This is a genomic window from Rhizobium sp. L1K21 (assembly GCF_024055895.1).
Lineage (GTDB): Bacteria > Pseudomonadota > Alphaproteobacteria > Rhizobiales > Rhizobiaceae > Ensifer_A.
In genome coordinates this window covers 2,047,111-2,100,601 of record NZ_JAMXLE010000001.1, presented here as the reverse complement: position 1 = coordinate 2,100,601, position 53,491 = coordinate 2,047,111, and the positions used below count along the sequence as shown (strand labels likewise).

Below are 53,491 nucleotides of genomic sequence, written 5' to 3'. Positions count from 1 at the left end.
ACGAGGACGTGCAGACAGACAATCGGGCGTTTGCGATGCGGGGGACAAAGCAATGACCAAAGAACGCATCTACCTCTTCGACACGACACTGCGCGACGGGCAGCAGACGCACCCGCACGCCCGCAGGAGCGCAGCGAACGAGGACGTGCAGACAGACAATCGGGCGTTTGCGATGCGGGGGACAAAGCAATGACCAAAGAACGCATCTACCTCTTCGACACGACACTGCGCGACGGACAGCAGACGCCCGGCGTGGATTTCTCTGTCGAGGACAAGATTGCCATTGCCAAGATGCTGGACGCGTTCGGGCTGGACTATGTGGAAGGCGGCTATCCCGGTGCCAACCCGACCGATACGGCTTTCTTCTCCGCCAAGCGAACAAGCACATCGTCTTTCGTCGCCTTCGGCATGACCAAGCGGGCAGGGGTCTCCGTTTCCAATGATCCGGGTCTCGCCCAGCTTCTCCAGTCGCGTTCGGATGCCATCTGTTATGTCGCCAAGAGCTGGGACTACCATGTGGAAGTCGCGCTCGGCTGCACCAATGAAGAAAACCTGGAAAGCATCGATCAGTCTGTCAAAGCCGCTGTCGGCGTCGGCAAGGAGGCGATGGTTGATTGCGAGCATTTCTTCGATGGTTACAAGGCCAACCCGGACTATGCGCTCGCCTGCGCCAAGACCGCTTATGAGGCCGGTGCACGATGGGTCGTTCTCTGTGACACCAATGGCGGCACCCAGCCGTCCGAAATCAGGGACATCATCGCAACCGTGATTGCCCATGGCGTGCCGGGCGATCACCTCGGCATCCATGCCCACAATGACACCGGACAGGCTGTGGCCAATTCGCTTGCAGCCATCGAGGCTGGCGTGCGCCAGGTGCAGGGCACATTGAACGGCATTGGCGAACGCTGCGGCAATGCCAATCTCGTAACCATCATCCCGACGCTGATCCTCAAGGACGCCTATAACACCCGTTTCGAAACCGGCATTGATGCAACTCGCCTCGAAGGTCTGACGCAGCTTTCGCGCGCTTTCGACGAATTGCTGAACCGCTCGCCTGATACCCAGCTTCCCTATGTCGGCGCCTCTGCCTTTGCGACCAAAGCCGGCATTCACGCCTCGGCGCTTTTGAAAGATCCGCGCACCTATGAGCATGTCGAGCCGGAAACGGTCGGCAACACGCGCAAGGTCATGGTCTCCGATCAGGGCGGCAAGTCGAACTTCCTCAATGCGCTCAAGCGCCGCGGCATCACCGTGGCGAAGGACGATCCGCGCCTTGATACGCTGATCTCGATCGTCAAGGAGCGAGAAGCGCAGGGCTATGCCTATGAGGCCGCCGATGCGAGCTTTGAAATCCTCGCCTTGAACACGTTGGGCTCGGTTCCTGAATTCTTCAAGGTCGAGAGTTTCCGGGTCATGGTCGAGCGTCGCTTCGACGCCAATGGCAACCTGAAAACCGTTTCCGAAGCCGTGGTGAAGGTCGATGTCGATGGCAATGAGGTCATGTCGGTTGCCGAAGGTTCAGGCCCGGTCAACGCGCTCGATATCGCCTTCCGCAAGGATCTCGGCAAATACCAGCCGGAAATCGAAGACCTCGAACTGGTGGATTACAAGGTGCGTATCCTCAATGGCGGCACGGAGGCCATCACCCGCGTTCTCATCGAATCGGCTGATGGTTCGGGCCGGCGCTGGTGGACTGTTGGCGTTTCGGATAATATCATTGACGCATCCTTCCAGGCCCTGATGGATTCCATCATCTACAAGCTGATGAAAAACCGCGGCCAGGCAGGATTGATGGCAGCGGAGTAGGTGATGGCTGAGGGGCGGGTTCCCACATGGATATTGGCAAGTGGCATCGCCTCGGCGTTTTTGCTGCTGCCTGTCCTTGCCGCCTGGTATTACCTCGGCACCGATATTTTCCTGGTCTACCTTGAACAGGGACTTGCCTACTGCCTGTGACAGTGCAGTGCACACTTCAAAAAAATGAATTTGCCCATCACGCAATGCCACAGGTAGTCAGGCGTTTTGGAATGATCGAGACGTCAAATGGCAGCCCCGCAAAACATCGTAACGCCCGTCAAGAATGAAGACACGATCGAAGGCTTCTTCTTCGCGCTGACGGCCTATCTCCTGTGGGGCTTTTTGCCGCTGCTGCTGAAAGCGACCGCCCTGATGTCACCCGTGGAGGTGATTGCGCATCGCATCATCTGGTCCGTTCCCGTCGCCGGTGCCGTGCTGCTTGCAATTCGCCGCACCGCTGATCTCAAAGCCGCTATCCGTTCGCCGAAGATACTGGCCATGGCCGCCCTCACAGCCTCGATCATCACCATCAATTGGGGCACTTACGTGTGGGCCGTCGGTGCCGGACACACGGTCGAGGCAGCGCTCGGCTATTACATCAATCCCTTGTTCTCGATCTTCCTCGCCTCGGTCTTGTTGCGCGAAAAGCTCACGCTTGGTCAATGGGGCGCCATCGGCCTTGCCGCCATTGCTGTGGTCATTTTGAGCCTTGAGACCGGCGGTCTGCCCTGGGTCTCGCTCATCCTCATGTTTTCCTGGGGCTTTTATGCCTTCTTCCGCAAGACGCTGCCGGTTGGCCCCAATCAGGGCTTCTTCTTGGAAGTCGCCATCCTGTCGATTGCCGCCGTTCCTTACGTCATCTATCTGCAGGCTACCGGGCAGGGGCATTTTGGCTCAACGGGTTATGCGGATATGCTTCTGTTGCTGGCCTGCGGCCTTGCAACGGCCATCCCGCTGATGATGTACGCGAATGGGGCGAAGAGACTTCGCCTCTCCACCATCGGCATCATGCAATATATCTCGCCGACACTCATCTTCCTGATTGCCGTCTTCGTGTTCCATGAGCCCTTCAGCTTTCAAAAGCTCATTGCATTCGGCTTTATCTGGTCGGCGCTCATCATCTATTCCTGGCCGATGATCCGGAACCTCATCCGCAAACCGCCGCTGACGGACTGAAACCTGTAAAGGGATTTCAGGCTTTATCCGCAGATCACATCTTGTCGATGACGTGGTCGTCGCCACCATTGCTGCGCGCTGCGGCGAGAATTGCAGGAACAATGTCCTCTGCGCGGTCGACCACGAGCGGCTGCACGAGATGCCCGGTATGGACGAAGCCGGCGGCGCGCATATGCTCCAGAAGCTTCAGCATCGGATCCCAGAAACCGTTGATATTGGCGAAAACCATCGGTTTTTTGTGGTGGCCGAGCTGTGACCAGGTCATGATTTCCACGATCTCTTCCAGCGTGCCGATGCCGCCGGGCAATGTCACAAAGGCGTCCGCCTCTTCAAACATCCGGTGTTTGCGTTGATGCATGTTTTCCGTCACCACCAGTTCGGTGAGCTCGGTCAGCGCCTCTTCGGTGGCTTCCTTGTTCATCAGAAATTCCGGAATAATCCCGAGAACGCTTCCACCATTTGACATGGTGCTTGCGGCAACTGCACCCATGATGCCGCGCGTGCCTCCGCCGTAAACAAGCCGCAGCCCGTTTTCGGCAATGGCTCTGCCAAGTTGATGTCCAGCCTCCACATAGGCCGCGTCCAGTCCCGGTCGGGAACCACAGTATACGCAGATGCTGCGAATCGTATCCGTTTTATCGCTCATTCTTTGACAAGACATTCAAGGCGAGTTTGGGTCAAGAAATTCACGGCTTTTTTGGTCGTAATCCCTTGGATTTTAGGGAAAAGCTTGTGTCAACACACAGAAATCGGTAGCAATCAGGCAGGGGAATTTGCCGCAGCGCGGCATAGCGGGCCTGCAGGGCCGTGCAGGAGATGGAAACGATGATGAAAAACCGCGCCGGACTGGTGGCACTTCTTGTTGTGGCAATTGCTGCGGTCGTGATGATTTTCTTTGTCTTGCCGGGGCGCAAGGGTGCCGATGAGCTGGCCGATAAGGCGGGCGACGTCACCGAGGCAGCCAAAGAAGCAGCAGGGGATGCCGCCGACAAGGCTGATCGCGTCAAGGAAGCGCTGTCGAGCCCCGAAATCATGGAAAAGGTCGAGCGTCTGAAATCGGATGCCGAAGCAGCAGCAGCAAGCCTTCAGAGCCTTTTTGAAAATGGCCGCATCCCTTCAGAAGAAGAGCTTGCAGACGCCAAGGCCAAGGCCGAGGCGGCATTGAAGGCCATCACAGATTTTCAGGCGCCCGAGGGTGCTGAGTCTGCCGTCGATAGCGTTGTCTCAGGCATGAAGGAAAACGCCGCCAAAGCGCTCGCAGCGGTCAAGTCGATCCCCGATGATGCGCAAAACGCAGCTGCTGCCGTGACCGGTTTGAAAGACTTTTTCGGAATGAAGTCCGATGACAAGGTTGCTGCCGCGCCCGAAGAGGACAGTGAGACCGGGGCAGCACCAACGGCAATCGCTCAAATGCCGACATTCGATGTTCTACGGGTCGAAAAGGATGGTTCCACCGTGATTGCCGGCAAGGGAACGCCCGGCGCACGCATTGAACTCGTTGATGGCGACAAGGTTATTGCAACGCAGGACATTGACGCCACCGGCGATTTCGCGATCGTTCTCGATCAGCCGCTCGCCGCCGGCGATCACCAGCTGGTTCTGCGTGTGACGGATAAGGACGGCAATACGACCGTGTCGGAAGAAGTGGCGACCGTTTCCGTGCCCGAGGATCAGAGCGGCGAATTGCTTGCCATGGTTTCCAAGCCGGGTGAGGCAAGCCGCATTTTGACCATGCCGCAGGCCGAACCAGAAGTAGCCGCGGTCCAGCCATCCCAGGAAACTGCAGACGCTGCGCCCTCTGCGCAGGCGGAAACGGCAGCCCCGGCTGCCACGGAGCCAAAGACCGAGGATGCGGGATCGAGCGAACAAGGCGAAGCGACGTCGCAGATGGCAAACGCTGCACCAGCCACAGCGGCGCAGACACAGCCAGCCGAGATCCGAGTCACCGCTGTCGAGCTGGAAGGCGACAATATCTATGTCGCCGGCGAGGCGCTGCCAGGTGCGGCACTGAAGGTCTATGCCGACGACAAGCTGGTGGGCGACACGACTGCGGATGCAGAAGGGCATTTCGTGGCCGAAGGTGTCATGCCGCTTACCGTGGGCAACCATATCATTCGCGCTGATGTTATCGAAAAGGCCACCGGAAAGGTCGTCGTTCGCGCCTCCGTGCCGTTCAACCGTCCAGAAGGTGCGCGTGTTGCCGTTGCAGCCAACACCGACAATGCTGCCGCAGCGGTAAACTCGCCCGACGGCCTGGCGATTTCGCAATTGACCCAGTTGCGCGAGGAAACCGCCAAGGCGCTGGTCCTCTTGAAGGGCCTCTTCGCGGATGGCAAGACACCGGAAACGGATGCACTGGCCGCTGCGCGTTCAGCAACCAAAATTGCGCTGAATGCGCTAGCTTCCTTCAAGCCGGGACCGGAAGCCAGTCAGCAAACTATGGCGGCAGCGGACAAGGCGGCGGCAAGTGCTGCGGATGCGCTGAAAATCCTTGACGGCTTGAAGGATGACCCGGCAGCGGTTGCAGCCGCCATCCCGAGCATCGAAAAGGCCGCAGCAGAGGCCATTGCTCCGGTTACAGCCGATGCCGTCAGCGAGAATATTGCACAGGTTGAGCCCCCTGCGGCCTCCGCTGACAATATGTCTGAACAGGCAAAACCGGCCTCGGAGCAGAGTGAGACGCAGGTCGCTGACCAAAGCCCGAAGACGATCGAGCAGGCACCGCTTGAAAACGACGAAAATGCCGTGGTCATTCGCCGTGGCGATACGCTGTGGCAGATATCGCGTCGCCTCTATGGCAAGGGCATTCGCTACACGACGATCTATCTGGCCAACCAGAAGGAAATCCTCGATCCGAACATGATCAATCCCGGCCAGGTCTTCAAAATTCCGCAAGATGTTCTGGAAGACGACCTGAAGGCTGAGGAGACAAACCGGAATTTGCAGTCCCGGTAATAAAGTTCGGACGGCGGCATTGCGCTGCCGTGTGGCTAACCCTATTTGTCAAAAATGCGGCGGCTTCGCAAAGAGCTGCCGCATTTTCATTGACCGAATAAGCGAAAAGAAAAGAATTGGGGAGGCCCGGGATGGCCGAAGCCAGAAAAACCGTCTCTGCGGACGATAGTAATCCGTTTAATACTCTGCGTAATCTCTGGCCTTACATGTGGCCATCAGACCGGCCGGACCTGAAGATGCGGGTCATGTGGGCCGCACTCTTTCTTGTTCTTTCCAAAGTCGTCTTGTTGCTGGTTCCCTATTTCTTCAAATGGGCAACAGACGCACTGAATGGCAAGCCGTCAACGCCGGACTTCATGCCGCAATTCCTGTTGGGTGCGGTTATGCTGGTCATTGCCTATAATGTCGCGCGGCTTGTGCAGGCGGGGCTCAATCAGCTGCGCGATGCACTGTTTGCCAGTGTTGGGCAGCACGCCGTGCGCCAGCTTGCTTTCCGCACCTTTGTGCACATGCACAGACTGTCGCTGCGCTTTCATCTCGAACGGCGCACCGGCGGGCTCTCGCGCATCATCGAGCGCGGTACAAAGGGCATTGAAGCCATCGTGCGCTTCACCATCCTCAACACGGTTCCAACGCTTTTGGAATTCGCACTGACCGCCGCCATCTTCTGGTGGGGATATGGCTTTTCCTATCTCTTCGTGACCGCGATGACCGTCTGGCTCTACATCTGGTTCACCGTGCGCGCCAGTGATTGGCGGATTGGCATTCGCCGCGCCATGAACGATTCCGACACCGAGGCCAACACAAAGGCCATCGACTCGCTCCTGAATTTCGAGACCGTGAAATATTTCGGCAACGAGGAGATGGAGGCCAAGCGCTTTGACGCTTCCATGGAGCGCTATGAGCGGTCGGCGACGCAAGTCTGGACCTCGCTTGGCTGGCTGAACTTCGGCCAGGCTGCTATCTTTGGCGTTGGCACGGCTGTCATGCTCGTCCTGTCCGCCCTTTCGGTGCAAAACGGCACGCACACGATCGGCGATTTCGTCTTCATCAACACCATGCTCATGCAGCTGTCGATCCCGCTCAATTTTATCGGCTTCGTCTATCGCGAAATCCGCCAGGGCCTGACCGATATCGAACAGATGTTCCAGCTGCTCGACGTGGAAGCAGAGGTTGTCGACAAGCCCGGCGCGACACCGTTGCAGGTGGAAAAGGGTGAAATCGAATTCGACAATGTCCACTTCGCCTACGATCAGGCACGACCGATCCTCAAGGGCATTTCGTTCAAGGTGCCTGCGGGAAAGACCGTGGCCGTCGTTGGCCCCTCTGGTGCTGGCAAATCCACGCTCTCACGGCTTCTCTATCGCTTCTACGATGTGCAGGAAGGCTCTGTCCGCATCGACGGTCAGGATGTGCGCGATGTGACCCAAGAGAGCCTGCGCGCCGCCATCGGCATGGTGCCGCAGGACACGGTGCTGTTTAACGACACCGTTGCCTACAACATTTCCTATGGCCGCCCGTCAGCCACCCGCAAGGAGGTGGAAGCCGCAGCCGAAGTCGCCCAGATTGGCCACTTCATTCGCTCACTTCCGGAAGGCTTCGATTCCATGGTGGGCGAGCGCGGCCTCAAGCTTTCGGGCGGCGAAAAGCAGCGCGTTGCCATTGCTCGCACGATCCTGAAGGCGCCGCCGATCCTGATGCTGGACGAGGCGACCTCTGCGCTCGATACCCACACCGAGCAGGAAATCCAGGCAGCACTCGATGCCATTTCCAGAGGCCGCACGACGCTGGTCATCGCCCACCGTCTTTCCACTGTCATCACGGCCGATGAGATTATTGTCTTGAAGGCCGGTGAAATCGTGGAACGCGGAACGCATTCCGAGCTTCTGGAGCAGAAAGGTCTCTACGAGCAGATGTGGAACCGTCAGCGCGAAGCAACCCAGGCCGAAGAGCGGCTCAAGGCCATGCGCGAAAGCGATGATCTTGGCATTGTGATGCGGCTCGATCCGGCCCGCTGAGGAAAATTCCTCATCTGGCCTAGGCGGCGGATACGATTCGGTTGCGTCCGCCGTTCTTGGCGCAGTAGAGCGCCTTGTCGGCGCGGCTGATCGGCCGCGAGATGGAAAAGTCACCGTCCCGCAATGCGCAGAAGCCGATCGACGCGGTCACCGACATCACACCGGCTGGCGTATCGACCTGCAGTTCGGAAATAGCCTGGCGCAGCGCCTCCAGACGCTCTTCCGCCTGCTTTTCGTCCGTGTCACTCAGAAGCAGATAGAATTCCTCACCGCCTGCACGCGCTGTGCAATCCGGTTCGTTGAACATGGTCATCATCAGATCTGCAAGTGCACAAAGTACGGCATCACCGGCCAGATGACCGCTCGTGTCGTTGACCTGTTTGAAGTGGTCGATATCGAGAATCGCAACTGTGAGTGGCCGACCCTTTACCATGGCATGCGTGATCGCAGATTTTGCGGCTTCGAAAAATTTGCGCCTGTTATAGGCCCGCGTCAGCGGATCGCGCTCGGCAAGCTCCTTCAATGCGGTTTCGTAAGCCTTGCGTTCGGAGATATCGAGAACTGCGCCGGCAAGCCCTGCGGCATTCCCGTCATCGTCCTGGATTACCGCCTTGTTGAAACAGACGTCGCGCACCGTTCCATCGGCAAACTTCACCCGTCCCTCGTAAATCTGCGTGCCGCCGCGATCCATCAGCTCTGCATCGGCGCGGTGGTAATGGTTCGCCAGTTCTTCGGGGAACAGCTCCAGCGCCGTCTTCCCATAGACGTTGTATTCAGCCAGTCCGATCATCTTCAAAAAAGCGCTGTTGTAACCAAGATACTCACCCGCGCGGTTCTTGAAGAAGATGGGCGCTGGAAGCTGGTCGATTGCATTTTGAACGAACGTCAGATTCGAATAGGCGTCTCGTAATTCTGCCGCCGCTGTTCTGCGGTAGCGGATATGATGGTGGGCCTTCTTGAGCGCGGTGCTCAGCTGCCGGTCATCAGTCGAAACCACGTCGTCGGCGCCGCTGGAGAGGAGGCGGTTCACCCAATTGGCCGAGAGTTCGTTTTCGCTGACAAAGACGAGATAGTCACTGCGCTTCATGGCTTTGCGCACGTCTTGCACCAGGCGCGTGGCGGCTTCGAACACGGAGGATACGAACACAATGCACTCGCCCTCAATTCTTGAAAGCGAGGCCATGTCAATCGACGAGATTGTTTCACCAACAAAGGTGGAGGGGAGGGCCATGTTGCTTTCGCGAAGCCAGAACACCCCGCCGGCGGCAGCGTTTGTGTCAAGGGTTTCTTTGTATGCGTAAAGGTTCATCGGTCTGCTTGGCTATGTTGTTTTTCTTGCCGGCCAGATTGCGCCCAACTGGTGAAGGAAAGATAGAAGATGGTGTATCTTTCTTTTGCCTTGGTTAAGGTTGAGTTTACCGTCGCCTGGCCCGTTGTGGCACGGAATGCCGTGTTCCGGGTAAAGACGGCAAAGAGCCTCGGCAAGGCTGTTGCCCTTTGATATGGTTGGCGTTAGACAACCGCTCATAATCTGGAGTTTGCCAATGAGCCTGATGAATACGATCCGCAACACGATCGTCCCCGTACACAAAGAGGGCTATCCCTTTGTGGCTGCCTTCTTTGTGGGCTCCCTGGTGTTGGGGTGGATCTGGGATCCGCTCTTCTGGGTGGGCCTGATCCTGACGCTTTGGTGCGCCTATTTCTTCCGCGATCCCGAACGCGTCACGCCCCAGGACGAAGACCTGGTCATTTCGCCTGCAGACGGACGCGTCTCCTCCATTGTCCACATCACGCCTCCGGCGGAACTGGGGCTTGGCACTGAAACCATGCTCAGAATTTCCGTCTTCATGAATGTCTTCAACTGCCACGTGAACCGCGCACCCATGCGCGGGCGCATCCGTGATATTGTTTACTCGGAAGGCGCATTCCTCAATGCCGAGCTGGACAAGGCAAGCACCGACAACGAGCGCAACAGCCTCGTCATTGAAACAGCGAAGGGTGACATTGGCGTCGTGCAGATCGCCGGCCTGGTCGCCCGTCGCATCGTCTGCTGGTCCAGGGAAGCAGAAAATCTCGAAGCCGGCGAGCGCTTCGGCCTCATCCGCTTTGGTTCGCGCCTCGATGTTTTCCTTCCCGAGGGTGCAGAGCCGCGCGTGAGCGTGGGCCAAACAGCAATCGCAGGGGAAACGGTCCTGGCCGAATTCAACGGCAGCCGTGGTCCGGTCACCAGCCGCCGCACCTAACAACGCTGAAAGTGCATATATGAGCGACCACCCAGACAAGTCTGAAGAGGAACACCTTTCGGCGCGCGGACCGCGCCTGAAGGAAATCCCGCTGCGTCTGATTATCCCGAACCTGATCACCGTCCTGGCGATCTGTGCGGGTTTGACGGGCATCCGCTTTGCCATCGAGTTCCGTTATGAACTTGCCGTGCAAATGGTGCTCATTGCAGCGCTTCTGGATGGCATTGATGGCCGTGTCGCGCGCCTGCTCAAGGCTTCGACGAAATTTGGCGGACAGATGGATTCGCTCGCCGACATTATTAATTTCGGCGTCGCGCCAGCGTTGGTCCTCTATATATTTGCGCTCGACCGCATCCATTCGCTTGGCTGGATTGCGGCGATGGCCTTTGCCATATGCTCGGGCTTGCGGCTTGCCCGCTTCAATGTGATGGCAGAGAGCGCCGTCAAAGCGCCCTGGCAATCGGAGTTTTTCGTCGGTGTTCCTGCCCCTGCGGGCGCATTTCTGGTTCTTGCCCCGGTTTATCTGAGCTTTCTCGGCATGCAGCCGACAGCCACGACAGCCTATTTTTCTGCCGTTTATACTCTCATTATCGGCGCGCTGCTGATCAGCCGTGTGCCGGTCTGGTCGGGAAAGTCGGGCACGCGAATCCCGCGGGGCTACACCCTCCCGCTCATCATGGCCGTGGTGCTTCTGGTAGCAATCCTCATGGTTTACCCGTGGCAGACACTCGTGGTGGCCGTCGCCTGCTATCTGATCAGTCTGCCGTTCGGAGCCCGTGCCTGGCAGAAGAAATATGGCGGCGGCGATGCCTTTTCCGCGCCTGAAGAGCAGGATATTCAGGCGGACGGTCCCTGAAGTTGGAACCGAGCAGGTCCAGTTGAGTTAGAGCATTTCCAGCCGAAGCGCGCTCGCTTCGGCGTCGGACAATGCGGCAAAACAAAGAGATAGAGCGTTTCCGGTTATCCTGTTTTCCCCGGAAGCGTTCGGGATAACTGGACAAAACGCAGTGGGACAAATCATGCCCGATGAATTCGAAGAGCTGACAAAAAGCCTGGATGAGCGCAAACAGTATTTCACGCCGCGCTGGTTCGGCCAGCTTCTGTCTGCAAGGCTCTCCCTTGGCGACACGTTCTGGATCGGCAATTTCGGCATTTTGCTATTTGTCGTGCCAGCCCTTGTGATCGCACCGATCCTGCTTCACGCGGTCGGTATTGGCGAACAGGTTTCCGGCATTATTCTCGGGCTTTTGCTGGCGGCCTTTGCGGTCTACCTTTTCGCATTGCTGCGCGCAGTCTTTATCACGGCAGGCCAAACACCGGATGCAGGCGTGTGGCGCTGGGTTGGCGTCTTTATCACGCTTCTCAGTGCGCTCTCTGTCGCCCTGCTTTCAGTGTCGTCCTTCGCCGGTTGGTTTTGAGCCGTCTTTATTCCGGCATCCGGTAGTCGACAAAGCGTTTTTCGCGCGCCAGATAAAGCTTGCCGGTTTCAGTAAGCTCCGGATAGGCGAGCGGCAGGATGGCTTGCGCAACAGTTGAAGGATGCGGCAGCGTGTCTGGATCTTCGCCCGGCATGGCAAGCGCGCGCATGGCCGTGCGGGTCGCGCCCGGATCGATTGCGTTGATCCGTATGGGAGAATTGACCTTTTCAGCAGCCCATGTGCGCGCCAATGCTTCAACAGCAGCCTTGGAGGCCGAATAGGGACCCCAGAACGGTTTGCATTTGTGGACTGCTGCAGAAGACAGGATCAGCGCGCGACCCGCATCCGATGCATTCAACAGCGGCTCCACAGAGCGCATCAGCCGCCATGTTGCCGTCACGTTGATGGCCATCACTTTTTCGAATGTCTTTGCCTCCACATGTCCGAGCGGCGAGATGACGCCGAGGATACCGGCATTGGCCACCAGCACATCAAGCTTGCCCCAGCGCTCGTGGATAGCACCGCCAAGCGCGTCGATGGCTTTCATGTCATTGAGGTCGAACGGTGTCAGCGTGGCTGAACCGCCCGCCGCCTGTATGGCATCGTCCAGCTCTTCAAGTCCGCCGGTCGTGCGTGCACAGGCGATCACATGCGCGCCAGCCTTTGCCAATTCCAGAGCGGTAAAATAACCGATACCGCGCGATGCACCGGTCACCAGTGCCACGCGGCCTTCCAGCTTCTTGTCCGTCATTTCTTATCCATTGCTTGCCAGGAGCGACAGGCTCCGCACGTTGGAAATGCCTTCCTGGTCGGTCAGGCGTGTCGGGTATTCGCCGGTGAAACAGGCGTCGCAGAACTGCGGACATTCCGTGTCGCGCTGCGCCACATTCACCGCCCGGTAAAGCCCATCGATTGTCAGGAAGGAGAGCGAATCCACCTTGATGAAATCGGCCATTTCGGCAACAGACATGCGCGAGGCCAGAAGCTTTGCCTTTTCCGGCGTGTCCACACCATAAAAGCAAGGTGACATGGTTGGCGGCGAGGCAATGCGCATATGCACTTCCTTCGCACCCGCGTCGCGCACCAATTGCACGATCTTCTGCGACGTCGTACCGCGAACGATACTGTCGTCCACCAGGATGACGCGCTTGCCCTCGATCATCTTGCGGTTTGGATTGTGCTTCAGCTTTACGCCCATATGCCGGATCGACTGCGTGGGCTGAATGAAGGTCCGGCCCACATAATGGTTGCGGATGATCCCGAGCTCGAAGGGAATGCCCGATTCCTGGCTGTAGCCGATGGCTGCCGGAACACCGGAGTCCGGCACCGGCACAATAAGGTCGGCATCGACCGGGTTTTCCCGCGCCAGCTCTTCGCCAATCCGCTTGCGGGCCTCGTAGACATTGCGGCCTTCAAGATTGGAATCCGGACGCGCGAAATAGACATATTCGAAGATGCAGAACCGCGACGGCGTATTCTCGAAGGGGAAATGGCTTTCCACACCCTTGTTGGTGATCACCACCACTTCGCCGGCCTTCACGTCACGCACATAGCGTGCACCGATGATATCCAGTGCGCAGGTTTCGGAGGCCAGGATATAGGCCCCGTCCAGATCGCCCAGAACCAGCGGACGGATGCCCAGCGGATCGCGCGCGCCGATCATCTTCTTTTCGGAAAGACCAACCAGCGAATAGGCGCCTTCGACCTGCTTGATCGCGTCGATGAAGCGTTCCAGAAAACCGCTCTTCTCGCTCATGGCGATCAGGTGCAGGAAGGTCTCGGTGTCGGAGGTGGAGGAGAAAATCGCACCGCGCTTCTGCAGCGTTTTTTGCACCGTCAGTGCGTTGGTCAGATTGCCGTTATGGGCAATGGCAAATCCGCCGCCCTCATATTCGGCAAACAGCGGCTGCACGTTGCGCAGCCCTTCGCCACCGGTCGTGGAATAGCGTGTGTGGCCAATGGCTCGGCTGCCGGGCAGGCGTGCCATAACCGAAGGTTTGGTGAACGTGTCGCCAATCAGGCCGACATGCCGTTCGATATAGAAATGCCCCTCATCGTAGGAAACGATACCGGCGGCTTCCTGCCCGCGATGCTGCAGTGCATGCAGGCCGAGTGTGACGATGGAGGCGGCATCGGTCTTGCCGAAAATGCCGAATACGCCGCATTCGTCACGGAATGCATCGGCCTCGTTCTCGTCTGCTGTCGCCATATTCTCGATATTGACCATGCGATCGGTCCTTTTATGCGCCCGCTGTCAGTTCGACGTTGCGCCGTCTGCGGGGGCTTCCTGATTTTCCAGAGCACCCTTGTAGGGCGCAATCATGGCGTCGACATCTTCCGGCAGCAATGCCCGCAGCTTATCGCTCAGATTGTCGATCATCGGCTTGGACTTCGCGTTGGTCACCCAGTCGGGACGCTGCGGCGGCTCCACAAGCCAGTTGAAGAAGGTCATGGCAACAACAACAATCAGGATACCGCGCGCAACGCCGAAAATGAAGCCCAGCGTACGGTCAAGCGCGCCGATACGGCTGTCGATGATGAAATCGGCAATCTTCATTGTGATGAAGGAAATGACGATCAGCGCCGCGAGAAACACGACCGCCGCCGAACCGACAACGGCCACCGTGTTCGATGTTGTATACTGTTGGGCATAGGGTACAAGCAGATAGTAGAGCTTGTAGGCGGCATAGGCCGCGCCGCCCCAACTGGCCAGCGACAGCACTTCGCGCGAAAAGCCGCGCACCATTGCGAGAACCGCAGAAAACAGTGCAACGCCAAGAACGACACCGTCAAGAATTGTGATGGGCATATATCAAAACTCCAAAACCGCATCCCGCGCGGCCCGTTTCAACGGTCCCCATAAGCTGGCTGGCTGCCAGAGCCAAGGGGCATTATTCCATATCCTCATCCCGTTGTAACGCTCGCCGTGAACCGGCAATTCGCGCCACCAGATCGGGTAGGCTTTCAATCCCGCTCCATTGGCCGGATAGCCCTTTGGGCATTTCCGGGCTGGCGGCGGGAAGAACAGCCTTGGTAAACCCCAGCTTCTCGGCTTCTTTGAGACGCTGGGCCGTCTGCGCCACAGGGCGTACCGCGCCTGAGAGGCTGACTTCGCCGAAATAGACGCAATCGGCGGGAAGGGCAATACCGGCAAGCGAGGAAACAAGCGCGGAGGCAACAGCAAGGTCTGCCGCCGGCTCAGAGATGCGATATCCGCCGGCAATATTCAAGTAGACATCGTGCTGGCCGAAGCGAACGCCGCAATGGGCTTCCAGGACCGCAAGGATCATGGAAAGGCGCGCAGAGTCCCAGCCAACCACCGCGCGCCGCGGCGTGCCGAGCGAGGTCGGTGCCACAAGCGCCTGCACCTCCACCAGCACCGGGCGTGTACCTTCTATGCCGGCAAAGACGGCCGCGCCCGGCGATTTTTCATTGCGCTCGCCGAGAAACAGTTCAGACGGATTTGAAACCTCGCGCAGCCCCTTGTCGGACATTTCGAAAACGCCGATTTCATCCGTTGGCCCGAAGCGGTTCTTCACGGTGCGCAATATGCGGTAGTGGTGACCGCGATCGCCCTCGAAATAAAGAACACCGTCCACCATGTGCTCGACCACGCGCGGACCGGCAATTTGCCCATCCTTGGTCACATGGCCGACCAGCACCACAGCCGCACCGGTCTGTTTGGCGTAACGGATCATGGCCTGCGCGCCCACGCGCACCTGTGTCACTGTACCGGGTGCAGAATCAGCCGTGTCGCTCCAAAGCGTCTGAATGGAATCGATGATGAAGAGGTCGGGCCGTTTGCCGCTGTCTGCCAGGGTTGCCAGAATGTCTTCAACATTGGTTTCGGCCGCCAGCAGCACATCCGTATTGTCGGCCCCGAGGCGTTGGGCTCTCAGCCTGATCTGGGCAACGGCCTCTTCACCAGACACATAAATGACCTTTTGCCCGCGCCGCGCCAGCGCTGCGGCAGCCTGCATCAGCACGGTCGACTTGCCGATGCCAGGATCGCCACCCACCAGAATGGCCGACCCGCGCACGAAGCCGCCGCCGGTTACCCGATCAAGTTCGCTGATGCCGGTTTGAATGCGTGGCGCTTCCTCGATTTCGCCGGACAATGCTGTCAGCGCAACCGGGCGGCCCTTTTTCGGTGTCTTGCCGGGGCCCCCACCGATCCCGCCGGTCGGGTCTTCTTCGACGATTGTGTTCCACTCGCCGCAGCCGTCGCACTTTCCGGCCCAGCGCGCATGCACTGTTCCACAATTCTGGCAGACAAATTGGGTTCTGGCTTTGGCCACTGATACGCGTTCCGGGAAAAGTGTTTCCCGGTGCATAACCTTCCAGATCGTTCAAGGCAACCGGCGAAGTCAGATTGGAAAAAGCTCCACAGCAAATTCTTTTTCCAATCCGCGTTCCGGCACCCGGCGCTAAAAAGACGGGTCAACGCCCCAGTTTGCCGAACGCCCGTTGTTGTGTGCGGCGCGGCCGGGATGAGAAGGCGGAATCAAACTGGCCCCGTTGCTGGTTCATGTCGGTCTCGCTGGTGTCCCTGGCGAATCCATCGGCCGCCACCGTCTGACGTCTGCCTGCAGCCGTTTCCATTTTCTGGCTGGTAAAGCGAACGCCATAGGAGTTTCCACTATGCCACACCTTTTCGCATTCCACCTTGTAGCCATCGATTTCAACGAAAAGCGTAAAGTGATCCGGCACCCACCATCCATCGGCAAATTGCACCTTTGCGCCGGTCTCGCTTTCGTCACGAACTGTGCAGGGCACTGCGCTGAATTCATGGTTGAATGCAGCATGCGCGCCTTTCAATACCCGGCTGCGGCGCGCCCGGACCGTTGCGGTTTCTTCCTCTGCCGGATGAGACTGATTCTGTTCACTCATGGTCATGGTCATCATCGGTTGCTGGTTGAACGAATTATAACTGCGCATTGATTTAGCACAGTTCCGTTACCCGCCCATAAAACCGATCATTAAAATGCGATATATCTGGCTTGAAAGGCGAATTATTTCGTTCAGCCTTGTACAGTATCCAAAACGGTAGAATAATACGCGAACTGCACCATGGGAGGAAAACATGGCCGCCACATCCAGCTACCGAATCTGTCCGCTCTGCGAAGCCTGCTGCGGCCTGGAGATTACCCACGAAGACGGCAAGGTCCTGAGCATCCGCGGGGCCGCCGAAGACGGTTTTTCAAACGGCTATATCTGTCCCAAGGGCGTATCGCTCGCTGATCTGCACGAAGACCCTGACCGTCTACGCAAGCCACTCGTCAAACGTAACGGGCGCTTTGAGGAAGCAAGCTTTGATGAGGCCTTTGCCGAGATAGAGCGCGGCCTTCTGCCGATCATCGAAAAGCATGGTCCTGATGCCGTCGGAACGGTTCTCGGCAATCCGGTGGCCCATCGTTACGGCCTCTCGCTCTACGCCATCCGCATGCTGCGTGAATTGCGCTCTCCTTATGTCTTTTCCGCCTCCACGGTCGACCAGATGCCCAAGCACCGTGCCGTCGGTGCCATGTTCGGCTCGTGGCTCAGCGTCCCTGTGCCGGATATTACGCGCACCGACCTTCTGATTGTTCTGGGCGGAAACCCGATGGCTTCGAACGGCAGCATGTGGACCGTTCCCGATTTCCGCGGCAAGGCGCGCGAGTTGCGCGCCCGTGGCGGTCGTCTCGTCACCATTGATCCGCGCCGCACCGAAACGGCGAAAGTGGCCGACGAACATCATTTCATACGCCCAGGCGGAGACATTTACCTGCTGCTGGGCATGGCGCACACGCTGTTTGACGAAAATCTGGTGCGTCTTGGCCGTCTCGGCGAATGGATAAACGGTCTTAAAGCGCTCGAAGCCGCACTGAAACCGTTCCCGGCAGAGGAAATGGCCCCGCTCTGTGGCATGGAGGCCGAAACTGTGCGCCAGCTTGCCCGCGATCTGGCGCGAATGGAGAAGGCCGTTCTCTATGGTCGCATCGGCACCTGCCTGCAAAGTTTTGCCACGCTCAACAACTGGTTGGTTGACGTGATCAACATCCTGACCGGCCATCTCGACAGCGAGGGTGGGGCGATGTTTCCAAAGGCACCCGCCTTTGCGCACAACACAAAAGGCAAGCCGGGTCAGGGCAGGGGCGTACCCGTTGCCCGCCGTCACTCGCGAGTTGCCAGGTCGCCGGATGTGATGGGCGAGTTTCCTGTTTCGACGATGGCCGAGGAAATCACCGGGGCGGGCGAAAACGGTATCCGCGCCCTGTTCTCGGTGGCTGCAAACCCTGTGCTTTCCACGCCTGATGGCGAGAAGCTGGCTGCGGCCCTTGATCAGCTCGATTTCATGGTGAGCTTCGACATTTACCTCAACGAGACGACACGCCACGCCAATGTCATCCTGCCACCGCCCTCGGCACTGGCTGATGATCATTGGGACATCAGCTTTTCGCAGCTCTCATGGCGCAACTATGCGCGCTATTCTGAACCGCTTCTGCAAAAGGACCCCGAACAGCCGGAAGAGTGGGAGATCATTCAGCGTGTCGTCGCCTTGTTGCGCGGGCTTGGCAAAGATGCAGACATCGCCGCTCTTGATGATGAAATGACCCGCGAAGAGGTTGAAAAGGCCGCAGGCCCTATGGCTGATCAGGTCATGGCCGCCGTCTCCGCCTATCGTGGTCCGCAGCGTCTGCTCGAACTCGAGCTGCGTTCAGGCCCCTATGGCGATGGTTTCGGTGCCAACCCGCAGGGCCTCACCCTGGCCAAGGTCAAGGCCGAGCGTTACGGCATTGATCTGGGCGCGTTGCAGCCGCGCATTCCCGAAATCCTGCGTACGCCATCCGGAAAGATCGAGCTTGCGCCGGAAGAATTCATTGCCGACCTCAATCGCGTGCAGGATACCCTCGCAGACCCCATTCCCGACCTCGTCATGATCGGTCGCCGTGATGTGCGCTCCAACAACAGCTGGATGCACAATCTACCAACGCTCGCCAAAGGGCCGAACCGCTTTAAGGCGCTGATCAATCCCGAAGATGCCCGTCGGCACGGGCTCAAAGACGGCGATCTGGCGGAGTTCACCGCCAATGGTCACACGATTCAGGCTCCGGTGGAGCTGACGGAAGACATGATGCGCGGCGTCATCAGTCTTCCCCATGGCTGGGGTCACGATCAGCCGGGAACGAAAGGCGCAGTCGCTGCCCGCAACCCGGGAGCCAATGTCAATCGGCTGATTGCAACGGCAACCCGAGACCCGCTGTCGGGCAATTCGGTGCTCAACGGAATTTCGGTCTCCATGCGCCGTGCGCAGGATGTTGTGACGCAGGCTGCAGAATAGCGGTCAGACGTAAATCCGCTGGTAGCGGTTTCCAAGGCCGGTGAGCAGTTCATAACCGATCGTGCCCGCCGCCTTGGCCACATCGTCCAGGAGAATGTTTTCGCCGATCAGCTCGATATAGTCGCCGACGCGGATGTCGCCGTCTGGAACATCGGTCACATCGAAAATCGTCAGGTCCATGGTGATGCGGCCTGCAAGCGGCACACGGTGACCATTGACAAAGCCCATGGCCCCTTGCTGAACGGCTTGGCGCAGTGGCACGCCGGAGCCGGACAGCGAGCGATGGAAACCATCCGCATAACCGGCCGCAACAACGGCAAGGCGCGTATCACGTGTCGGTCTGAACGTTGCGCCGTAGGATACGCCTTCGCCAGCCTTGATGTCACGCAGCTGCACAATGCGCGCCTCAGCCGTCACAACGGACGCACCCGGTTTGAAGTCCGGATTTCCCGTCGAACCGCCATAAAGCGAAATGCCGGGGCGGGTGAGATCGAAGTGATAATCGGCCCCGAGCGTGATCCCGGCGGAATTGGAAAGGCTTGATTCAATCCCTTCATACACGGCTGCAACCTTCTGAAAAGATTCAAGCTGCTGGCGCGTCAGTGGGTGCTCCGGCTCGTCGCCACAGGCAAGGTGGCTGAGAAGCAGAACCGGTGAGAAGCTGGCGGGCCGGGTCGGGTCGTTGGCAAGGGCAATCGCCTCATCGACGCTGAGCCCCAGCCGGTTCATGCCCGTATCCACCATCAGCGCGCACGGGTGCTCGCCGCTTTGAGAAACAGCATTGGTCCAGAACGCCACCTGATCTTCAGACGCCAGAACCGGGACAAGATCATAATCGAAAAACTGCGCCTCTGTTCCCGGCCAGACACCTGAAAGAACGAAGATGCGCGCGTCGGGCGCCACTTCGCGCGCCAGCATGCCTTCATCTGGAACAGCAACGAAGAAGTCGCGGCAGCCCGCATCATAAAGTGCAGGCACGATCTCTTCCGCGCCAAGCCCATAGGCATCGGCCTTCACCACCGCTGCAGCCCTGGCCTTGCCAGAAAGTTTTTGCATTCTCTGCCAATTTTCCACCACAGCCTGGGGGCGGATGATAAGGCGCGCAGGTGCCGCATCGAACGGCGTGAAAGAAAGGGTATCAGGATCAAATTCAGTCATTTGTAAATGCTTAGCCTCATGTATCGCGCTGCACAATAGAACAGTCTGATGAAACTGGGGTGCCAGTTTGCGGTGGCACGTCATGAAAAACCGCATGATGTCCGTTTGAAGCACTTTTGTTCAAGACGCGCGGTCAAAGCGGCGCTAAATTGCTTTTGATGACGAGTGATACGGTAGATGGCAGCGGCTTTGATATGCCGCTTTCGCCACGCGAAAAGGTTTCCTTTTGGCGTGATGAGCGTTTTGCAGACATGGAATGCATGTCGGCAACCTTTCACACGCTACAATTTTCCCCGCATAGCCACGACACCTTCGGGATCGGAGCGATGGAAGCGGGTTTGCAGAAATACCGGATACAAGGGACCGCACATACCGCAGGCGCAGGCGACCTCTATCTGATCAATCCCGAGGATGTGCACGAGGGCAGGCCGGTCGATGAAGGTTACCGCTACCGCATCATCTATCCCTCCGTGGCCCTGATGCGCGAGATGCTGGAAGATATCACCGGCAAGCCGCTGTCTGGAACGCCCTCCTTCAGCGTTGCCGCAGCCTCAGCGCCCGGTTTCGCCCGTGAATTCGTGTCCCTTCACAAGCAGTTGGAAATGGGTGCGGACCGTTTGGAATCGGAGGCGCGGTTTATCGACTTTCTAAAACGCCTCATGATGGTCTACGGCGCTGAAAAGCCAGCGCCAAAAGAGGTTGCCGCAGGTAAACCGGTGCATATTGCCCGCGATTTCATGGAGGCGCATTTCTCAGACGATATCAGCCTGGCGGACATTGCAGCAGAAGCCGGCCTTTCCCGCGCACATCTGGTGCGTGCCTTCACGCGGGCGTTTTACGTGTCTCCGCATGCCTGGCTGACCAACCGGCGCATCCGTGAAGCAAAATCGATGCTGAAGACGGGAATGTCTATCGCCGACACTGCATTCGAATGCGGTTTTGCCGATCAACCGCACCTGACGCGGCACTTCAAGGCAAGAACCGGCGTCACGCCTGCAGTTTATCGCGATAGGCTGGGCATTCGCGACGTCGCCTGATTGCCTCAATGCTCTTCGTACTGCATGAAGCTTGGATCGGCGAGATCGGCGAAGCGGGTGAATTCCGCCTGGAAGGCAAGTTTCACGGTGCCAGTCGGTCCGTGACGCTGCTTGGCGATGATCACGTCAGCCGTACCCTTCACTTTTTCCATTTGCGCTTCCCACTCGGCATATTTCGGATCATCGGGATCACGCGGTTCGGCGTTCTTCACATAATATTCCTCGCGGAACACGAAGAGCACCACGTCGGCGTCCTGCTCGATGGAGCCCGATTCGCGAAGGTCGGAAAGCTGCGGGCGCTTGTCGTCGCGGCTTTCTACCTGGCGGGAAAGCTGGGACAGCGCAATGATGGGCACATTCAGCTCCTTGCCCAGCGCCTTGAGCCCGGTGGTGATTTCGGTGACTTCCTGAACACGGTTTTCACCGGACTTCTTCGAGCCCGTCATCAGCTGAACGTAGTCGACCACCAGCACATCAAGCCCGCGCTGCCGCTTGAGACGACGCGCACGTGCAGCCAGCTGCGCAATGGAAATACCACCGGTCTGGTCGATATAAAGCGGCACCTTCTGCATCATCTGGCTGCAGGCAACCAGCTTTTCAAAATCCGCTTCGGTAATGTCACCGCGGCGGATCTTGGATGAGGACACTTCCGTCTGCTCGGAAATGATACGCGTTGCCAGCTGTTCAGACGACATTTCGAGCGAGTAGAAGCCCACCACGCCGCCATCTTTCGCCTTGAAGGAGCCATCCGGCAGCACTTCCGGGTCGTAAGCAGCGGCAATATTGTAAGCGATATTGGTCGCAAGCGAGGTTTTACCCATACCCGGACGGCCAGCCAGAATGATCAAGTCAGAGCGCTGCAGTCCACCCATCTTGGCATCCAGCGAGTTGATGCCGGTGGCAATACCGGACAGATGGCCGTCGCGTTCAAAGGCAGCGCCCGCCATATCAATGGCCAGCGCAACCGCATCGTTGAACGACTGGAAGCCACCATCATAACGACCGGTCTCGGCCAGTTCAAAGAGCTTCCGCTCTGTTTCTTCAATCTGCGCCTGGGGGGAGGCATCGAGGGGCGAATCATAGGCGGTGTTCACCACATCTTCGCCGATTGAAATCAGCGCGCGGCGCAGCGCCAGATCGTAGATCGCCCGTCCATAGTCTTCGGCATTGATGATCGAAACGGCTTCGGCGGCCAGACGGGCCAGATATTGCGACACCGTCATGTTTGCCCCGACCTTCTCGTCGGCAGGCAGGAAGGTCTTGATCGTCACCGGATTGGCGATCTTGCCCATGCGGATAATATCGCCGGCAACCTCGAAAATCTTGCGGTGCAGGGGCTCGTAAAAATGGCTCGGCTTCAGGAAGTCCGAAACGCGATAGAAGGCATCATTGTTGACGAGCATTGCACCGAGAAGCGCCTGCTCGGCTTCCACATTGTTGGGGGCTTCGCGATATTGCTGTTCCTCATTGGCCGATGCCTCCAGCTTGCGTACCGCCTCATTCATTGTCCGACTGCTCTCTTGGCTGTTTGTTTTGCGTTAACCCTTTTTAACTCCGGAACCTGCGGGAGTCTGGGTCGCATGTCTATTATGCCCGATTCCCACAGCCAAGAAAATTAAAGTCGCAAATGCGGGAAATTTGTTTGACAGTTGCAAACGCTTTGGGCCCATGCTTTTGTGCGCCCGCGACGCCTGACTTATGTCCTGATCCTAGGCCTTCGTGTCGCATTTTTCAAACCATTCAAGGAGCCGCAAGGCCAATGTCACCGAGAATCCGCCGGCTGGTTTATGTCGTCATTTACGAGATCGTCGCCGTCGTGTTGATTGGAGCCAGTCTCGCGCTTGTGCTCGACAAACCGCTTTTCGACACCAGCACTTTTGCCGTCATAACGTCAGCAGTGGCCGTCATCTGGAATTATATCTACAATTCCGGCTTCGAGTGGTGGGAGGCCCGCCAGACGGTGAAGGGACGGTCCGTGCGCCGCCGGTTCGCGCACGCCGCCGGCTTCGAACTGGGCCTTTTGGTCGTCCTTGTTCCGGTCATGGCCTGGTGGCTGTCACTGTCGCTCATCGACGCCCTGTTCTACGACATCGTCTATGCCATCGGCTTCGTGATCTACACGTACCTGTTCAACTACGCATTTGATGCGGTGTTTGGGTTGCCCGAATCGGCGCGTTGAACCTTTGCGGAGAACGTGCGGGGGACCGGCGTTAGAGCTTGGCCGCCGGCCTCTTTCCCCGATCACTCAGCCGCCAGGCACATAGACTGTTTGTCCATCGAAACGATCCGTCGCTCGGTGTCCACGATATAGTCGCGTGTCATCGGCAGCGCATCGCGGCTTTTGACCAGCTGGAACTGGAAGACGTTGAGATCGAGGAAGCGGAATGCGGCTTCCGAAGATGCAAGATAGAAATCCCACATGCGGCAGAAGGTTTCGTCATAGAGTGCTGCGGCGTCCTTCCAGTGTGCGTGGAAGCGTTTGCGCCAGTCGCGCAGTGTCTCGGCATAGTGGTAGCGCAGCACTTCGACATCGGCCAGCATCAGACCGGATTTCTCGATCGCGACAAGCACTTCCGACATGGAGGGAATATAGCCGCCTGGGAAGATATATTTCTCGATGAAGGGATTGGTCGGTGTCGGTGCAGACGCCTGGCCAATTGTGTGCATCAGCATCACACCGTCGTCGGCAAGCAGGTCCGCGGCCTTGGCGAAATATTCGTTGAAGCCCTTTTTGCCGACATGCTCGAACATGCCGACGGAAACGATACGATCAAACCTCTGGTCGAGGTTGCGATAATCCTGCAGCAGGAACGTCGCATCCTCGGCAAGGCCATCCTTGGCCGCGCGCTGATTGGCGATTGCCAGCTGCTCGTCCGACAGCGTGACACCGGTAACCTTCGCGCCGAATGTGCGGGCCAGATAAAGCCCCATACCGCCCCAGCCGCAACCGATATCCAGCACTTTCAGGCCCGGCCGGTTGAAGTTCAGCTTGGCTGCAATGTGCTGTTTCTTGGCAAGCTGTGCTTCCTCAAGCGTCGTTTCCGGCGTCGGATAATAGGCGCAGGAATATTGCCGGTCGCTATCGAGGAAAAGGTCGTAAAGTGCGCCGGAAAGATCATAGTGATGCTTCACATTGTGGCGCGCCCTGATCAGCGTATTGCCGCGGTTGACGAGATCGGTGAATTTGCGCATCCCTAGCGCAATGCGGGCGAAGGTGTTCTTGGTCTCCACGCTGCCCGGCATATTGGTCAGCGTCACCTTCAGGAGGTCGAACATGGTGCCTTCAACAAGCTCCAGCGTGCCGTCCATATAATATTCGCCGAGTTTCAACGCCGGGTCCAGAAGCAAGCCGCGCTCGGCCTCCTTGCGCACCAGCCTGATATGGACACGCGGACCTGTGCCATCGCCATAGACGCGATTTTCGCCGCTAGCGGTTGTGACTTCGAGATGCCCTTTAACCAGGGCTTTTCTTAAAAAGGAATCAAGGAAACGGTTCATGCTCATCTACTCCACACTGGCAAACCTCGTGTTTGCAGACTGCCGGAGCCGACGGCACATTTCCTTCAGGTCCTACCGGGTACCGCTATGGCAAGCGTCGAGCGCTGGGGCGTTTTCTTGTTGTTTTGTCACTCTTTTTGGCGGGGACCAAAAGGAAACATTCCGAAATCAACACCGGTATTGTTATCTAGGATTACAAATTTGCGGTCGTGAATCAATTCAATTTCTTTAACACTTGGTTAAAATGGCAGACGCAAAAATGCCCGGCCAGGAGGCCGGGCATCGTCATAATGCCTGAATTTTCAAGCGAAAAGCAAAGCTTAAGCCTTTGCTTCTTCCTCGTCGGCGACGGCTTCATCTTCGTCGTCGTAGTCAGCATCGGGGTTGAAGAAGTCTTCCGGCTTCAGAGCATCTTCGTCAACGCCGTAGATGGCCTCGGCAGAGGTGAGGTCTTCACCCTTGGCCTGACGTTCGGCTTCTTCAGCAGAGCGGGCAACGTTCATTTCGATGGTGATTTCCACTTCGGCATGCAGGTGCAGCTTGACTTCATGCAGGCCGATGGCCTTGATCGGCTGGTTCAGTTCAACCTGGTTGCGGCCGACATTGAAACCTTCATTGTTGAGGATTTCTGCAACGTCGCGGGCGGCAACAGAGCCGTAAAGCTGACCGGTTTCGCCAGCGGAGCGAACGACGATGAAGGACTTGCCTTCGAGCTTTTCAGCAATCGCGCTTGCTTCAGACTTGCGTTCGTTGTTGCGGGCTTCGAGCACCGCACGGTCGGCTTCAAAACGAGCCTTGTTGGCTTCGTTGGCGCGCAGCGCCTTGCCCTGCGGCAGCAGGTAGTTACGTGCATAGCCGTCCTTGACCTTGACGGTTTCACCCATCTGGCCGAGCTTTGCGATACGTTCAAGAAGAATAACGTCCATGGTTTGCGTTCCTTTCGTTAGATCAGTTGTTTTCGTTCTTGTCTGACTTTCCATTGGGCGTCAGCGCCACCGCACGCCGGGTGTCGAGAAGACCCGTTGCGATGAAGAAGAAGCCCGAGAAGAAAATGGTGAGATAGGCGAGGACAAGCGCCGGTGTGCGCCAGCTCTTGCCACGGCTGCGCATGTGAAACGATGCAAGCCCCGACAGCAGAAACCCGCCCGCGAAGGCCCCGCAAACAGCGGCGCCCACAATGCCTGCACTGCCGCCGAAAAACATCAAGACGATACCGCCGAGAAAGAAGAAGGCGCCAGCCCAGTGCATGCGCAGCGTGGAGGGCATATCTTCGCGCGGACGCAATGACCGGGTGGACATGCGCACAATCAGCGCGGAAAAATAATAGGCCGCAAAAATCGTCACGACGGAGACCAGCGCCTGCATGAGCGGCAGCAGGTAGAAATAAAGCTTGGCCATGGATGCGCGCATCGCATCGTCATAGGCCATCGCGGGATCCTGCTCGCGCATCACCTCAGCGGCGACATCGACAAGCTCCTGGGCAACCGAAATGTTGTAGCCGGTGAGAAGCAGCGTTGCCGAAAGTGCTGCGGCGACGATCACGGCCATGTGCAGCAGCATGTCGGAAAGCGGGTACCAGGCAGTCACTTCTTCCGGTCCGCCGATTTCGCTGGCCGGGCGGGCAAGGTTGGCCTCATAGCTCATCCAGGCCGCAGGCAGCTGCGGCAGAGCGAGAATGCCGAGCGCAAAGAGCGGCGAGATGGCGAGGGACAGCGTTGCAAAACTGCCCGCCAGTGCGGCAACCGAAGCGATGGCACCAAAACCGAGACCGGCGATGAAAACGGGAATGCCGGCGAGAACGAGAAAGACCAGCGAAAACGACAGCTGCGCGGTCGCCGCCAGCACGAGGAGCGCTGACGTGATGCCGGCCACAAGGCCGATCGCTATCGATTTCAGGTTCACATTCATTTCGCTGTCCTGCCGCCTTCGAGCAGTTAGGGGAGGTGTCCCCAACATGGGATTTCGTTGAATTTCCGATCCGCGCCCATCGCGGAAGGGAGGGGAAAAGGCCACATCAAGGTGAGCGGCCTTCGCCAGAGTCAATATCCTCACGCAGAGTCAGAGCCCTGCGCGGTCATCGCAAACTTACGCGACGACGTAAGGCAAAAGGCCGAGGAAACGGGCGCGCTTGATGGCCTTGGCCAGTTCGCGCTGCTTCTTCTGGGAAACGGCCGTGATGCGGGACGGAACGATCTTGCCGCGCTCGGAAATGTAGCGCTGCAGGAGGCGAACGTCCTTGTAGTCGATTTTCGGTGCATTCGCGCCGGAGAACGGGCAGCTCTTGCGGCGGCGGTGGAACGGACGGCGTGCTTCAGCCATGATGATTTCTCCTTAAAACTGGCGGCGGGGGCCACGGTCGTCACGACGCGGGCGGTCGTCACGGTCGCGCTTCTGCATCATGGCCGAAGGGCCTTCCTCATGGGCTTCAACAGAAACCGTCATGTAGCGAAGGATGTCTTCGTTGATGCGCATCTGGCGTTCCATTTCGTGGATAGCCGCGCCGGGTGCATCAATGTCCATCAGCACGTAATGTGCCTTGCGGTTCTTCTTGATGCGGTAGGTGAGGGACTTCAGGCCCCAGTTTTCAACACGGCCAACCTTGCCGCCATTGCCTTCCAGAACGCCCTTGTACTGTTCGACAAGACCGTCAACCTGCTGAGCCGTGATATCCTGGCGGGCCAGGAATACGTGTTCGTAAAGTGCCATTGATTTGCCTTTCTTGCGTTTCGATCAAAACCCGGGCTTCGGCGCCAAGCCTCAACGACTGTTCAAGGTGCTATAAAAGCAGCAAGAAAAGCGTTTCTGAGATACGGTCGAGAGCGGAGACACGGGAGGCCGGAAACCTTTGTTTCCATGACGAGTGGTACCCCACTCGGCCCTCCGTTCAGCCACCAGCCAAAAGACCGGGTCTAAACGATCAAGCGCGCTTATACATGTTTTTGGTTGTGGCGCAAGGGGCGGGCGGTGGTTTCCGCTCTCCCTGCTTGGCGCGGAGAGGGTCAGGGTGAGGGGCGTTTGCGCGTCCTCTCCGTCATGGTCGGGCTTGACCCGACCATCCAGCCTTTGGACTACCTTATGGACTTGTGTCTGGATCCTCGGGTCAAGCCCGAGGATGACGGGGGATGTGGTTGGCACGGTGTCAAACAACGTCTTTCCCTTTTTCTGCACCTCAACCCCGGCAAGCTTTCCGCTTCCGGGTTTCGCAGCATTCTCTGTTTTCGACCCCCATTCAGGATCGGATGGGGCGTTTTGTGCGCCGCATTTGGTAGGTAATGGTAGCGCACAAAGCGCCCCGCTTTCGGTTGCTGTCCCATGCTGTCGGGAGCGCTGCACGGCATGGTCTTGCAACAATGCCGCTTGCATGGCGGACCCAAACCGAGGCTTTTGGCCAAGGGGGCTCCCAGTTCCACAGGCCCGGCGGTGAAAGCGTGCGTCTTTCTCCATCACCGGAACCGGCCCCACTCGCCACAGCGCCCTGTGGTGTATCCGCGCGGGACGGGGGTATTATGAGCACGGTTTGAGAGGGCGGGGATGAAAAAGGGGGTATGTGGTTGATATTGTTTGTGCGGGGGCGACGTTTTTCCCCGTTTTGGCGGCTTGCACCGAGTCGCTGCCTCTCCCCTTGTGGGAGAGGATAGCAAGCCCCAAGAGCCGTAGGCGATTGGTATGGAGCGCTTGGTGAGGGGTATTTGATTGTGGCCTCTAAACGCCACCCCTCACCAAGTGCGTCCAGCATTCAGCTGCCGCTTCACGCGGACTTACTATCCTCTCCCACAAGGGGAGAGGCCGGCGCGTGGCGCGCTCATGCCGGATGTCTCAGATCGCATAAGTGGAAAGATTTGGCTACGGCAAGCGCGGAGCGAAATATTCGGATGAGGGGTTTTCAATAACGACTGAGGGAACCCCTCATTGTCACGCTGCGCATGACATTTCTCACCAAGGGGAGAAAGCCAGGCCGTGCTTGCAGCAGCCTCAATGGTCAGCCCTCACCCTGAGGAGCCGCGAAGCGGCGTCTCGAAGGGCGAGGGCGGGTTGTGGCGCGGTATGGGGCCAGCCTGATCCTTCGAGGGTCACTTTGCTCCCACCTCAGGATGAGGCTGGAGCGGGCCGTTGCGCATCCATCCATCATGCCGGACTTGATCCGGCATCCAGCCACCGCGCGTCTGCGCGGTGAAAGGACCTTGTTCGTAGGGATGGAAAAGAGTCTCCCGCGCGCAAGACTTCACGCTGCTGGACCCCAGATTAGGTCTGGGGTGACAGAGGAGAGTTGGTGCCGCAAAAGCGGCCTTTATGCCTCAAGGAGGCCGTCTCGAAGGGCGGGGTCAGTCAGTGGCTTAAATGGAGGGGGGAGTGGACTGGCAGGTTTTGAATATCCTGATACCGGGACTACGAACTAACTGATGGGACGAAGTTTTCGATATCATCAAAAACCTTCCAAAGCTTATCGACCTTCTTATGCTCTTCGATATAGTCCTGATACGCCGATTGGGCATTATTTAGAAGTTCGTCATAAAGCACAATCCGCGCATCTACGGTCTTGAGCTGGTCAATGACGCCTTGCTTGCCCGTACCCACGGCATCATACCATTCGGGCGGATACCTACCGAGCAGGCATATGATTTCTATCGGCCAGCCCTTCTCCCTCGTCCCGTCGATGATCTTCCTTACGCCGTCACGGTAAGACCTAATTTGTTTGGTCAAATCGTCAAGATGCACTGATACCGTCGCCCGCTTTAGCTCAATTATGACGTGCTTTCCGACAGCCGTACGATAGGCGAGGTCAACACGCGCGTTTTTTTCCTTCTTGTTCAGCTTGCCTGTGTTTTCCTGGAGAAACTTGTTCACCTTCGTTTCGGAGTGCTCCGAGCCTTTCGCTCGTTCCCAGGACGGGTCTAGAAGCCAAAGGTGTTCCTTGATGAAGTCTCTGATGACAAGTTCCTTGTCGTTCTCAGCAATCTTGCTCTGAAGAGTCTTTATGACGCCGAGGCGAAGCTTAACGATCTGTCCGTAAAAGCTGAGTTCGAGATCGTCTATCTCTTCGAATATCTCAAGGATGTGAGAGACGCTTTCATCCTTCAGATCGTCGAGCCGATCAAGTTGTTCTTTACGACGGTAGCTCTCGAAAGCCAGAATCGAAGCCTTCAACAAGTCTTTCTTGTATGCGTCATCCGGCGAACGGATCGTGTTCAGGCGACCGATCCAACGTTCGGCCTTCTTCTTCGTGTCTCCTTGCAATTGCCCCAGCCAATCCGACACGGCAGGAACGGTTGAGGCGAATTTCGCGCCATCCGCCCTTCGCCATTCGCTCCAGCGACTAGCGATATGGCGGAGTTCGGAAAGAACGACGCGGCGCAACGCTTCAAAGCGCGGGTCGTCTTCTTTGAGGGATTGGCGGCTGCTCGTCGCGATGTCGCCCTTTTCATCGACGTCCAGTTCCTCGCAGTGAAGTTCGCCGATGATGTAGTCGGCGTAAATTTCCTTCTGCCCAAAGATATCTAGAACGTCTTCCTGAGCCATCTTGCCGCGCATGAAGATGGCGATCCTGTTGAGATTGTCGCCTTCTTCATCCTTGAGTTGGCTCGGACTGGAAACTGTGCCGATCCAGCCCCCGATGCTAATTCCGGCCTTCTTCAATTCGTCGGCGATGATGTGTAGCCTCGGCTCAGCAGGTCGTTCGAGATTTTTGCAGGAACTAGCGAATGCAGTTTGGTCGCCGTAAGTCCAAAGGTATTGAAGTGCGTTGTGATAACCGCGATCGTCGGGGCCTACCTCATGCCCGTCGATCGACACGATGAAATCGTTCTTCGGCCCTATCACCGAGAAGCGGCGTGCGACCCTTCGCTTTAATCCTTCGACTGTCATCCCTGAAAGAGATTTCGATATTTTCGAGAGTACGATCCGCGTGCCTACGGTCAAGTCGGAAGGCCAGTCGATCAACTCCTCTGGCTTGTAGGTGTTTTCGCCCTTGCCGGCGATAGCCTTTCGAATTACCTCCCGATCCATGCGAAACGCAGTGCGCTCGCGGTTCAAAGTAGTGAAGATGTCGGCAACCTGCGCGATGGAAAAGATTGACAGCTTGCCGATGCCCTTGCGCCCCATCGGTTTTCGCCCGAGCGCCGTGACATCCCCCAACTCGTCGCGTCGTTTGAAGCCTACCGTCAGGAAGCGATCAATGACGCCATCGCGATCCATCCCAGTTCCATCATCCTCAATTGTGATGGTTTCGGCCACTTTATCGATCGTAACTTGGACCTTCTTCGCATCCGCATCCCAAGCGTTGGCGACGACTTCCGACAGGACCGCAGGAATGTTGCTATAGAGGTTGATGCCCAAATGCTCCAAGGCATTGAGGCTGATCGTCATGACCAGTTCCCGCTGCCCCGTCATTCGGCATTTTCCAGATGCGATCGTACTGCGCGCGCGATCGCCGCAGCGAGCTTGACGGGAACGGCATTACCGATCAACCGGCCAACTGCCTTGAACTGGATTCGTTTTCCAGGCGGCACGAACTCGTAATCACGGGGAAAACCCTGCAACATTGCCCCTTCGCGGAGTGACAATGCTCTGGGCTGTTCGGGGTGGCCGAAGCGACCGTTACCGAAGCCGAAGAACTGCGTAGTGATCGTGGGGGATGGCTCGTCCCACTTCATGCGACCATATACCGAAGAATAGCCTCGGCCCGTTTCCACCTTGTGGCACTTGGCAACTAGATCGTCGTCCCAGTCCCTCCAAGTTCCGCCAGGCTTGGATGCGTCGATACGGCGAACATTGATCGCCGACAGGCGACTCGTGCGGTGAAGTGGATCGGCTTCGTCCGCCTCACCGTGACTTAGCGCCGGCAAAGCTCCGATTTCGTCCATCACGGTTCTATACTTGTCCCTATGCGTCGGTTCGGGCAGCGCGATAGGGCCGAGCCTAGAAGCCAACAGAACCAACCGGCTACGCGTTTGAGCGAGGCCGAAATCGGGGCCGTAGAGCACTTTCCAGACGACATGATAATCCGACGCTTCCAGGCGATCGACAAACTGACGGAATACCGAGCCATCCTTGAAGTTCAGAAGGCGGGGAACGTTCTCCATAGAGACTACATCAGGGCGCACTTGATTGATCAGATTGCCGAAATACGACAGTAGATTCCATTTCGGATCGTCGTTCTTCTGATTGTAAGTCGAGAATGGTTGGCAGGGCGCGCAGCCCACCAGAACACGACGCTTCCCCGGAACGAACAGCCTCTCGACTTCCGATCCCGTCAACCTCGCGACATCTCGCCTGATGAATGGCGCATCGTTGTTGTGTTCGAAGGCGTATCGGCAAGCTTCGTCTGTATCAATGCCTCCCACGATGTCGAATCCTTCCGAATGGAAGCCATGCGACAAACCGCCAGCACCACAGAACAGATCAACTACCGTGGCGCGCGGCTTTTTTTCTCTCTGAGGCCCGACCTTGGCCTCTTTTGTCGGGCTCGCAGCCGTCATTTCAATTTCCTCCGATCCTTCAACTCCTCTTCGGGTACCTCAATGCCAGCGGCAGCGAGGGCCTTCAGGACGATCACCCTCATGGGATCGCCAGTTTCTGCCGATCGTAACCTCAGGCTCTTCTTAGTGGAGTGAGGGACAGAAATTTGAAGGTTTTCTTCGATCTCCGTGGATGTCGCAGGCTGCATGTCGGACCCCTTACACGAAATCATGATAGCATGATTTCAAATGCCTGCAAACGATTTGATTCAACGATATGGAAGCGTAACTCATTGTAATGAGGATGTTTATTCAAGATATAGATTCCAAAGACGCGCATTTCAGTCCTACGAACGCAGGGTTGATTGTTTGGAAGAGTATCCTCCACAGGGCTCCGATTGTATTCGAACATTCTCCTGGCCTTTAAGAGAACTTTATGAACGGTGTCTGCTCTTGGGAGCGCCAGATTCGGCTTCGATTGACCGGCTTGAAAGCCCAAGATCGCCCGAAGAAAACAGCGTCTCCCCCTCACAACCCCATCACCGTCAGCATCACAAACGTCGCAAACAGCACAAAATGGGCCATGCCCTCAATCGCGTTGGTTTCGCCGTCGGAGAAGTTGATGGCGGCCACCACGATGGTGATGCCGGTCATGACGGTTTGGGTGGGGGTCATGGCCATCTGGATGTGGTGATCGGTGATCAGCGACAGGGCTTCCATGATCGGCACCGTGAGGATGACGGTGGAGAGCGATGCGCCCATGGCGATGTTGACGACGACCTGCATGCGGTTGGCAAGGGCGGCGCGTAGAGCCGTCAGCACTTCCGGTGCCGCTGACATGGCGGCAACGAGAACGGCAATGAGGCCAAGCGGTGCGCCGGTGCCTTTCAGGCCGGTATTCAGAAGCGGGCTCATGACCTCGGCCATGGCGCCAACGAGAATGATGCCGACGGCTAGGCCGATGACAGCGCCGGTGACACTGCCTTTCAATTCCTGTTCATGGGCCTCGCGATCAGCACCCTGGCCGCGCGGATAGACGTAAGAGAAGAAATAGCTGTGCTGGCCCACCTGCATGCGCACGAAAAGCGAATAGAGCGTGAGCATGGCCGCAATGGTGAAGATGGAATAGGTAACGCGGCTTGCTTCGGGAATGAATTCCGGCACGATCATGGAAATGCCCATGGCAGTCAGGATCATGACAGCATAGGTGCGGCCCGAATCGTCATTATAGGATTGCTCGCCGTGGCGCAGGCCGCCGAGAAGGGCGGCAAGGCCGATCATGCCGTTAATGTCTATCATCACGGCGGAATAGATCGTGTCGCGCACCAGCGTCGGCTCGCTTTCGCCCGCCTGCATGATGATCGCCAGGATGACCACCTCGACGGCCACCGCCGATATGGTGAGGATCATCGAACCGTAAGGATCGCCAACGCGCGCAGCCAGGACTTCGGCATGGTGGGCAATGCGCGTGGACACAAGGATCATGGCAAGCACGATCACCGCCGTGGCAACAAGCGCCACCGTCTGCCCGTGTCCCACCAGAGAATGCTCGCCAAAGATCGCACCGACGGCAACAAGCGCGCCGATGATCATGAAAATCTCGTTTTTCAGAATCTTGGTCATGGCCCAAGGTATGGACTACATGCCGGTTGATGGCAAATGGCTTTACATCTCTTTTTGAGGGCAAATGGCGCGCGCGGCCGAAAACGATGGTATGAGGGGGACACGCAAGAAGAGGCAAACAGGGAGACGACCATGGAGATCAAACGCGCAGGCGCGCAGCCATCGACCAGGGGGCCGTCTGACTGGTTCAGCGGAACGGTTCGTCTCGACCCGCTGTTTCCGGTCAAGCCACCATCGCAGGTCGCCGCCAACCTGGTGACATTCGAGCCGGGCGCACGGACGAACTGGCACACGCATCCGCTGGGGCAGATGCTGATCGTGACGGCAGGCTGTGGCCGGGTGCAGCGCGAGGGCGGCCCTGTGGAGGACATCCGCCCTGGCGACGTGGTGATTTTCGATCCCGGCGAACGCCACTGGCATGGCGCAGGTCCGGATACGGCCATGTCCCACATCGCCATTCAGGAATCCGTCGACGGCAAGGCGGTCGACTGGCTGGAACCGGTCAGCGATGTGGATTATCGGGGATAAAAACGCGGCTTACCCCAGGCCCTTCAGGGCTTCGGCTTCGGTGGTCGTTGCAGCGTTGATCACCAGCGAACCCTTGTTGGCGTCATAGGAAACGGTGGCCTTGTCAGCACCTTCCATGTTCACCGAGATCGAGCCGCCATCGGCGAATGCGATGCTGACGGTGTTGCCGTCAACGCTCCATTTGGCATCTGCCATGTCCTGCCGGCTGGTGCCGTCCTCGTTGAAGAGGTTGATTTCCACAGGGCCGTTGGAGGTGATCGTGTCCTTGCCGTCGCCTTCGAAGTAATAATATTGCGCAGCGCGCTCGCCATTGTTGGTGATGTTGACGGTGTCATTGCCCGAACCGCCGGTCACCAGGGTGATGTTTTCGCCTTCGATATTGAGCGTGTCATTGCCTTCACCGCCATTGACGAAAGCAACCGTGCCGCCGGATTTGATGCTGATCGTGTCATTGCCATCGCCACCGGCAATGATGCCGACATTGCCGCCCGCATCGATATCGATCGTGTCGTTGCCCTCACCGGAAAAGACGCCGATGGTTTCGCGCTCCGAGCGGATGTTGATCGTGTCATTGCCCGCACCGCTGCCGATGGAATAGGCGCGCGCGGCAATCACGGAAATGTCGTCATTGCCCTTGTCGGTCTCAACGCTGGTAACGTTCGCATTGGTGGCAACGCCCACGGATGTATTGCCATTGGCCTGCTGGACAATGTTGAGAATGGAATCGATGGCGCGTGCTGCAGCATCCTGATACTGCCCCGAAACCGCTGCGGAGGCTGCATAGGTACTGTTCTTGCTGGTCTGTTCAACCGAGGCCGATTGAAACAGATTGACAGTATAGTTCTGACTGAAACTCGCACTGATACGGGAAGATACGCCGATCATAATGACCTCCAAAAAATAGCGTCCCGCACTTCGTCCCCGAAGTCGGTCATGACGCCGCCTACGTCTTCTGAGCGTAAACTAGGAAATTATGGTTAATAGAGTGTTAACCCCAAGCACATCGGGATTAACAGAATTAGTGATGGTGTAGGGCGCCAGTAATACCGTCTGGATAAACTTGCCGGCGAATTGAAGATGTTCCGTCAATGTCTCAGCTTGTCTGAAACGCTTTGGCATTCGACGAAATTTCGCCCGATTGGCGAAGACTATCGGCCTGGTTTTGAGGCCGGCATCCGCAATCTCATCACATTTGCATTCATTAGGGTTTGACGAAAGATATTGAGCAGCCGTTAAGCGCGCGGGCGTATTCTTCCATGCAGGAAAGACCTTCAGCTGAAGAGGAGGCTGATATGGGTAATATTCTTGCTAGTTCTGGCGTTCTCATGATGGGGATCGGCGTTTTGCTGGCCGGTGCCGGTTTGTTCCTTTGGGGCCTGCGCACCTACCTGAAACCCAAGACGGATGCCGACGATCTGGACGGTGATCTTCTCCATGACCGCGCCGGAAAACCCTCATTGGTCAACATGAAGCGCTAGACACGGCACCTAAAGGCGTTGCTCAGCCGATCGACAGGGTGAGAACGCCGTCTTCAACGCCGAATTCGTAAGCGCTTGGGTCTGAGCCATTGGTGAGTGTGACCGCAATAGCGTCGCCATTGGCACCCTTCACCGTGAGCGTCGTGCCTTCGGTGCTGATCGTCAGGTCGTTGGCCGTGTAGCCAAAGGTGAAGTTGATCTTCAGCGGTCCGTCGGTGCTGATTTTGTCGCTGCCATCTCCGGCGGCGTAGTTATATTCGGCGGCTTTTTCACCCTTGTTGGTGATGGTGATTGTATCGTCACCGGTGCCGCCGGAAAGAGAAATGCGCTCGCCGGTCACTTCGATCGTGTCGTTGCCGTCACCGCCTGTGACGCCCATGACGGTTTTGGCATTCACGCGCAAGGTATCGTCGCCCGCGCCGCCGTCGAAGTCTTTGGCAAAGGAACCGGAGAAGTTGATCACGTCATCACCGTCGCCGCCGGAAACATCCATCGCGGTCTCAGCCGTCAGGTTCAGCTTGTCGCTGCCCGCACCACCGTTCAGATTGGAAATCGCGCCCGTCTTCACGGTCACGGTATCGTCGCCGTCGCCGGCATCGACATTGTAGAGGCCGACAGATTTGAACGTCAGCGTGTCATCGCCCGACGTGCCGGTAGCGGCGGTAATATAGCCACTTGTCTCATCGACGCGGGGAGAGCCCGTATCGTCGCCGTCATCGTTCAGTCCATTGAGGATTTCGGCAATGCGGGCCATGGCGCGGTCAGTGGCGCTGGCATAGCCCTCTGCACTTCGGTCTACATATGCAAAGTGACCGGTCGATGCGGCAGCGTTCGACGGTGCATCGGCTTTGGTAAAAAGCTGCGTGGCATATTGGCGCGCATAGGCGCTCGAGAAAAACGCATTCACAGAGGTCATCGCCAGCCTTCTACACGGGTACAAGCCGAAGAGCTTTATCGAGAGCGGCACCATAGCGGTGCCGGGTTAAGATTTTGTTGAGAATTTCCCTCAAAGCCCGGTGATGGAACAATGCGGTAAGCATCTACGTTGATCCTTCACACGTCTGTGCCGCAACCGCACAGGCAGAAGGATGAATACGACAGGAGGATGACCGTGACTGTTGAAGTGAAGGAAACGAAGGCGAAACAGGGCGACAAGTCGAGCTTCACGCTGAAGATCCTGCTTTATTCGCTGGCAGCAGCGGCCTTGATCTGGATTGCCGCAGAAGCCTATCAGTCATTCGTCATCGATCCGAATGCCAGCAACTCCAATGTGAACCAGAACGAAGAGCCAGGCGCGCTGAACTGACCGGCGTCAGTTATGCTGTCTAGCGGCAATTATGCGCCCCGTGACCTAGAAAAGCAGGGCGGTGTAGACGGCGTAGGAAGCAACCAGCGTGCCGCCGACAAGACGTCCGATGGGTTTGCCGAAATAGAGAAGTGCCGTGAAGGCGAGCGACGCAGCCACCATGACCGGCACATCGAAATAGGCAAAATGGCGGTCCACGCTGATCGGGTGAATAACGACCGTGACACCCAGAATTCCCAAAATATTGAAAATATTCGAGCCGATGACATTGCCGATGGCAATATCCGGGTTGCGGCGGAAGGCTGCAATGGCTGCCGTTGCAAGCTCCGGCAGACTGGTGCCGACAGCCACGACGGTCAGCCCGATCACCGCTTCGGAAATGCCGAAATCACGGGCGATGCTGGTTGCGCCCCGAACAAGCATTTCGGCACCGGCAAACAGCACGATCAGACCGCCGATGACCTGTGGAATGGTGATTTTGAGTGGGGCGACAGGTTCAAGCACTTCTTCGGAAACGGCACTTTCCCCATCCGCGCGCCCCTTTTTGTAAGACCAGAAGAGGTAGAGCGAGAGCAGTGCCAGCATGATAAGGCCCGGAAGTCGGCCTATCACATCAAACTGGACGAAAAGCAGCGTTAAGAGCGCAACACCGGTCATGATCAGGACGTTGATGGGGGCCGATCCGTCCCATTTGTGCATGGGGTAGATAAGGGCTCCAACGCCGAGGATGAGAAGAATATTCGCCGTCGATGAGCCAACGACATTGCCAAGCGCAATAGCCGGTGAACCGGAAAGCGCGGCGCTGACGGAAACCAGCAACTCGGGCATCGATGTTCCAAAGCCAACGATGACCAGAGAGACCAGAAGTGTGGGCATGCCGAGCATCTTGGCCAGTGATATCGCGCCCTTTAGAAGCCATTCGGCACCAAAATAAAGCGCGACCAAACCACCGACGACGAGTACAAATTCCATTAAGTCCGACCTGTTTGCGAAAAATTCATTGTCACCTCATTTAAGGTGCGCGGCGTTGAATTCCAGTGAGCCGCGCCAACTTATTTTAGCAATTGGACAGAAGACCACGCCCGGGATCAGATCGGCAACGGATACTTGCGATGCACGGCATTGATCTCGTCAAGAACCGCGCTTGACAACGTAACATCGGCGGCACCGATGTTGCGCTTGAGCTGTTCCATGCTGGTTGCGCCAATGATGACGGAGGTCATGAAATAGCGCGACGCGCAGAAGGCCAGTGCCATCTGCTCCGGCAGCAGATCGTGGCGCTTGGCAATATCGAGATAGGCTGCAACCGGCTCTTTCCAGTAATCCTTGGCGATGCGGCCCCCGAGGTCGGTGTTGATGGACATGCGCGAACCGGCAGGCACTGAACCATCCTGATATTTGCCGGTCAGAAGCCCGGCTGCAAGCGGTGTATAGGCCAAGAGACCGACCTTGGTGTGATGGGCGATCTCGGCCAAATCGGTGTCGAACTTCCGGTCCAGGAGGTTATATTCATTCTGGATCGACTGCAGGCGCGGAAGACCGTGCTCCTTGGCCAGTTCCAGCATTTTCATGACACCCCAGGACGTATCGTTCGAGACGCCGATTGCACGGATCTTGCCGGCCTTCACGTGTCTGCCCAGCGCTTCGAGAATAGAGTGGAGATCGGCAATTTCCTTTTCCGTGTCCTGCGTGGAGGCGTCATAAGCCCAGTTCGAACGGAAGGCGTAGGAGCCGCGGTTGGGCCAGTGAAGCTGATAGAGATCGACATGATCCACGCCGAGGCGCTTGAGGCTCAAATCGAGAGCCTTGTCGACTTCTTCCGCCGAGATGGGAACCCCGCCGCGAATATAGTCGCGTCCGCGTCCGCTGATCTTGGTGGCCAGCACAACGTCGTTGCGCTTGCCCGTCTTCTTGAACCAGCTGCCGATATATTCTTCCGTGCGGCCTTGCGTTTCGGCTGCATTCGGCGTTGTCGGGTAAAGTTCGGCGGTGTCCCAGAAATTGACGCCCTTTTCGAGTGCGTAGTCCATCTGTTCATGGGCTTCGGCTTCGGAATTCTGAGAGCCCCATGTCATGGTTCCCAGGCAGATTTCCGAAACCTTGATGCCGGTCGTTCCAAGCTCGTTATACTTCATAATGAAACAATCCCCTTTTCAATGGGGCGCAATGTAGGGCTTTCAAACACAACAACAAGGTTCAATGCCAAAAAACACCCTCTGGGCCCGGTTCCAGCCCACCGAGATGGGGGCGAAAGGGCCGTCTGCCTTGACTTGGCCACCAAGAATGTGAATGGAGAGGGCAGTATAAAAGTTAGGGAAACACCATGGCTATTGCATTTACCTTTCCGGGGCAGGGAAGCCAATCCGTCGGCATGGGCAAGGAACTGGCGGACGCTTTTCCGGAAGCCAAAGCCGTTTTCGACGAGGTCGACGAGGCGCTCGGCGAAAAGCTGTCCACCATCATGTGGGACGGACCTGAAGACACGCTGACCCTGACTGCCAATGCCCAGCCCGCTCTGATGGCCGTTTCAATGGCCGCCATCCGGGTGATGGAGGCGCGCGGACTCGACCTGAAGGCAAAGGTTGCCTATGTGGCCGGTCACTCGCTGGGCGAATATTCAGCCCTGTGCGCCGCTGGCACATTCTCGCTGTCCGATACGGCACGGCTGTTGCGCATTCGCGGCAATGCCATGCAGGCCGCCGTTCCGGCAGGCAAGGGTGCGATGGCAGCGATCATTGGTCTGGAACATGGTGATGTGGAAGCCGTTTGCGCCGAAGCGTCCGACGCAGGCTCCTGTCAGATCGCCAACGACAATGGCGGCGGCCAGCTGGTCATTTCCGGCGAAAAGGCAGCCGTTGAAAAGGCAGCGGAACTGGCAAGCGCCAAGGGCGCAAAACGGGCGATCATGCTGCCGGTTTCCGCGCCTTTCCATTCAAGCCTCATGGCGCCTGCCGCAGACTCCATGCGCGAGGCGCTGGCAAAGGTCGAAAAGAACGATCCGGTTGTTCCGGTGATTGCCAATGTACGCGCTACCCCGGTTTCCGATGCGGCAACGATCGCCGATCTTCTCGTCGCGCAGGTCACCGGCCAGGTGCGCTGGCGCGAAACAGTCGAGTGGTTTGGCCAGAACGGCGTCGACACGCTCTATGAAATCGGCTCCGGCAAGGTGCTGACCGGGCTTGCGCGCCGCATCGACCGCAATGTCAGCGGCGTTGCCGTCAATTCGCCGGACGATATTGCCAAAGCGCTCGAAACACTGCTCGGTTAATTCCCAAGCCCTATACGATTAAGGACTGAACCATGTTTGAACTCACTGGCCGCAAGGCATTGATCACCGGCGCATCCGGCGGCATTGGCGAGGAAATCGCCCGCATGCTCCATGCCCAGGGCGCCATTGTCGGCCTGCACGGGACGCGTGTTGAAAAGCTGGAGGCGCTGGCCTCCGAACTTGGCGAACGCGCCCATATTTTCCCGGCAAACCTGTCAAACCGCGATGAGGTGAAGGCGCTCGGCCAGAAGGCTGAAGAGGTGCTGGAAGGCGTCGATATTCTGGTCAACAATGCCGGGATCACCAAGGATGGTCTCTTTGTCCGTATGTCGGACGAGGACTGGGATTCGGTCATGGAAATCAACCTGACCGCCATGTTCCGCCTGACGCGTGAACTGACACATCCGATGATGCGCCGCCGCTATGGCCGCATCATCAACATTACCTCTGTTGTCGGTGTGACAGGCAATCCCGGCCAGGCAAACTATTGCGCCTCCAAGGCCGGCATGATCGGCTTTTCCAAGTCACTCGCGCAGGAAATCGCGCCGCGCAACGTAACGGTCAACTGTGTTGCACCGGGCTTCATCGAAAGCGCCATGACCGGCAAGCTGAACGACAAGCAGAAAGACGCCATCATGGGCGCAATCCCCATGCGCCGCATGGGCACGGGTGTTGAAGTGGCCTCTGCGGTTGCCTATCTTGCTTCAAACGAAGCTTCGTACGTCACCGGACAGACAATTCACGTCAACGGCGGCATGGCGATGATTTGATCAGGACTTGCCTTTGACCGCTCGATATTTGATGTTGAAGGGGGCGCTTTGGGCGCAAATTCAGGCTTTGACTTCGCGCTAAAGCGTGTTAATCGGCGTCTGACTGAAGTCAGTCACCCGCAGACGCGGTTGGTTAATCGGTTTAAGGTGAGCCGCCGCGCCATACGGGGATTGAGAACATGCCGTACTGGATAATCGTTCAGGCACGGTGAAAAACAATTGAGCGGAATCCGAGAAGGAACCGCTGGAAAAGACAAGGGTCGAGGATACCGACATGAGCGATACCGCAGAACGCGTGAAGAAAATTGTTGTTGATCATCTTGGCGTTGATGCCGACAAGGTTGTTGAAGGCGCAAGCTTTATCGACGATCTGGGTGCCGACTCTCTCGACACCGTTGAACTGGTTATGGCTTTCGAAGAAGAATTCGGCATCGAAATCCCCGATGATGCTGCTGATTCCATTCTCACTGTTGGCGATGCGGTCAAGTTCATTGAGAAGGCTCAGGCTTAATCTGAGCGCCTGATACAGGCCATGTGGGCGGGCTTCATGGCCCGCTCGGGTCCGGTTTGCCGGGCCCTTTTTGCATTCAGGACCTGTTTTTGTCGAGAATAAAGCGTTTGGCGGGCACGTGCATGCAATGAACCGCCACCGGGTGAGATAAAAGCCCGGATGCTCTGCCGGAGGAAGTGAATATGAGGCGCGTTGTAATCACCGGATTGGGTATGTTGACACCGCTCGGCTGTGGTGTGGACGAAACCTGGAAGAATATTCTGGCCGGCAAGAGCGGAGCCATCAAGGTCACCGATTTCGAGACCGACGATCTGCCCGCCAAGATTGCCTGCCGTCTTCCCTTCGGCGATGGCACCAACGGCACATTCAACGCCGACGACTGGATGGAGCCGAAGGAACAGCGCAAGGTTGATCCCTTCATCGTTTATGCCATGGCCGCTGCTGATATGGCACTTGATGACGCCAACTGGCACCCGGAAAGCGATGACGATCAATGTGCGACCGGCGTGCTGATCGGTTCGGGCATCGGCGGTATCGAAGGCATTGTCGAAGCGGGTTACACGCTGCGCGACAAGGGACCCCGCCGCGTATCGCCTTTCTTCATTCCAGGCCGCCTGATCAATCTGGCGTCCGGTCAGGTTTCCATTCGCCACAAGCTGCGCGGGCCGAACCATTCGGTGGTAACGGCATGTTCAACGGGTGCACACGCCATCGGCGACGCATCGCGCCTGATTGCGCTGGGCGATGCTGACGTCATGGTGGCCGGCGGTACGGAATCGCCTGTCAGCCGCATTTCGCTCGCTGGTTTTGCGGCCTGCAAGGCACTTTCGACAGCTTATAATGAAACACCGGAAAAGGCCTCGCGTCCCTATGACCGCGACCGCGACGGTTTCGTGATGGGTGAGGGTGCCGGCATCGTCGTTCTCGAGGAGCTGGAACATGCCAAGGCGCGCGGCGCGAAGATCTATGCCGAAGTGGTCGGCTACGGGCTTTCGGGCGACGCATTCCACATCACGGCCCCGTCGGAAGACGGCGAGGGCGCGTTCCGCTGCATGACCATGGCGCTGAAGCGCGCAGGATTGACCGCCGCAGACGTCGATTACATCAATGCGCACGGCACCTCCACCATGGCCGATACGATTGAACTTGGCGCCGTCGAGCGTCTTGTGGGCGATCACGCCAGCAAGGTGTCGATGTCGTCGACAAAATCGGCAACCGGCCACCTTCTGGGTGCAGCCGGAGCCATCGAGGCGATCTTCTCCACATTGGCAATCCATGACAACGTGGCGCCACCGACGCTGAACCTGGACAACCCAGATGTTGAAACCGCAATCGATCTCGTGCCGCACAAGGCACGCAAGCGGGAGATCAATGTGGCGCTGTCCAACTCGTTCGGGTTTGGTGGTACAAACGCCTCACTCGTATTGAAACGTTATAGCGCGGATTGATCGTCACGGTTGATTGACCGTGTACGGCGAATATGGCTTGAAGTGCCGGTCCCGCTTTCGCCGTATTGGCGCATAAAGAATGACTCGTGGCCGTTATAGGCCGAGAACACGAATTGGTGCGGCATTTTCAAAAGCCTGCGCCAAATCTGAAGGTTTGAGGAAAAACGTTGAACGAGACCGACGACAATAAGAACAACGAAAAATCGGCCAAAGAGAGCGGTTCGTCCCGTCCGATTATCCCGGTTTCCGCCAAGGAGGCGCTGAGACCCGAACGCGTGCAGCAGCCGCAAAGCGCTGTTCGCTCGAAGAAATCGCGCAGCCAGGTGGTCATTTTTCTGAACTTCGTGATGACGACGATCGTTTTCATCACGATCGCGATCGGCGGCGTGGCCTATTACGCGCTGTCGGAATATTCCGAGCCGGGCCCGGCAGAGGTCAACAAGAACTTCCTGGTCCGGCCGGGCGCATCCGTCGGCGATATAGCCAACGCTCTGGAGCGCAACAATATCGTTTCGGATTCGCGCATTTTCCAATATGTCTCGCGTGTCTATCTCAAAGGCCGCACGCTGAAGGCCGGTGAATACGAGATCAAGGCGCATGCCAGCATGCGTGAAGTGGCCGACGTGATTGCCTCAGGCAAGTCCATTCTCTATTCGGTCACCATCCCCGAAGGTCTGACCACCAAGCAGATTTTTGAACGTCTGGCCGCGGATGATATGCTGGACGGAAGCCTGCCATCAGAATTGCCGCCGGAAGGCAGCCTGAGGCCGGAAACCTACAAGTTCACGCGTGGAACGACGCGCGCGGAAATCGTCGCGCAGATGTCGCGGGCGCAAAGCGACCTTGTTGACGACATTTGGTCGAAGCGCGAAGAGGGCCTGCCGATCCAAACGAAGGAAGAGTTCGTCACGCTCGCCTCCATCGTCGAAAAGGAAACCGGCAAGGCCGATGAGCGTTCGCGCGTTGCCGCCGTCTTCCTCAACCGGCTGAACAAGGGCATGCGTCTGCAGTCGGATCCAACGATCATCTATGGTCTGTTCGGTGGCGACGGCAAACCCGCAGACCGGCCGATCTACCAGTCTGATCTGAAAAAGGAAACGCCCTACAACACCTATGTGATCAACGGTCTGCCGCCAACGCCGATCGCCAATCCAGGACGCGCGTCTTTGGAGGCCGTGGCAAACCCGTCGCATACCAACGATCTCTATTTCGTGGCTGACGGCACAGGCGGACACGTCTTTTCCGATAACCTTGACGATCACAATGCCAATGTTAAGCGCTGGCGCAAGATCAGGGCCGAACAGGAGGCCGCCGGCGAGACGCAAGAGGGGCAATAAGACCCGCTCTTGGTTGCGCGATGTAGCGCTGCCAATTGGAATCGGTCTATGTTGCCCACCGGGCGGGAGCCGGTTCAAAGGCTCAAAATGATACGGACGGGAGCGCCCATTCCACAAGGCGCTGGCCGTCCGTTATTTTTTCAAAGCACGGGCGGTAAGACGCTCGTGCCGGGGGATGAGAATGACATTGCAATCGATGACCGGCTTTGCCCGCACGGAAGGAACCAGCGGTCGCTATCGCTGGGCCTGGGAACTACGCTCGGTCAACGGCAAGGGGCTGGATGTCCGCCTGCGCTTGCCGCCCGGTCTGGAGGGGCTGGAAACGGAATGCCGCAAGCGCATTTCAGCGCAATTTACCCGCGGCAACATGCAGGTTGGATTGACCGTTTCCGCACTGGAGGAGAAGGTCGAGGCGATCGTCAACGAGGACGCGCTGGCCGCCATTCTGGCGTTGAAGACGAAGCTCGGCGACAGGATCGATCCGGCTCCGCTCAAGTTCGACACGCTCCTGATGATGCGCGGCGTGGTTGACTTGAAAGAACCGGATGAAGCCGAAAGCCAGATGGAGAGCCGCAACAGCGATTTTCTGGACGGCTTGTCTGCCGCGATCACCGCCATGCGGGAGATGCGCGAAAAGGAAGGCGCTGCATTGCGCGAAGTCTTGCTGGGTCAGGTTTCAAGCATCGAAGCGCTGGCGCTGAAAGTGGAAAACGATCCGTCGCGAAGCGCTGCAGACATTGCCCAACGCCTTCAGCGCCAGGTGGAAGCACTTCTCACCGACACCGCAAATCTGGACCGCGACCGGCTCTATGCGGAAGCAGCCCTTCTGGCGGCCAAATCCGATTTGCGCGAAGAAATTGACCGGCTGAAGGCGCATGTGGCTGCGGCCCGCGACCTTCTTGGTAAAGGTGGTCCGGTCGGCAGAAAGCTCGATTTTCTTGCACAGGAATTTAACCGGGAAACCAATACAATCTGCTCCAAGTCGAACGCAATTGCCGTGACCGAGGCGGGGCTGGAACTGAAAGTCATTATCGACCAGTTCCGCGAACAGGTTCAGAATTTGGAGTAGGGGACGATGGCGGATCAAAAAGAAGAGGCTTTGGCCATTGAGCGAAGAGGATTGATGGTGGTGATTTCATCACCATCCGGGGCCGGGAAGTCGACGATCTCGCGAAACCTGCTTGATAGCGACCGGAACCTCTCGCTTTCGGTGAGCGTGACCACGCGCAAGAAACGCGGCAGCGAAATCGACGGCATTCACTATCACTTCTTGAGTGAAAGAGAATTTGAACGTCTCAGAGACGACGATGCGCTTCTGGAATGGGCTGAGGTGCATTCCAACTTCTATGGCACGCCACGCGAAGACGTTGAGAAGGCCATGAAGGACGGCCGCGACATGTTGTTCGACATCGACTGGCAGGGCGCGCTGCAGCTGCAGGACAAGATGCGCGGTGATGTCGTGTCCATTTTCATTCTGCCGCCCTCCATGGCCGAACTCCGCTCGCGCCTTCATCGCCGTGCCGAAGACAGCGAAGAGGTGATCGCAACGCGGCTTGCCAATGCCAAGGCCGAGATCGAACACTGGCACGAATATGACTATGTGGTGGTGAATGATGATCTGGAACGGGCCTTCGGCGCCGTTCGCTCGATCGTTGAAGCCGAGCGCCTGCGTCGCGACCGTCGCCCCGGTCTCTTCAATTTCGTGACCGAACTGCTATCGGAATAATCAGATCAGATTGGCAAGGCGGCAGAACTCTTCAACCGAGAGCGTTTCTGCCCGCCGCTGCGGATCGATATCCGCCTTGTTCAAGAGAGCCTCGCCGCCAAGCGACTTGAGGCTCTGCCTGAGCATCTTGCGGCGCTGTCCAAAGGCAGCTTCCGTCACGCGTTCAAGCTTTTTCACATCGCAAGGGATGGGGTTCTCGCGCGGAGTGAGATGAACCACCGTCGAGGTGACCTTGGGCGGTGGCGTAAACGCCTGTGGGGGCACGTCAAAGGCCATATGGGCCTCTGTTCGCCATCCGCAAAGAACGCCCAGACGACCGTAGTGATTGTCGCCCGGCTTTGCCACGATACGCTGGCCCACCTCGCGCTGGAACATCAGCGTGAGTGATTGCCAAAAAGGCGGCCAATCTTTCAAGAGAAGCCAGTTGATGAGCAGTTGCGTGCCGACATTATAGGGCAGGTTGGCGATGATGCAGCAGGGACCGTCGCCGGCAAGGGAAGCGAAGTCTATCTTCAGCGCATCACCTTCGATCACCTCGAGACGGCCCGGATAATGGCCTGAAACCTCTTCCATGGCAGGAAGGCAGCGGCTGTCGCGTTCAACGGCGATCAGCTTTTTTGCGCCGAGCGAAAGAATGGCGCGGGTGAGGCCGCCGGGACCGGGACCGACCTCGAACACCGTCATGTCGTTGAGGGGGCCAGCCGTGCGGGCAATCTTCTGGGTCAGGTTCAGGTCGAGCAGAAAGTTCTGCCCGAGCGACTTCTTGGCATCCAGTCCATGTTTGGAAATCACATCCGCCAGCCGCGGCAAACCGTCGATTGCGCTCATACCGGGACGGTTCCTGAATGATGCGCCATCTCGGCGGCCATCTTCAACGCGGCGATCATGCTGTCGGGCCGTGCCTTCCCGGTGCCGGCAATGGAAAAGGCCGTGCCGTGGTCTGGCGAGGTGCGGATGATCGGCAGGCCGAGCGTGACATTGACCGCATCGTCAAAGCCCAGTGCCTTGGCCGGAATGAGCGCCTGATCGTGATACATGCAGACCGCAACATCATATCCGTCGCGGGCGGCCTTGTGGAACATGGTGTCGCCAGGCAGCGGACCAAAGGCATCTATGCCTTCGCCCACCAGCGTCTCGATAGCCGGGCGGATGATCGCGTCGTCTTCACCGCCAAGTGCGCCACTTTCTCCCGCATGCGGATTCAAGCCGGAGATCGCAAGGCGCGGTTTCGAAATGCCAAAGCGCGCCTTCAGATCCCGGTCGATGATGCGGCAGGTTTTCTCAATGAGTGCGCTGTTCAAAGCGCCCGGCACAGCCGATAGCGGAATGTGGATGGTGACGGGGACCGTCTTGAGTTCCGGCCCGGCAATCATCATGACTGGAAGGGGGGCATTGCCGTTTGCATCCGCGCAAAGGGCTGCAAGATATTCGGTATGCCCGGGAAACTGGAAACCGGCCTCATAGAGCACCGATTTTGCAATGGGGCAGGTGACCACCGCCGCCGCTTTGTTTGTCTGCACGGCCTCAACGGAAAGGCGAATGGCATCGATGGTCGTCTGTGCTGAACCAGATTGCGGTCTACCCGCAATGACGGGTTCTTTCAACGCCAGCGGCAAAACCGGAAGGGCGGTGTCGAACACGCTGGCGGCGTCCTCGTAAGAACACTCTTTCAGCGCCAGGTCCACGCCCAGGAGCTTGGCCCGTTCGCGGAGAACCGTGGGATTTGCAAGCGCGATGAACGGCTTCAGGTGATGCACATTCCGAGCCTGCCAGGCACCTATCAGGATGTCCGGACCGACACCGGCAGGATCGCCCTGGCTGACAGCCAAGGGCAAGGGAATATGCTCTGTTGCCATCGTCTACTTCTTGATGATCTGAGCTTTGGCGCGCAGTTCCTTCAGATAGGCCACGCTATTGGGATCTTCTTCGGCATTGGCCGAATTTTTCAGGTCTTCAGCCTGGAAGACGGCCTCGGCGGCCTGATCGTCTGATACGACGCGCAAGCTGCAGACGGCCAGAAATTCCACACCCTTTTCCGTCACCTGCGGTGGTGTCGTTCCGCCCTGCTTGGTGTTTATGACCGACTTGCTCCAGTTTTCCGGCAGTTGCGGCTCCAGGATACGACCCAGATTGCGGATGGACACGTCGTGCATGGTTGCGGCAAAGACCTTACCCTGATCGCAGCCGGGATATTTCTTGCGCGCAGCTTCGGCTTCGCTCTTGCGTTTGCCGAGAAGGGAGCCACGCTTGCTTTGCGGAACAACAAAGATGACCTGCTGCAGAACATATTCGTTCGTCTTCGGCTTTTCGCCGCGCTGTGTCATGCGCTCGACCAGCTCCTGCGTGGCCTTGGTGCCGCCAGCGCCATAGCGCGCAGCAACCGCGCGCGGCCAGCTCATCTGTACGGCCATGTAGGATTTGAAATGGGCGGCCGTGACGCCAGCCTGATCAAGAATCTGGGCCATCTTCTGTGGCGGAAGATTGTTGCCGGCCGCAAAGCGTTGAAAGGCCATTTCCACGTCATCAGTACTGACCGACACGCCGAGCCGCAGAATTTCGCCGCGCTTGAGAACGTCGTCGATCAACTGATCGAGCGCGATCTTGTTGACATTGCCTTTGGTCCGCTGCAGGCGCAGGAGTGCAGCGCGTTTTGCAACATCGCCCGTGGTGATGGCACTTCCATTGACAACGGCGGCAACGCTGGCAGCATAGGCCGGTCGCGTAAAAACGCTGGCCGCAGGCATGGATATTGCCAGCGCGACACCCAAAGCGAGATAACGAGCAGGCTTTGCGAAACTGAACATTACAAATTCCTTCCAGAAACGGCCGGGACCGTCAATTTGCTACTGCCTTTAACACACCTGACGCCGTGAGGACAATTCACCCCGCATCGCGCGCCCTCCGGCAGCTTTGAAGCGTGTCCAACACAGATATTGGGCAAAACAATGTCGTTTCACGGGAACGTCTTACTGGGCGGCGATTGCACCGGTCGTCTGCAAGTCGCCAATCGTACGGAAGCTGAGACGCGCGGTCACGGCCCAGTTGGTTGTCGATAGATCATCCCCGCGTGAGAAATTGAGCGAGAAGATTGTGCACTCATCCTGATAGCTCAGACCGAGCGACTGGTTGCGCAGCGATGCATCATCAATATCCCAGGTGAGGCCGCCATAGACCTTCCAGTTTTGTGCCACGTTCACCGAAGCCGATGTATTCAATTCGCGGTTCTGTATGGACGTGCCATAGCTCGGGCGCGGCGCAATCTGCGAGTAAATGACATTCAGCGAACCGAAGCGGTTCGAAACGCCCGCCTGCGTGTCCAGACGTCTGAGCGCAAAGGTTGATTTGTCGAAGCGCCCGCTTGCTGAAGCCGTAAAGCCTTGTGGCATGGACGCTCCAATCAAGCCGACGAAATCGGAGACCCGGGTCTGAAGACCTGACTCGGCACCTGCATTGACAAGGTCGTTGGTGGCAAACGAGTTCAGGCCGGCAAGGTGATAGGACTGGCCGAAGATGCCATGCAGTCCGAAGCCGTTTCCGAGCGAGCCGGTGTAACGGAAGCCGACATTGGCACGCGTGCCGCCTTCGATGCGGTCGAAGCCGGAAAACTTGTCGCGCTCAAACAGGTTGGTGGCGTCAAACACAAAGCTTTGTGCGTCTTCGTTCGGCAGCCCGCCGGCAAGCTGTTCATTGGGGCGTACAAAAATCTGGCCGATCGGCTCGATCACGTGTGACGTGCCGGCCGTTGCAATCAGGATCGGATATTTGGCTTCCAGACCGGCCGTCACCATGGTGCGGGCAGCTGTTGTGCCACTGTAGAAATTGCCACCATAGTTCAGCCCGCCGCCGAGCGAATTGGGATCTGTGACATTGAGGAAATGGCCATCAGCACGTGCGGCCAGCAATGGTGTCAACTGCAATCCACCGTCTGTGGTAACCGTGCGGTGCCACTCCAGCTCACTTGTCAGCCGGGTGGAATTGCCCGACAGCCCATGGAAACGGTCAGAGCCGGGCACGATCTTCGCATGTGAGCGTCCCCGTGTCAGGCTTGTCACGTTGACGGTCGCACTCAATTCGCCGCCTGCAACGGGTTCAGGGGCGAAGTATTTGTAATCGAGGACCGGGTGGACGATAGCCTGCTGCTTTTCAGCCTTGTTCTGCTTGTCGCCATCCTGCACGTCGAAATAATAGCCGCGCAGGTCGAAGCTGTTCCGCTCGCCATAACCGGTCAGATAGATCTGATTGACAATGGTGGAATTGGCAAGATTCGAAAACTTGTAGGTATAGGCGAAATTGTTGTCGGTCTGCGCCATCAGGTCCCAGCCGAAAGCCCAGCGCGGATTGATCTTGAATTCACCGGTCGTGTGCACCAGCGCACGGTTCGTAACCGCAGCATCGCTGGTTCCAGCGCCAAAGATCGACGGCTTGGTCTGGTGGATGCCGCCAACGCGGACCATCATCTTGCCGTTACGGAAGCGTTTTCTGTATTCCACGTCCATTAGCAAGCCAGCATTGCTGTAATAGGTCGGCGTGAAGGTCGCATCCGAGCTCGGCGACAAGACGTAGTAGTAGGGAACGCTGACACCGTATCCCAACTGATTGGAATAGACGGCTGTGGGCGTCAAAATGCCCGATTTGCGCTTCACCGTGTGATCGGGAAACTGCAGGTAGGGAACATAGGCAAGCGGCACACCAAGCAGTTCAAAGCGCGCGCCTTCAAGCTCCAGCATATGCGTCTCGTCATTCTGCGTGATCTTGCGGGCCTTGACCTGCCAGAACGGTGCCTTGTCGGGATTATCGGCGCAGGGCTTGCAGGCGGTGTAAACGCCATTGTTCAGCACCATGACCGTGGAGTTGATGCGCTGTGCGCTTTCGGCGGCAAGGTGTGTGTCGTCGGTCGTTTCAACACGCAGGGCGTTGAGGAAGCCTGCTGAAAAATCGTCGGTAATGTCGAGATCGTCGGCATAGATGCGGTTGCCGCCCGGCTCTATCAGCTCGACCTTGCCCTTGGCCGTCATGCGACCGTTTTTCTGATCGTAAACAACGCGTTCGGCAACGAGCTTATAGCCGTCATAGAAAATCTGCACGCCGCCATTCACCAGAATGCGGTCGTTGTCCTGGTCGTAGACCAGCGTATTGGAGGTCAGGTAGAGCTTGGAATCATCCTTCGCCTCCTGCGCATAAGCAGGAGCAGCCGGCGCAAATTGCGCCAGCAATGCGATCGCTGCACAGGAAAGCGTAAGCTTTTGCAATGTGCCCCTTCTTGTGCGGTTGTCCCCCGCCACTAGCCATCCTCCTGGTGCAGCAGAATCGTTGCGCCCGCCGAAAGGGCAATCACGACAGGCGTCCATGTTGCCACGAAGGGCGGGACTGCGCCGCTGCTTCCAAATACTCGTACCAATACCGTTACCACATAAAGCATGAAGCCTGTCATAATGCCACCGAAAATCATGAACTTAGACTGGCTAAACCGGCTGAATTTCAGTGACACTGTCCCTGCAATAAGAGTCATGGCAATAAGCAGAAAGGGCAGGGAAAGCAATGAGTGAAATTGCGTTTCCAGTGCCCGCGTTGAAATTCCATAAGCGCGCGCCGCTGCGATCCGTTCGGGAATCTCAAAAAAACCAATGGTTTCAGCGCTTGAAAGGCGCTCTTGAAGAAATTCGCGTTTCAGGCTGGTACGCACCTGCGCTGTTTTGAGATTGCGCACGGGTTCGCCCGGCACCGTCTCCATGACGTCATTAAGCTGCCAGTAACCATCTTTCAAACTTGCTGTAGCGGCATCCTGGCGAAGTGTGATGTTGCCTTGCGAATCGAAGTGGAAGAAGACGGCCTCAATCAACTGCGTTCCGGTGGCATCGACGCCCTTGGCTCCCAGAATGATGTCCTGATCCTTCCCGATGTCGTGGAGCCAGGGCACGCTTGAAAAGCTTGTATTCTGCGTTCCGCGAAGACTGCTCTCAAGTGTGAGTGCTGCAGAGCTTGAATAGGCGCTGAGCGGATTGAGCACGGTGACGGCCAATATGCCGGTCAGAAGTGCGCCGGCGAGAAAAGGCGACATGAACTGCCAGACGGAAATGCCCGCAGCGCGGGTCACCACCAGCTCATATTTGCGGTTGAGTGCAATCATCGTTGCCATGCCGCTGAACAGTGTGATGAACGGCACCGTCTGTTGCAGAAACTGCGGCAGGCGCATCAAGGTCAGAAACAGTGCGCTGGTATAGCTGAAGCCCGGCAGGCTGGAAAATCGCCCGGAGTTTTCGCTGAGATCGATCAGAAAGATGATGCCGACGATGCCCGCAAAGAACCAGCAGACGGTGATCACATAGCGGGTAAAGAAATAGCGGCCAAGCGTCGAAAAGATCATTATGCGCCTCCACCGTTCTGACCCGGACGCGGCAAGGCCTTCGCAGCACCAGCAATCTGGAAGATCAGCCGCTGGAAAGGTGATTTACGCAACCGCCGGGTCATGAAGATCATGATGATGCAGAGCGCGCTGACGGCGATCGGCACCGCGTAGACGACCGGTATCATTGCCGGGTCACCGGACGACTGGTTGGAGATATAGAAAGAGAGCCAGCGCAACAGGAAAGCAATGCCGAATGCGATCGCAACCGGATTGACGCGCTTTTCACGATGCGAACGGGCGTCACCGGCAATGACCAGCGCCACCAGGGCATAGACGAGCGGGAAAGACCACTCCGTCAGGCGGCGGTGCAGTTCAGCCTGAAACTTGCCCGGCGCGTCCTTGTAATAGGGGTCTTCCGGATCCGGGTTCCACAGGAAAGGCAAATCGCGGTCGATTTCCGTCAGCGTGGTCTTGCTGCGGGCTTCGGTGAGACTGGAGAGGTCAAAAGCATAGGAGGCGAACCGGATAACCGAAACGTTGCCGTCATTTGTACGTCGGTTGATCTGCCCGTTCTTCATGATCAGGATTGAGCCGCTCGGGTCGATTGCGCCTTCCTTGGCGTAATAGATCAGCTGTTCGTCGGGATTTCGGTAATCGGCGAGAAAAAGCCCATTCAGCTGTCGGCCCTGCGCGCGGCTGGAAATCTGCACATATAGGCCGTTTTCGATGCGCCGGAACTCTTTCTCCTCGATCACGCTCGATAAGAGGTCGGCATAGGCATCGGCAATCATCTGCTTGGCCTGCGCCCGCACGATGGGCTCCACGCCATTGTCGAAGGCAAAGGAGAGCGCACTGGCGATGAGCGCCACAAACAGAACAGGCATGACGACAATGGAGCGCGGCGCGCCGGCAGCTTCAATGATCGGCATCTCCGAATCATCATTCATGGTGGTGAGAACCTGCGCGACGCCGAGCGCAATGCCGAAGGGCAGCACCAAAGGCACCACCGTCGGCAACATCAGCGCGGCGAGCTTCAGAAACGACCCGATCGACTGCCCCGTATCGGTGACGAGAT

The 53,491-nt window shown here is 57.6% G+C and carries 48 protein-coding genes and 1 pseudogene (1 of these 49 cut by a window edge); 22 read left to right on the top strand and 27 right to left on the bottom strand.

The window, feature by feature from the left end:
- The 4 genes and pseudogenes from NHF56_RS10080 to rarD form a co-directional block, all read left to right on the top strand.
- Window positions 1–193 (top strand): annotated as a pseudogene (locus NHF56_RS10080) (hypothetical protein); the annotation flags it as partial.
- Window positions 190–1,806, top strand: coding sequence for a citramalate synthase (cimA, locus tag NHF56_RS10075; RefSeq protein WP_252803929.1), 1,617 nt, complete (start codon window positions 190–192; stop codon window positions 1,804–1,806). The pseudogene NHF56_RS10080 and the gene cimA, both read left to right, overlap by 4 nt.
- Before the next feature lie 3 nt (window positions 1,807–1,809).
- Window positions 1,810–1,956, top strand: coding sequence for a hypothetical protein (locus NHF56_RS10070; protein WP_252803927.1), 147 nt, complete (start codon window positions 1,810–1,812; stop codon window positions 1,954–1,956).
- Window positions 1,957–2,043: 87 nt separating this feature from the next.
- Window positions 2,044–2,973: an EamA family transporter RarD gene (gene rarD, locus NHF56_RS10065; RefSeq protein WP_252803925.1), complete on the top strand. Its 930-nt coding sequence runs from the start codon at window positions 2,044–2,046 to the stop codon at window positions 2,971–2,973.
- Between the two features lie 34 nt (window positions 2,974–3,007).
- Here rarD and NHF56_RS10060 read toward each other — a convergent pair whose 3' ends face one another.
- A complete protein-coding gene (locus NHF56_RS10060) occupies window positions 3,008–3,619 on the bottom strand; it encodes a TIGR00730 family Rossman fold protein (RefSeq protein ID WP_252803923.1) in 612 nt (203 codons plus the stop codon).
- A gap of 179 nt (window positions 3,620–3,798) precedes the next feature.
- Here NHF56_RS10060 and NHF56_RS10055 point away from each other — a divergent pair, with 179 nt between their 5' ends.
- Together NHF56_RS10055 and NHF56_RS10050 are read left to right on the top strand one after the other, a co-directional pair.
- Window positions 3,799–5,928: a LysM peptidoglycan-binding domain-containing protein gene (locus NHF56_RS10055; protein ID WP_252803921.1), complete on the top strand. Its 2,130-nt coding sequence runs from the start codon at window positions 3,799–3,801 to the stop codon at window positions 5,926–5,928.
- A gap of 131 nt (window positions 5,929–6,059) precedes the next feature.
- Entirely contained in the window at window positions 6,060–7,946 is a 1,887-nt protein-coding gene (locus tag NHF56_RS10050) for an ABC transporter ATP-binding protein/permease (protein WP_252803919.1), read from the top strand.
- Window positions 7,947–7,965: 19 nt separating this feature from the next.
- Here the strand turns inward: NHF56_RS10050 and NHF56_RS10045 are convergent, their stop codons facing one another.
- Window positions 7,966–9,255: a diguanylate cyclase gene (locus tag NHF56_RS10045; RefSeq protein WP_252803917.1), complete on the bottom strand. Its 1,290-nt coding sequence runs from the start codon at window positions 9,253–9,255 to the stop codon at window positions 7,966–7,968.
- 235 nt (window positions 9,256–9,490) lie between these two features.
- Here NHF56_RS10045 and NHF56_RS10040 point away from each other — a divergent pair, with 235 nt between their 5' ends.
- The 3 genes from NHF56_RS10040 (at window position 9,491) to NHF56_RS10030 (ending at window position 11,607) form a co-directional block, all read left to right on the top strand.
- Window positions 9,491–10,189, top strand: coding sequence for a phosphatidylserine decarboxylase (locus NHF56_RS10040; RefSeq protein WP_252803915.1), 699 nt, complete (start codon window positions 9,491–9,493; stop codon window positions 10,187–10,189).
- Window positions 10,190–10,208: 19 nt separating this feature from the next.
- The gene (gene pssA / locus NHF56_RS10035) at window positions 10,209–11,045 is read left to right on the top strand and encodes a CDP-diacylglycerol--serine O-phosphatidyltransferase (protein WP_252803913.1); all 837 of its coding nucleotides are present in this window, start codon (window positions 10,209–10,211) and stop codon (window positions 11,043–11,045) included.
- A gap of 163 nt (window positions 11,046–11,208) precedes the next feature.
- Window positions 11,209–11,607 carry a hypothetical protein gene (locus NHF56_RS10030; RefSeq protein ID WP_252803911.1) on the top strand — a complete coding sequence of 133 codons (399 nt, stop codon included), beginning with the start codon at window positions 11,209–11,211 and terminating at the stop codon, window positions 11,605–11,607.
- 7 nt (window positions 11,608–11,614) lie between these two features.
- Here the strand turns inward: NHF56_RS10030 and NHF56_RS10025 are convergent, their stop codons facing one another.
- The 5 genes from NHF56_RS10025 to NHF56_RS10005 all read right to left on the bottom strand — a co-directional run bounded on the left by NHF56_RS10025 (window position 11,615) and on the right by NHF56_RS10005 (window position 16,497).
- Entirely contained in the window at window positions 11,615–12,358 is a 744-nt protein-coding gene (locus NHF56_RS10025) for an SDR family NAD(P)-dependent oxidoreductase (RefSeq protein ID WP_252803910.1), read from the bottom strand.
- A 3-nt stretch (window positions 12,359–12,361) separates the two neighbouring features.
- Window positions 12,362–13,816, bottom strand: a complete 1,455-nt coding sequence (gene purF, locus NHF56_RS10020; RefSeq protein WP_373456294.1) for an amidophosphoribosyltransferase — start codon at window positions 13,814–13,816, stop codon at window positions 12,362–12,364.
- A gap of 45 nt (window positions 13,817–13,861) precedes the next feature.
- On the bottom strand, window positions 13,862–14,416 hold the full coding sequence (locus NHF56_RS10015; protein ID WP_252803908.1) for a CvpA family protein: 555 nt from the start codon (window positions 14,414–14,416) through the stop codon (window positions 13,862–13,864).
- Between the two features lie 82 nt (window positions 14,417–14,498).
- The gene (radA, locus tag NHF56_RS10010) at window positions 14,499–15,905 is read right to left on the bottom strand and encodes a DNA repair protein RadA (RefSeq protein WP_252803907.1); all 1,407 of its coding nucleotides are present in this window, start codon (window positions 15,903–15,905) and stop codon (window positions 14,499–14,501) included.
- 142 nt (window positions 15,906–16,047) lie between these two features.
- Window positions 16,048–16,497, bottom strand: a complete 450-nt coding sequence (locus tag NHF56_RS10005) for a PilZ domain-containing protein (protein ID WP_252803906.1) — start codon at window positions 16,495–16,497, stop codon at window positions 16,048–16,050.
- Window positions 16,498–16,690: 193 nt separating this feature from the next.
- Between NHF56_RS10005 and NHF56_RS10000 the strand changes: the two genes are divergently transcribed.
- Window positions 16,691–18,928 carry a molybdopterin-dependent oxidoreductase gene (locus NHF56_RS10000; RefSeq protein WP_252803905.1) on the top strand — a complete coding sequence of 746 codons (2,238 nt, stop codon included), beginning with the start codon at window positions 16,691–16,693 and terminating at the stop codon, window positions 18,926–18,928.
- 3 nt (window positions 18,929–18,931) lie between these two features.
- Here NHF56_RS10000 and alr read toward each other — a convergent pair whose 3' ends face one another.
- A complete protein-coding gene (gene alr / locus NHF56_RS09995; protein WP_252803904.1) occupies window positions 18,932–20,086 on the bottom strand; it encodes an alanine racemase in 1,155 nt (384 codons plus the stop codon).
- Between the two features lie 158 nt (window positions 20,087–20,244).
- Here alr and NHF56_RS09990 point away from each other — a divergent pair, with 158 nt between their 5' ends.
- Window positions 20,245–21,123 (top strand): AraC family transcriptional regulator, encoded by an 879-nt coding sequence (locus NHF56_RS09990; protein ID WP_252803903.1) that lies wholly within the window; start codon window positions 20,245–20,247, stop codon window positions 21,121–21,123.
- Between the two features lie 5 nt (window positions 21,124–21,128).
- Here NHF56_RS09990 and NHF56_RS09985 read toward each other — a convergent pair whose 3' ends face one another.
- A complete protein-coding gene (locus NHF56_RS09985) occupies window positions 21,129–22,628 on the bottom strand; it encodes a replicative DNA helicase (RefSeq protein ID WP_252803902.1) in 1,500 nt (499 codons plus the stop codon).
- A gap of 254 nt (window positions 22,629–22,882) precedes the next feature.
- Between NHF56_RS09985 and NHF56_RS09980 the strand changes: the two genes are divergently transcribed.
- Window positions 22,883–23,302, top strand: coding sequence for a PACE efflux transporter (locus NHF56_RS09980; protein ID WP_252803901.1), 420 nt, complete (start codon window positions 22,883–22,885; stop codon window positions 23,300–23,302).
- Between the two features lie 62 nt (window positions 23,303–23,364).
- Here NHF56_RS09980 and NHF56_RS09975 read toward each other — a convergent pair whose 3' ends face one another.
- The 8 genes from NHF56_RS09975 to NHF56_RS09940 all read right to left on the bottom strand — a co-directional run bounded on the left by NHF56_RS09975 (window position 23,365) and on the right by NHF56_RS09940 (window position 33,698).
- Window positions 23,365–24,621, bottom strand: coding sequence for a cyclopropane-fatty-acyl-phospholipid synthase family protein (locus NHF56_RS09975; protein ID WP_252803900.1), 1,257 nt, complete (start codon window positions 24,619–24,621; stop codon window positions 23,365–23,367).
- Between the two features lie 320 nt (window positions 24,622–24,941).
- Window positions 24,942–25,547 (bottom strand): 50S ribosomal protein L9, encoded by a 606-nt coding sequence (gene rplI, locus NHF56_RS09970; protein WP_252803899.1) that lies wholly within the window; start codon window positions 25,545–25,547, stop codon window positions 24,942–24,944.
- A 22-nt stretch (window positions 25,548–25,569) separates the two neighbouring features.
- A complete protein-coding gene (locus tag NHF56_RS09965; protein ID WP_252803898.1) occupies window positions 25,570–26,529 on the bottom strand; it encodes a DUF2232 domain-containing protein in 960 nt (319 codons plus the stop codon).
- A gap of 177 nt (window positions 26,530–26,706) precedes the next feature.
- Window positions 26,707–26,940, bottom strand: coding sequence for a 30S ribosomal protein S18 (gene rpsR, locus NHF56_RS09960; protein WP_252803897.1), 234 nt, complete (start codon window positions 26,938–26,940; stop codon window positions 26,707–26,709).
- Between the two features lie 12 nt (window positions 26,941–26,952).
- On the bottom strand, window positions 26,953–27,327 hold the full coding sequence (gene rpsF / locus NHF56_RS09955) for a 30S ribosomal protein S6 (RefSeq protein ID WP_252803896.1): 375 nt from the start codon (window positions 27,325–27,327) through the stop codon (window positions 26,953–26,955).
- 1,680 nt (window positions 27,328–29,007) lie between these two features.
- The gene (locus NHF56_RS09950) at window positions 29,008–31,008 is read right to left on the bottom strand and encodes an ATP-binding protein (RefSeq protein WP_252803895.1); all 2,001 of its coding nucleotides are present in this window, start codon (window positions 31,006–31,008) and stop codon (window positions 29,008–29,010) included.
- Entirely contained in the window at window positions 31,005–32,096 is a 1,092-nt protein-coding gene (locus NHF56_RS09945) for a DNA cytosine methyltransferase (RefSeq protein WP_252803894.1), read from the bottom strand. The genes NHF56_RS09950 and NHF56_RS09945 overlap by 4 nt, the downstream gene beginning before the upstream one ends.
- Window positions 32,097–32,603: 507 nt before the next feature.
- The gene (locus tag NHF56_RS09940; protein ID WP_373456271.1) at window positions 32,604–33,698 is read right to left on the bottom strand and encodes a calcium:proton antiporter; all 1,095 of its coding nucleotides are present in this window, start codon (window positions 33,696–33,698) and stop codon (window positions 32,604–32,606) included.
- A gap of 132 nt (window positions 33,699–33,830) precedes the next feature.
- On the opposite strand from NHF56_RS09940, the gene NHF56_RS09935 reads away from it, so the two are divergent.
- Complete coding sequence (locus NHF56_RS09935; RefSeq protein WP_252803893.1) at window positions 33,831–34,226, top strand: cupin domain-containing protein; 396 nt, start codon at window positions 33,831–33,833, stop codon at window positions 34,224–34,226.
- A 9-nt stretch (window positions 34,227–34,235) separates the two neighbouring features.
- On the opposite strand, the gene NHF56_RS09930 is transcribed toward NHF56_RS09935, so the two are convergent.
- Window positions 34,236–35,111 (bottom strand): hypothetical protein, encoded by an 876-nt coding sequence (locus NHF56_RS09930; RefSeq protein ID WP_252803891.1) that lies wholly within the window; start codon window positions 35,109–35,111, stop codon window positions 34,236–34,238.
- A gap of 407 nt (window positions 35,112–35,518) precedes the next feature.
- On the opposite strand from NHF56_RS09930, the gene NHF56_RS09925 reads away from it, so the two are divergent.
- A complete protein-coding gene (locus NHF56_RS09925; protein ID WP_252803888.1) occupies window positions 35,519–35,704 on the top strand; it encodes a hypothetical protein in 186 nt (61 codons plus the stop codon).
- 22 nt (window positions 35,705–35,726) lie between these two features.
- On the opposite strand, the gene NHF56_RS09920 is transcribed toward NHF56_RS09925, so the two are convergent.
- Complete coding sequence (locus tag NHF56_RS09920) at window positions 35,727–36,620, bottom strand: RTX toxin (protein ID WP_252803886.1); 894 nt, start codon at window positions 36,618–36,620, stop codon at window positions 35,727–35,729.
- A 195-nt stretch (window positions 36,621–36,815) separates the two neighbouring features.
- Here NHF56_RS09920 and NHF56_RS09915 point away from each other — a divergent pair, with 195 nt between their 5' ends.
- Window positions 36,816–37,010 (top strand): hypothetical protein, encoded by a 195-nt coding sequence (locus NHF56_RS09915; protein WP_252803883.1) that lies wholly within the window; start codon window positions 36,816–36,818, stop codon window positions 37,008–37,010.
- Window positions 37,011–37,055: 45 nt separating this feature from the next.
- On the opposite strand, the gene NHF56_RS09910 is transcribed toward NHF56_RS09915, so the two are convergent.
- Both NHF56_RS09910 and NHF56_RS09905 read right to left on the bottom strand, forming a co-directional pair.
- The gene (locus NHF56_RS09910) at window positions 37,056–37,982 is read right to left on the bottom strand and encodes a calcium/sodium antiporter (RefSeq protein WP_252803879.1); all 927 of its coding nucleotides are present in this window, start codon (window positions 37,980–37,982) and stop codon (window positions 37,056–37,058) included.
- A gap of 116 nt (window positions 37,983–38,098) precedes the next feature.
- Window positions 38,099–39,145: an aldo/keto reductase gene (locus tag NHF56_RS09905; protein ID WP_252803877.1), complete on the bottom strand. Its 1,047-nt coding sequence runs from the start codon at window positions 39,143–39,145 to the stop codon at window positions 38,099–38,101.
- Between the two features lie 188 nt (window positions 39,146–39,333).
- Between NHF56_RS09905 and fabD the strand changes: the two genes are divergently transcribed.
- The 7 genes from fabD (at window position 39,334) to gmk (ending at window position 46,070) form a co-directional block, all read left to right on the top strand.
- The gene (fabD, locus tag NHF56_RS09900) at window positions 39,334–40,278 is read left to right on the top strand and encodes an ACP S-malonyltransferase (RefSeq protein ID WP_252803875.1); all 945 of its coding nucleotides are present in this window, start codon (window positions 39,334–39,336) and stop codon (window positions 40,276–40,278) included.
- A gap of 32 nt (window positions 40,279–40,310) precedes the next feature.
- Window positions 40,311–41,048 (top strand): 3-oxoacyl-[acyl-carrier-protein] reductase, encoded by a 738-nt coding sequence (fabG, locus tag NHF56_RS09895; RefSeq protein WP_252803874.1) that lies wholly within the window; start codon window positions 40,311–40,313, stop codon window positions 41,046–41,048.
- A gap of 274 nt (window positions 41,049–41,322) precedes the next feature.
- Window positions 41,323–41,559 carry an acyl carrier protein gene (locus tag NHF56_RS09890; RefSeq protein WP_252803873.1) on the top strand — a complete coding sequence of 79 codons (237 nt, stop codon included), beginning with the start codon at window positions 41,323–41,325 and terminating at the stop codon, window positions 41,557–41,559.
- A 182-nt stretch (window positions 41,560–41,741) separates the two neighbouring features.
- Window positions 41,742–43,007: a beta-ketoacyl-ACP synthase II gene (gene fabF / locus NHF56_RS09885; RefSeq protein WP_252803871.1), complete on the top strand. Its 1,266-nt coding sequence runs from the start codon at window positions 41,742–41,744 to the stop codon at window positions 43,005–43,007.
- A gap of 167 nt (window positions 43,008–43,174) precedes the next feature.
- Window positions 43,175–44,344 (top strand): endolytic transglycosylase MltG, encoded by a 1,170-nt coding sequence (gene mltG / locus NHF56_RS09880; RefSeq protein WP_252803869.1) that lies wholly within the window; start codon window positions 43,175–43,177, stop codon window positions 44,342–44,344.
- A 181-nt stretch (window positions 44,345–44,525) separates the two neighbouring features.
- Window positions 44,526–45,413, top strand: coding sequence for a YicC/YloC family endoribonuclease (locus NHF56_RS09875; RefSeq protein ID WP_252803867.1), 888 nt, complete (start codon window positions 44,526–44,528; stop codon window positions 45,411–45,413).
- A gap of 6 nt (window positions 45,414–45,419) precedes the next feature.
- Complete coding sequence (gene gmk, locus NHF56_RS09870) at window positions 45,420–46,070, top strand: guanylate kinase (RefSeq protein WP_252803864.1); 651 nt, start codon at window positions 45,420–45,422, stop codon at window positions 46,068–46,070.
- Here the strand turns inward: gmk and rsmA are convergent, their stop codons facing one another.
- From rsmA to NHF56_RS09840, 6 genes are all read right to left on the bottom strand, one after another.
- Entirely contained in the window at window positions 46,071–46,898 is an 828-nt protein-coding gene (rsmA, locus tag NHF56_RS09865) for a 16S rRNA (adenine(1518)-N(6)/adenine(1519)-N(6))-dimethyltransferase RsmA (protein WP_252803863.1), read from the bottom strand. It lies immediately after the preceding gene.
- On the bottom strand, window positions 46,895–47,926 hold the full coding sequence (gene pdxA / locus NHF56_RS09860) for a 4-hydroxythreonine-4-phosphate dehydrogenase PdxA (protein ID WP_252803861.1): 1,032 nt from the start codon (window positions 47,924–47,926) through the stop codon (window positions 46,895–46,897). Before pdxA ends, rsmA begins: the two co-directional genes overlap by 4 nt.
- Window positions 47,927–47,929: 3 nt before the next feature.
- Entirely contained in the window at window positions 47,930–48,874 is a 945-nt protein-coding gene (locus NHF56_RS09855; protein ID WP_252803859.1) for a SurA N-terminal domain-containing protein, read from the bottom strand.
- Between the two features lie 162 nt (window positions 48,875–49,036).
- Window positions 49,037–51,319 (bottom strand): LPS-assembly protein LptD, encoded by a 2,283-nt coding sequence (locus NHF56_RS09850; RefSeq protein WP_252803858.1) that lies wholly within the window; start codon window positions 51,317–51,319, stop codon window positions 49,037–49,039.
- A gap of 32 nt (window positions 51,320–51,351) precedes the next feature.
- Window positions 51,352–52,434 carry an LPS export ABC transporter permease LptG gene (gene lptG / locus NHF56_RS09845; protein WP_252803856.1) on the bottom strand — a complete coding sequence of 361 codons (1,083 nt, stop codon included), beginning with the start codon at window positions 52,432–52,434 and terminating at the stop codon, window positions 51,352–51,354.
- On the bottom strand, window positions 52,434–53,491 hold the 3' portion of the coding sequence (locus NHF56_RS09840) for an LptF/LptG family permease (RefSeq protein ID WP_252803854.1). It continues 109 nt past the right edge of the window; only the last 1,058 of its 1,167 coding nucleotides appear in the window; its start codon lies off the right edge, out of view; it ends in the stop codon at window positions 52,434–52,436. Before NHF56_RS09840 ends, lptG begins: the two co-directional genes overlap by 1 nt.

Excerpts from the sequence above, each read along its gene's own strand:
- cimA (WP_252803929.1), top strand. The coding sequence starts at position 190 with ATGACCAAAGAACGCATCTACCTCTTCGACACGACACTGCGCGACGGA.
- NHF56_RS10070 (WP_252803927.1), top strand. The coding sequence starts at position 1,810 with ATGGCTGAGGGGCGGGTTCCCACATGGATATTGGCAAGTGGCATCGCC.
- rarD (WP_252803925.1), top strand. The coding sequence starts at position 2,044 with ATGGCAGCCCCGCAAAACATCGTAACGCCCGTCAAGAATGAAGACACG.
- NHF56_RS10060 (WP_252803923.1), bottom strand. The coding sequence starts at position 3,619 with ATGAGCGATAAAACGGATACGATTCGCAGCATCTGCGTATACTGTGGT.
- NHF56_RS10055 (WP_252803921.1), top strand. The coding sequence starts at position 3,799 with ATGATGAAAAACCGCGCCGGACTGGTGGCACTTCTTGTTGTGGCAATT.
- NHF56_RS10050 (WP_252803919.1), top strand. The coding sequence starts at position 6,060 with ATGGCCGAAGCCAGAAAAACCGTCTCTGCGGACGATAGTAATCCGTTT.
- NHF56_RS10045 (WP_252803917.1), bottom strand. The coding sequence starts at position 9,255 with ATGAACCTTTACGCATACAAAGAAACCCTTGACACAAACGCTGCCGCC.
- NHF56_RS10040 (WP_252803915.1), top strand. The coding sequence starts at position 9,491 with ATGAGCCTGATGAATACGATCCGCAACACGATCGTCCCCGTACACAAA.
- pssA (WP_252803913.1), top strand. The coding sequence starts at position 10,209 with ATGAGCGACCACCCAGACAAGTCTGAAGAGGAACACCTTTCGGCGCGC.
- NHF56_RS10030 (WP_252803911.1), top strand. The coding sequence starts at position 11,209 with ATGCCCGATGAATTCGAAGAGCTGACAAAAAGCCTGGATGAGCGCAAA.
- NHF56_RS10025 (WP_252803910.1), bottom strand. The coding sequence starts at position 12,358 with ATGACGGACAAGAAGCTGGAAGGCCGCGTGGCACTGGTGACCGGTGCA.
- purF (WP_373456294.1), bottom strand. The coding sequence starts at position 13,816 with ATGGCGACAGCAGACGAGAACGAGGCCGATGCATTCCGTGACGAATGC.
- NHF56_RS10015 (WP_252803908.1), bottom strand. The coding sequence starts at position 14,416 with ATGCCCATCACAATTCTTGACGGTGTCGTTCTTGGCGTTGCACTGTTT.
- NHF56_RS10005 (WP_252803906.1), bottom strand. The coding sequence starts at position 16,497 with ATGAGTGAACAGAATCAGTCTCATCCGGCAGAGGAAGAAACCGCAACG.
- NHF56_RS10000 (WP_252803905.1), top strand. The coding sequence starts at position 16,691 with ATGGCCGCCACATCCAGCTACCGAATCTGTCCGCTCTGCGAAGCCTGC.
- alr (WP_252803904.1), bottom strand. The coding sequence starts at position 20,086 with ATGACTGAATTTGATCCTGATACCCTTTCTTTCACGCCGTTCGATGCG.
- NHF56_RS09990 (WP_252803903.1), top strand. The coding sequence starts at position 20,245 with ATGACGAGTGATACGGTAGATGGCAGCGGCTTTGATATGCCGCTTTCG.
- NHF56_RS09985 (WP_252803902.1), bottom strand. The coding sequence starts at position 22,628 with ATGAATGAGGCGGTACGCAAGCTGGAGGCATCGGCCAATGAGGAACAG.
- NHF56_RS09980 (WP_252803901.1), top strand. The coding sequence starts at position 22,883 with ATGTCACCGAGAATCCGCCGGCTGGTTTATGTCGTCATTTACGAGATC.
- NHF56_RS09975 (WP_252803900.1), bottom strand. The coding sequence starts at position 24,621 with ATGAACCGTTTCCTTGATTCCTTTTTAAGAAAAGCCCTGGTTAAAGGG.
- rplI (WP_252803899.1), bottom strand. The coding sequence starts at position 25,547 with ATGGACGTTATTCTTCTTGAACGTATCGCAAAGCTCGGCCAGATGGGT.
- NHF56_RS09965 (WP_252803898.1), bottom strand. The coding sequence starts at position 26,529 with ATGAATGTGAACCTGAAATCGATAGCGATCGGCCTTGTGGCCGGCATC.
- rpsR (WP_252803897.1), bottom strand. The coding sequence starts at position 26,940 with ATGGCTGAAGCACGCCGTCCGTTCCACCGCCGCCGCAAGAGCTGCCCG.
- rpsF (WP_252803896.1), bottom strand. The coding sequence starts at position 27,327 with ATGGCACTTTACGAACACGTATTCCTGGCCCGCCAGGATATCACGGCT.
- NHF56_RS09950 (WP_252803895.1), bottom strand. The coding sequence starts at position 31,008 with ATGACGGGGCAGCGGGAACTGGTCATGACGATCAGCCTCAATGCCTTG.
- NHF56_RS09945 (WP_252803894.1), bottom strand. The coding sequence starts at position 32,096 with ATGACGGCTGCGAGCCCGACAAAAGAGGCCAAGGTCGGGCCTCAGAGA.
- NHF56_RS09940 (WP_373456271.1), bottom strand. The coding sequence starts at position 33,698 with ATGACCAAGATTCTGAAAAACGAGATTTTCATGATCATCGGCGCGCTT.
- NHF56_RS09935 (WP_252803893.1), top strand. The coding sequence starts at position 33,831 with ATGGAGATCAAACGCGCAGGCGCGCAGCCATCGACCAGGGGGCCGTCT.
- NHF56_RS09930 (WP_252803891.1), bottom strand. The coding sequence starts at position 35,111 with ATGATCGGCGTATCTTCCCGTATCAGTGCGAGTTTCAGTCAGAACTAT.
- NHF56_RS09925 (WP_252803888.1), top strand. The coding sequence starts at position 35,519 with ATGGGTAATATTCTTGCTAGTTCTGGCGTTCTCATGATGGGGATCGGC.
- NHF56_RS09920 (WP_252803886.1), bottom strand. The coding sequence starts at position 36,620 with ATGACCTCTGTGAATGCGTTTTTCTCGAGCGCCTATGCGCGCCAATAT.
- NHF56_RS09910 (WP_252803879.1), bottom strand. The coding sequence starts at position 37,982 with ATGGAATTTGTACTCGTCGTCGGTGGTTTGGTCGCGCTTTATTTTGGT.
- NHF56_RS09905 (WP_252803877.1), bottom strand. The coding sequence starts at position 39,145 with ATGAAGTATAACGAGCTTGGAACGACCGGCATCAAGGTTTCGGAAATC.
- fabD (WP_252803875.1), top strand. The coding sequence starts at position 39,334 with ATGGCTATTGCATTTACCTTTCCGGGGCAGGGAAGCCAATCCGTCGGC.
- fabG (WP_252803874.1), top strand. The coding sequence starts at position 40,311 with ATGTTTGAACTCACTGGCCGCAAGGCATTGATCACCGGCGCATCCGGC.
- NHF56_RS09890 (WP_252803873.1), top strand. The coding sequence starts at position 41,323 with ATGAGCGATACCGCAGAACGCGTGAAGAAAATTGTTGTTGATCATCTT.
- fabF (WP_252803871.1), top strand. The coding sequence starts at position 41,742 with ATGAGGCGCGTTGTAATCACCGGATTGGGTATGTTGACACCGCTCGGC.
- NHF56_RS09875 (WP_252803867.1), top strand. The coding sequence starts at position 44,526 with ATGACATTGCAATCGATGACCGGCTTTGCCCGCACGGAAGGAACCAGC.
- gmk (WP_252803864.1), top strand. The coding sequence starts at position 45,420 with ATGGCGGATCAAAAAGAAGAGGCTTTGGCCATTGAGCGAAGAGGATTG.
- rsmA (WP_252803863.1), bottom strand. The coding sequence starts at position 46,898 with ATGAGCGCAATCGACGGTTTGCCGCGGCTGGCGGATGTGATTTCCAAA.
- pdxA (WP_252803861.1), bottom strand. The coding sequence starts at position 47,926 with ATGGCAACAGAGCATATTCCCTTGCCCTTGGCTGTCAGCCAGGGCGAT.
- NHF56_RS09855 (WP_252803859.1), bottom strand. The coding sequence starts at position 48,874 with ATGTTCAGTTTCGCAAAGCCTGCTCGTTATCTCGCTTTGGGTGTCGCG.
- lptG (WP_252803856.1), bottom strand. The coding sequence starts at position 52,434 with ATGATCTTTTCGACGCTTGGCCGCTATTTCTTTACCCGCTATGTGATC.